This window comes from Aurantiacibacter sp. MUD61, from assembly GCF_027912455.1.
GTDB lineage: Bacteria > Pseudomonadota > Alphaproteobacteria > Sphingomonadales > Sphingomonadaceae > Alteraurantiacibacter.
Window position 1 is genome coordinate 341,111 of record NZ_CP115446.1, and the last position, 53,135, is coordinate 394,245.

Below are 53,135 nucleotides of genomic sequence, written 5' to 3' on the forward strand. Positions count from 1 at the left end.
GGCTTCGGGTTCCAGTTGCTCAAAGGCAAGCAACTGCATCTCGCGCATATATTCATACATGCCCACGCGCTCTGCCAGCGGGGCGTAGATATCCATCGTTTCGCGGGCGATGCGCTGGCGCTTTTCCGGCTTCTTGATGTGATGCAGCGTGCGCATATTGTGCAGACGGTCCGCCAGCTTCACGAGCAGCACACGCAGGTCTTCGGACATGGCGAGCAGGAATTTGCGCAGGTTTTCCGCCGCGCGCTCGTTCTCCGGCATCTGCTCGATCTTGGACAGCTTGGTGACGCCATCGACAAGCCGCGCGACTTCAGGGCCGAACTTTTCCTCGACGTCCTCGATCGTGGCGAGCGTGTCCTCCACCGTATCGTGGAGCAGCGCGGTGATGATGGTTTCCTGATCCAGTTTCAGGTCCGTCATCAAGCCTGCAACTTCGACCGGATGGCTGAAATAGGGATCGCCAGATGCGCGCATCTGGCTGCCGTGCTTCTGCACCGTATAAACATAGGCGCGGTTGAGCAGCGCCTCATCGGCGTCAGGGTCATATTCCTTGACCCGCTCAACAAGTTCATATTGGCGCAGCATCGTTTCACAAATGTGCGGTTTCCCGCGCTTTTCGGCAAGTGCTAAGATTCAGGAAAGAAACTCTGCGGCCGCTTCAGGCAACAAGTGTGTCCCAACGGGCTCGCTTATCGCGTCTGATCCCGCTGCCGCCTGCCGAAGATAAGCCAGCCCAACGACGCAATTGCTGCCAGAAAGAGGCTGGAATTCGCAAGCCCCATAGTGCGGGCCCACGAAAGGTCACCCTCCACCAGAGCCAGCCGGGTTTGCATGAATAGCCAGATGTAGATCGCTACAAGCGCAGCGAAGGCCAGATAAAGGGCGAGAGCCAGCACGGCTCGGCCCTGTTTGGACAGGAACCGTCCGAAGCTAACCACTCCAACAATCACAAGCACCCACATGCCGATGTAAGCCCAGGTCTCAGGATATCCGAGCAGCCACATGATATGCTGACCCCATAGTGGATCACCACCGCCGCCTGTCTCGAAGAAATTCTCTTGCATGCAAAAGGCATATCGAAGCGAGTACCTGACGTAAACGCGCGCTCAGATTGCTGCGAAAGCCTCAATATATTCGGTGCGGCCGGAGACGACCAGAAGGTCCCCCGGCAGGATCAGCGTGTCGGGATCGGCATGGATGAAATCCTCGCCTTCACGCTTGACGCCGATTACCGTTACGCCGTGCTTTTTCCGGCAGTCGCTGGTCACGAGGGGCACGCCGACAATCGGCTCGGGCGCGGCGAGCTTGGCAATGGCGAACTGGTCATCGAAGCTGATGAAATCGAGCAGGTTTTCGTTGAGTAGCCATGCGACGCGTTCACCCATACGCTGTTCGGGAAAGATCACATGGTGTGCGCCGGTCTTTTCGAGAATGCGGCCATGGCGTTCATTGTTGGCCTTCGCCCAGATCGACGGCACGCCCAGATCGGCGAGCGCCAGAACACTCAGCACGCTCGCTTCAATATCATCGCCAATCGCGACGACGGCCGATGTAAACTCACCCCCGCCGAGCCGCTCCAGACATTCCAGCGAGGTGCAATCAGCCTCGACGACCTGCGTTAGCCTGCCAGTGAAAGCCTGCACGAGAGCCGCATCGGTATCGGCACCAAGCACTTCGTGCCCCATGCGCTCCAGGGTCTCTGCAACAGCGCCGCCAAAACGGCCGAGACCGACAACGAGAACGGGATGACGTTTAGCCGACAATGGGGGCCTCCTCTGGATAGCGGTAAGGTCGCGCCTTGGCAGCGCCAAGCGCAAGTGCAGTAGCAACGGTGATGGTGCCCACCCGGCCCACAAACATCAGCAGGCATAGAGCGATATGTCCGGCTGGCGGCAGGTCCGCAGTAATGCCGGTGGAAAGGCCGACGGTAGAAAATGCGGAAATGGCTTCGAACAGGACATCGCGCAGTGGGAGACCGGTGAGGGAGAGCAGATACATGGCGACGATCACGATCATGCCTGCGCCAAGCACCGTTATGCTGAGCGCCTGCCGCTCCACCCCGCGATCGATACGCCGCCCGAAAACCACCGCATCGCGCTGACGGCGGATTTCCGACGCGACGATGATCAGCAGCACCACAAAGGTCGTGATCTTGATCCCGCCTGCCGTGCCAGCACTGCCGCCACCGATAAACATCAGCATGTAGTTCAGAATGATGGTCTCATCGCGCATTGCGCCCATGTCGAGCGTGTTGAAACCGGCAGTGCGGGGGGTGACCGAATGGAACCATGAATTGAGGACTTTCGCGCCTGTGCCCATTGGCCGCAGCGTATCGGGATTGTCCCATTCCATGCCTAGCGTCGCGAAAAAGCCGATCAGCAGCAGCGCGATGGTCGCGGTGACGGTGATCTTGGTATGCAGCGTCCACTTGCGCCATTGTCGCGGGCGGGCGCGCAATTCCTGCATCACTGGAAATCCGAGTGCAGTGAGGATAACCGCCAGCATGATCGGGATCTGGATGACCGGGTCGGTCTGAAACCCCATCAGACTGTCAGAGAAGGTTGAAAAACCGGCATTGTTGAAAGCGCTGATCGCGTGGAAAATCCCATGCCAAATCGCCTCGTCCCACGAATAATCGTAAAGCGTGGCGAAGCGGATAGAGAGGATCGTGGCGAGCAGCACCTCAACCACAATCGTGATCTTGAGCACCAGCTTCAGTACTGACCCCGCATCGCCAATATCAAGTCGACTGCGCTCGACCTGCGTCGCCATGCGGTCTCGGAGGCCGAAACGCCGTCCTGCCACAAGGCCAAGCAGCGTGGCCGCCGTCATAATGCCGAAGCCACCGATCTGGAACAGCACCATGATGGTGATCTGACCGAAGGTGGACCAATAGACGGGCGTATCTTCGATAATGAGCCCGGTAACCGCGACAGCCGACGTTGAGGTAAAGAATGCGGTGACGAGTGGTGTCGTCTCACCCGACGCGCTCGCAAGCGGGGACCAGAGCAGCAGCGTTCCAATAAGGATTGTCGCCGCGAACAGCACAGGGATCAGCCGGACCGGATCGCGAAATGCGCGCATGAAAAGCCGCTTAAGCGCAGATTTCCCACGATGCCAGCATTACTCTATCTCCGGGCAATCACCCTCGCCCATGGCCCAGCTGATGCCGCCTGCGATCAGGTTGCGCATTCCCTCTTCGGAATAGCTTTCCGCAGTGTGCCCCATCGCGCTGTAGAAGCTGCGGCCTTCACCGACACAGCGGTTCCACACGATCGGGTGATCATCTGCGGCGGGGATGGGATTGCCATCGACCCATGCGCCGCGAACGTAACTTCTCTCGTCCAGCGTGGCCAGGACATGGAACCTGCCGCGCACGCTGGTGTCGAAAGAATACCATTCGTCCAAGCGATACCAGCGCTCCGGCAAATCTCGTGTGGCGAGATGGCTGCCATCTTCGATCAGCACCGTGCCTGAGCGCACACCGGGATTGAGCGGGTGGCCGATAAAGCGCGCGCCGATAAGCTCCTGTGCGTACCAGTCCCACGTATGGCTGGCATCGCCCGCCGAATGCAGGCCCACGAAACCGCCACCATTCTCGACAAAGCTGCGGAAGGAGGCCTTCTGCGGATCGGAAAGCGTGTCGCCGCTGGCGGAGGCCCATACGACCGCATCGAATTGCGCGAGACGTTCCGCATCGAACCAGGATGAGTCTTCGGTAAAGGTCACCGACCACCCGCGCCCATGCGCGATTGCCGCGATGGCGGACCAGGCCTCATCAATAGAATCGTGCCGCCAGCCCTCGGTGCGGCTGTAGACGAGCACTGCGCCCGTTTCTCCATCGGCTGCAGGGCTGGTGGCGTTGACCTGCGCTGCAGCGGGGCTGGCAAGTGCAGCGAGGCAAAACGCCGCAGCAAGAGCCAGCCCTTGCCGCACAGAATCAGCCCTCGCCTGCTTCGTAGCCGACGATCTCGTCAACATTGCCGCGCGTATAGCTGTGATAGCCACCCCGCGTCCTCGCGTAGAGATCGGTGGCGATGGGCTGTCCCCAATCGCCCGTCTCCCACATTGCGCGGAATAGCGGAGCAACGAATTTGTTGCGGCCCACTGTGGCAAGGAAGCTGCGCGCCTGATCCACGGCAGGATCATATTCGTTGCGAAGGGCTGCTTCGAGCCAGAGGAACAGCACTTCGTTATTGCCGCTTTCGGACAAGCCCAAGGTTTCGTTGAGCGTGGCGAGTTGCTCATCGCTCATCGTCTCGGGCAGGGTTTCGAGGAAGCGACGCTGCGATGCGGCGGTCCAACCTTCCCATGCCGAGGCTTCGGGCAGCGTGCCATCGGCTGCATAGGCCTCAGCCGCAGCATCGGCATCCGCAAAGGCTGCTGCATCGGGCGCGAGAGCGTTTTCGGGAATACCCGTGCCATAGACCCACTCGTCGAGCATGAGTTGCTCTTCCAGCTCGGCATTATCTCCGATCAGGTTTTCGCGCATGTCGGCCAGGAACATTTCTGATGTCACCGGCTGGAAAGCGTGATTGTCGAACCAGGCGGTCAGCCAGGCATCGAACTCATCGCGACCGACGATGTTTTCAACCGTGCGAAGGAAAACCGTTCCCTTGTCGTAGATCGCCGGGCCAACCGTGTCGAAGGGGCTGGTGCCATCGGGCGTGCGCATCGCGGTGGTCGGCGCATCGGCCCCTGCACCCTCAACGGCTTCCTCAAGCGAGGCGTAGCTCAGCGCGTATTCCTGTTCGGCACGCTGCTCGCCATAAACTTCCTCGCTGATGCGGTTCTCGATGTAGCTGGTGACGCCTTCGTTCAGCCAGCCATCGCGCCAGCTCGCGTAGGTGGTTAGGTTGCCTGACCAGCTATGCGCCAGTTCGTGCGCAATGAGGCCGTTGTTGGACCGGTCGCCCGCGATGAAAGTGGGGGTGAGAAATGTCATCACCGGGTTTTCCATGCCGCCATAAGGGAAAGCCGGCGGAAGGATGATCATGTCATAGCGGCCCCAGCGATACTCGCCGAACAGCTCGATCCCTGCGTCGATCAGTTCTTCCGTATCGCCCAGTTCCTCTGCCGCGGCTTCGATCATTTCCGGTTCTGCATAGACGCCGGAACGTGGGCCAAGCTCGGCGAATTCCAGATTACCTGCAGCAATCGCGATGAGATATGGCGGCACCGAATTGTCCATGACGAATTCGAACGCGCGGCGATCGCTGTCGGCGTCTTCCACCGGCTCCGGATCGCCACGGCTGATGCCGGACATGACAACCGTGAGCGGTTCGGGAGCGGTGATGCGCGCTTCCCATGTCTGGCGGATGCCGGGGCTGTCCTGCGTCGGGATCCATGTGCGATTGAGGATCGCCTGACCCTGGCTGAAAACGAAGGGATGCTCGCCGCCGGCGGTCTGTTCAGGGCTGAGCCATTGCAGCGCCTCTGCCTCGGGCCCGCTGGCGTAGGAAATCACGATCTGTTGCAATTCCGGCCCGGTCATTTGGCCCAGTTGCACGGTGATCGGCTCACCCTTTTCGGCATTGTCCGGATCGGCTTCACCCACGGTGAATTCCAGCTCATTGCCAAGCCCGTCGGTCACACCGCCGATCATCAGACCATTGCTGTCGAGCACGATCTCGGTCGCGTCCTCCGCCGCCTGCACATCGAGCGTAGCGGTGCCCTCGACACGCTGGCCTTCGAAATCGAGATCGAGATCGAGCGCCACATGCGTTACCCGCGCTTCGAGCGGACGGGCGTAGGTGAATTCGTCGAAAGCCTGCTCACTTGTCAGGATCGGCGCGACAACGCGCTCCTGATCCGGCAGCTCATCAGCAGTACATGCCGCCAGCAGCGCGGCGGTCGAAGCAAGGGCGATGGTGGTAAAACGCATGGTCTCTCCAGAGGAATCGTCAGGGGCTTTGCCCCTTTCTTATGCGCGGTGACATAGGCCGGGGATGAACGAATGTCATCCGTCCATCGCGGACAGTCCTTCGTCGATATGGCAAAGACTGGCGTTCAGCCTCATGTCATCACACGGCTGAAACAATTGTGATGTCAACGCGTTGGGATGAAAGCCCAACCAACTGATCATTCTTAACTCGAAGATAGGCCCATGACCTGGTGCATGAGGTCTCGCTTGCAGGAACCAGAAACATGACGATACGCCGTACTCTCCGCCGCGCTGCCGCCACTGCCTGTGCGGCGTCCCTGTTCACCGCCACCGTGGCTTATGCGCAGGATACGATCGTCGTGGAGGGCGCGCGTATTGAAACGGCCGATATCCGCAGCACGGCGCGTGATATTACGTCCGGCGCAAACGCCATGTTCCAGCCCCTCGCCCGGTTTCAGCGTCCGGTCTGCCCGGGCGTCTATGGCCTGAGCGAAGTAAATGCGCAGGCGGTGGTTGACCGGATTGCTGCCAATGCCATCGCTGCCGGGATCGATGTGAATGAAGAGCCGGGCTGCGGCGCAAACGTCTGGGTTGTGGTCGTCGATGATGTCGCCGCCACATTCGACAATCTGGTGGAGGAGGATTCCTTCATGACCCGCCACCTGACGCCATTCCAGCTACGGTCAGTTCGCTCGCAAGAGGGAGATGCGCGGGGATGGAACCTCATTACGAGCCGCAATCCGGAAACCGGTCTTGCGCTGCCAGACGGGTTCGAAAGGGCCCAGGCCGCTTATGAAGCGCAGCAGACCGGCAACCCGCCGCCCGTCAATCAGATCAACAACATGTCACGTCTCGAGCTGGCAGTAAGGTCGGACATAGAGCTTTCGGTGCTGCTCGTGGAGCGCTCCGCCATGGCCGATCTGGATGTGGGCGCGCTGGCTGACTATGCGACCATGCGACTGTTCGCCTCAACCGAGACTCCCTCGGGGGACAGCCCCGTTTCGACCGTGCTGACGCTCTTCGATCCCGAAGAGGGCGACTATGCGCCGCGCCAGATGACCGCATTCGACAAGGCCTATCTCGCCGCGCTCTATCGCTCCAGCCCTACCCGCCCGGCTCGCCTCGCCATGGGCGGCATCGAAGACCTGATGGAACAGATCGGCGATGCTGAGGACTAGGAAAATCGTCTAAAATCAGGTATTCTCCTTACCGCGCGCCTTGTTTTGCGCGTAAAATCGGGGAGATTGCCTGATGTCGCCTTTCCAGAATGTGTTTCGCCGCGGAGCGATTCTCGCTTGCACTGCCTCGCTTTTTGCCGCCAGCCCCGGCTTGGCGCAGGACACCCTTATAGTGGAAGGCCAGCGGATCGAGACCGCTGACATCCGCAGCATGGCGCGTGACATCACCGCCGGATCGCACGCGATGTTCCAACCACTGGCCCGTTTTCGGCGCCCCGTCTGCCCCGGCGTTTGGGGAATGTCCGAAGCCAATGCACAGGCCGTGCTCGATCGCATAACTTTTAATGCGCTTCAGGCTGGCGTCGAGGTCGCGCAAGAGCAGGATTGCGGTGCGAATGTCTGGGTGATCGTGGTCGACGATGCAGACGCGACTTTCGAAGCGCTGGATGACGAGGGCTCCTTCCTCACGCGGCACCTTTTGCCATATCAGACCCGCATGGTGCGAGCGCAGCAGGGTTCATTGCGTGCATGGAACCAGATCACGACCCGCAATCCGGACGATGGCCGGGTGCAACCGGACGGATTTGAGTTGGCAAGTTATTGGCAGGAAGCCCGGATCAACCCTCGCCCCGGCGCCTCGGGACGCTTGGAGTATGATTTCCCTGCAAACGAGGTCAGCACGATGTCGCGGCTTGATTTAGGCATCAGGACCGACATCGAGCTGTCCGTAATTCTGGTAGAGCGTTCCGCCATGGCCGATCTGGATGTGGTCGCCCTCGCCGATTACGCGACAATGCGCCTGCTGCTGGCCACCGATGCCCCTTCGCGGGAAAGCCCGGTCCCAACCATCCTCACCCTATTCGATCCGGAACAGCGCGATGCGGCGCCGCGCCAGCTGACTGCGTTCGACAGGGCCTATCTCGCTGCGATGTATCGCTCCAGCCCCACGAGGCCAGCACGCCTTGCGATCGGCGGGATTCAAGTGCTGATGCAAGAAAGTAGCGACCTGTAAATTCAAGCGATCGCCTTAGACAAGCATGGGAGTGTCCTGAATGACTCATTTGAAATCCCTGCTGCGCCATAGCGCGGCTTTGGCCTGCGTGGCCTCGCTGGTCATGACTGGCACCGCGTCGGCGCAAGACACCATCGTGGTAGAAGGCGAGCGGATCGAAACTGCCGATATCCGCAGCACTGCCCGTGACATCACCTTTGGCGCTCGCTCCATGTTCCAGCCGCTCGCGCGCTATCACCGCCCGGTCTGCCCTGGCGTTTACGGGATGAGCGAGCTCAATGCGCAGGCGATTGTCGACCGTATCATGACCAATGCAACCCTTGCCGGTGTTGAAGTGAGTGAGGAACCGGGATGCGGCGCGAATGCGTGGGTCATCGTCGTGGACGATGCCGACGCGACGCTGGCGAGCCTGCTGGAAGACGATTCCTTCCTGACCCGTCACCTCAGTCGCTATCAGGAACGCATGCTCCGCGAGCAGGCGGGCGATGTGCGCGCATGGAACATGATCACCGAACGCAATCCGGACACCGGCAACGTCTTGCCCAGCGGCTTTGAAGCCACCTCGGCCTACATCACCGGCGGCGGTTCCCCGCCCGTCAACGAGGTCTTCGGCATGTCCCGGCTGGACCTTGCGATCCGCACCGATATCGAATTGTCCGTCGTGCTGGTAGAGCGTTCTGCGCTGGAAGAGCTCGATGTCGGAGCACTGGCGGATTACGCGACCATGCGCCTTCTCGCGCGCACCGAAACGCCCCGCCGCGACAGTGGGATTTCCACCGTACTGACCATGTTCGATCCAGAACGCGCAGCGGACGCACCGCGGCGCATGACGCCTTTCGACATGGCCTACCTTACCGCGCTCTATCGCTCCAGCCCGACACGCCCGGCGCGAATGGCGATGGGCGGTATCCAGCACTTTATGGAGCGCGTTTCACTCCCGCAGGATGAATAGAGCCGCCGCAAGTGGGGGCGTGACAAGCGCGTTTCGTCGCGTTACACCGATGGAATGAGAACGTTCACATTCCCGCTCGCCGCGCTTACTGCGCCTCTCGCAGCTCTCGCCCTCACCGCTTGTGCGGCCGATGCCCCGGCGCAGGATGTCGCTTCATCATCCGATGGCCCTCGCGCGGATCGTGAGCTAATCTTCGCGGACGAGTTCAATTCCGGCGCGCTCGACCGGACCAAGTGGACGCCCATCGGCATGGACTTCTGGGTCAATGATGAAGAGCAGGCCTATGTGGACTCGCCAGAGACGATCCAGTTCGCTGACGGTGTAGATGGCGCCGATGGCGGCGTCCTGGTGCTCCGCCCGGTGTACCAGCCGGGTCAGGACACCAATGCAGAGCGCAATGCCGATTTCCTTTCGGGCCGGATCGAAAGCCTGGAGCACTTCACTTTCACCTATGGCCGCGCCGAAGCGCGCATCCGCATGCCCGATGCGCGCGGTGTATGGCCCGCCTTCTGGCTGCTCGCCGATGCGCCGTGGCCCTCCGAAGGCGAAATCGACATCATGGAATATGTGGGCGAAGCCGACTGGACCGGTGTCGCCGTGCATGGCCCCGGCTATTCCGGCGATATGGGAATTGCCGACCGGCAATATTTCACCGACGGATCGGACGTAACCGACTGGCACGTCTACGCCGTCGAGTGGAAGGAAGATGTGATCGAATTCTATGTCGACGACGTGCTCACCTTCCGCATCCCCAAGACCAACACCGAATTCTTCGGCGAATGGGTGTTCGACAACCCGCAAGGCGTGATTTTGAACTTCGCGGCAGGCGGCATCTACCCGCGCAAGATCAACGGTATCGAAGAGCCATACGTCGGCATGCCGCAAGAAACCGCAGACCGCATCGCAGCAGGCGAAATCGCGATGGAAGTGGATTGGGTGCGGGTTTACGGGGCTGAGTGAGAACGACTGATCAGTTTTGCCTATTCAAAATTTGCTCGCCAAAAGGCGGACGCAATTGTCTCCCAAATCTGTTTGAGATGAACCGTGTATGTCGTTCGGTGTCGGCGACAACAAAATGTCTAGCAGCGCCGACGGTTTGACGATTTATCGCTTCAAATAGAGGCTCTGGACCAATGGAGACCGCCTGATCTGCGAATCCCTTTTCAAAGAAACCTACAATGAGCGTATTGGGAGATAGAGGGAAGGCGAGATGCCCGTCCTTTTTCTTGAAGCCATTTGTCCTCGCAATCGGATCATCCGACAACAGCAAGGGATGCATGCCGTCTACTCGTCGAAAAAGTCTCCAATGCATGTTGGCGAGAAAATCGATTAGATTGTCGTTGACCATGTAATTTGCAAAGCTTCGATAAAAAGCGCGTTCGGGTGCGTTAGCTGGCTCTAAGCTTTCATATTCTTCGAAGGTCGGCGGATCGGCAGCGGTTCGAAGTTCACCATACTTTTCGCGAACTTCATCGCGGAGCCCAATATACTGCTTTACAGCTGCCTCGCGAGACGCAGCCAAGCTGTCTGGCGATCGATGCAATAGAGACAATATGAAGATCGCAAGCGTCGCTGTCTCTTCTCCATCTAGGGTTGGATTTGTCTCTTCATTCAACCGCGCAAACACTTTTGACGCTTTATCATCAAGTGGTTTGAAGAAAAGCTCTTCCAAACTCACATCCTGCCGGAGTCCTTCAGGTAGGTCATAGAGATTATAAAAGTAGCCAACGGACTTTGGTGGCTCACTGCGAATATCCAATTTGAGTCCGAATTTGCGATACCTTTTTACGAAACCATTTTCATCAGCCCATCTTTTGATCCAGAATTGAGGAATGTAATGATGACGTCGCGACTTCTGCATCGGTCTAGCGAGGTTCGGGTATCAACTCCAAACCGCCTCGGGCGGCAGGCTCATCAGGATCGCGTCGATATTGCCGCCGGTTTTCAGGCCGAACAGCGTGCCCCGGTCGTAGACGAGATTAAACTCGGCGTAGCGGCCGCGCCATTCGAGTTGTTGCAGCTTCTCTGCATCGGTCCATTCCTGCTCCATCCGTCCGCGCACCAGCTTTGGATAGATGTCGAGGAAAGCTTCGCCGACATCCTTGGTGAAGGCGAAGTTGCGGTCGAAGCTTGGGTCATCATCGCACTCGAGGTGGTCGTAGAATATGCCGCCAACGCCGCGGTGCACGCCGCGGTGGGGGATGTAGAAATAGTCGTCCGCCCATTTCCTGAAGCGATCGTAATAGGTCGGATTATGCGCTGAACACGCTGCCCGCAGGCGGGCGTGGAAGCGTTCGGTATCCTCTTCGTAAGGCAGCGCCGGATTGAGATCCGCGCCTCCGCCGAACCATGCAGCCTGTGTTGTCAGGAAGCGCGTATTCATATGCACATTGGGCACATGCGGATTGCGCATGTGCGCGACGAGTGAAATGCCGGTAGCGGTAAATTCGGGATGCTCCGCACTCGCGCCATTTACCTGATCGGCGAATTTTTCGGAGAAAGCGCCTGACACGGTCGAGACATTGACCCCGACTTTCTCGAACACCTTGCCCTTCATCAGACCCTGCGTTCCGCCGCCGCCATCGGTGCCATCCTCGGTCTCGCGGTCCCACTGCTTGTATTCGAAGCTCGCGTCCGAGCCCGCCTCGCGCTCGATCGCCTCGAATTCGGCGCAGATCCGGTCACGCAGGGATTCGAACCATTCGCGGGCCTCGGCAGTGTGTTTATTCCACTCGGTCATCATATCTCCGTTCGTGCTGAGCCTGTCGAAGCATGAATTCGCGGCGGTTGCAATTTCGCCCTTCGACAAGCTCAGGACGAACGGTGGAAAGGGGCTTGCGGATTTTCGTTGCGCGCGCCAATAGCCTCTCATGGTTCCCGTTTCGTTCGCCTTCCCCTTTTGCGGAGATGAATTCGTGCTCGTGCCGCAGGATGGCGGAGCGCGCGCGTTGTTCTGGCCGCGCGAGAATGCGCTGCTGGTGGCGGATCTGCACCTCGAAAAGGCGAGCTTTTACGCACGGCACGGGCAGATGCTGCCGCCTTATGACAGCCGCGAAACGCTGGAGCGGGTGGCCGATGCGATCCGCATTACCGGCGCACGGCGGCTTTATACGCTGGGCGACAATTTCCACGATTCGGACGGCTCGCAGAGGCTGGAGGAGCACGCCGCAGGAATGCTGAGCGCCCTCACCCGCGCGGTCGACTGGGTGTGGATCACCGGCAACCACGATCCGGCGATGGAGGCAAAATCGGGCGGCACCGTGGTCGAGGAGCTGGTGGTGGGCGGCACGGTCCTGCGCCACATCGCCAAGCGCGGGGAAACGCGGCCAGAGCTTTCCGGCCATTTCCATCCGCGCGTACAGGTAAAAATCCGCCAACGCCACATTCGGCGCCCCTGCGCGGTGGTGGGTCATAATGAGGACGCGACCTGCGGAAGGATGATACTACCGGCATTCGGCGCGCTCACTGGCGGCATGAACGCCGGCGATCCGGCAATCCTGAAAGCGCTGCAACCGGCGAGTGCCGTGGATGCGATTGTTCCGGCGGGCGAGAGACTGGCGCGCTTCCCGCTTTGGAGAGAGGCGGCTTGATATCTTTTGTTTAGCGAAGCCGCATCCGCGGCTTCGTCCTCGCTAGACGCGCTCCGCTACGCTACGCGCCCGCTGCGGGCGGCCGTTCGGCCTTGCGGGCTGGTCGCCCGTGCTCCGCGACGCCGATCGAATGGAGCGCTAGTTTCGCTGGCCATAGGTCAGCGACAGCGAGCGAACGCGAAGCCCGCAGGTTCCGCGCAGGCGGAACGCAGTCCCGCCGGAGCGAATAGCACCGAGGACGCGCCGACGGATGTCGGTGCGCAAAGACAATATCCTGAAATGGTTTTTTCGCTTGAACCGACACCCTCTAGCGTTCGCTCGCGTTCCTCACTACATAGACCTTGCAAACAACAACCATTTCAGGAGCAGCAACATACCACGTCCACCCCGCCGCAATATGGCACCGCCGGTCAAATCCGGCCCGAAATACGACAATTTCATTCAGTCCGAGAAGGTCCGCGTCATCGATGACGAGGGCGAGAATCTCGGCGTGATGTACACCAATGAGGCGATCGAGCAGGCTGCGGACAAGGGCCTGAATCTCGTCGAGGTTTCGCCCAATGCGAACCCGCCGGTGTGCAAATTCCTCGATGTCGGCAAGTATCGCTACGAAGCGCAGAAGAAGGCGAACGCCGCGCGCAAGACGCAGAAAACGCAGGACATCAAGGAAGTGAAGATGCGCCCGAACATCGACACGCACGATTACGATGTGAAGATGCGCAATGTGAACAAGTTCATCGACAATGGCGACAAGGTGAAAGTCACCCTGCGCTTTCGCGGACGTGAAATGGCGCACCAGCATCTGGGCATGGACCTGCTGAAGCGCGTCCAGGACGATGTGGCGGAAATTGCGAAGGTCGAAGCTTTCCCGCGCCTTGAAGGCCGCCAGATGCTCATGGTGCTGGCTCCGAAGTAAGCACTATCCGGCAACCGGATATGAAAAGGGCGGCCCCAGCGGGACCGCCCTTTTTCTTTGTCGCCCGATCACTCGGTGCCGACGTGCTCGTTGAGGAAAGTCAGATAGGCCTCTGACGCGGTGACACGGTTCTCGCGGCGGGCAAAACCGTGGCCTTCATCGGGGAAGAGGACATATTCCACCGGCACGCCATTGGCGCGGATCGCCTCGACCAGCTCGTCACTCTCAACCTGCAATACGCGCGGATCGTTGGCGCCCTGCACTACCAGCATGGGGCTGGTGATGTTATCCGCGTGGAATAGCGGAGAAATGGCGCGTAGCCGCTCGCCATCGGTCGCCGGATCGCCCAGCTCGTCATAGAGCGCATCGCGCTGCGGGCCCCACCAGGCGGGGATCGATTCGAGCGTGCGCACCCAGTTCGTCACGCCGAAGATGTTGATGCCCGCATCGAACACCTCCGGATGGAAAGCGAGCGCGGCGGCGGTCATATATCCGCCGTAGGAACCGCCTGCGATGGCGATGCGATCATCGGCAATCCAGTCGAGGCCCTGCAGGTAATCGGCAGAGGCGGTGACATCGCGCAAATCGGCATCGCCGTGGCGCTGGTCATCCATATGGAAGAAAGTCTTGCCATAGCCCGAGGAGCCGCGATTGTTGATCGCGTAAACAGCATAGCCATGGTTCACTAAGTGCTGGATCGCCGGATTGTAGCCACGACGGCTCTGCCCGCCCGGTCCGCCATGGACCCAGACCACGGCAGGTGCCGGATTGTCTGCACTCGCGCCTTGCGGGCGATAGAGAATCCCTGGGATCTCAATCCCGTCATAGCTGGCAAAGCGAAGCACACTGCTGTTCACCAGATCGCTCTCGTCAATTGCCGGATTGAGCGCGCTCGTCAGACGGCGGGTCTCTCCGGTTTCGAGGTTCGAGATGTAGAGATCGGTGGGCGACGTGTCGGTATTGGCCGAGAACAGCGCCATGCCTTCGTCCGGTGAGAAGCGGAAACCGCCCATATTGCCCTCGGGCACTCCATCGAGCGAAACCTCGCGGCCTTCCACCGTGTCGTAAAGCACCGCGTCGCTGGTGCCATCGCGATTGAAAGAGGTGATGCGATAGCGCCCGCTGTCCGAATAGCCGACATAGGATACGTCCCAATCGTCCTCGGCAAGCAAGGCACGCTCGCCAGTGCCGATGTCGTACGTCCAGCTTTGCGCGAATTCCCCGAATTCATTGGTGGAATAAATCACCTTGCTGCCATCGGCGCTGAAGCCCTGATCGCCATGCGATACATCGCCTTCATGCGGCGTGATGTGGACCGGTGACCGGTCGCCCTCCAGATCGACGAGATAGATATCGCTGTCCGAATTGGTGCGCACACTGGTGAGCAATTGATAGCGGCCGTCGGGTGATCGCGAGCCAAGGAAATAGCCGCCCGGATTCTCGAAAACGAGCTCGCGAGAATAATCGCTGGCCGAATAGCGGTAGACATCCGAGACCGACGCGTCGCGCTCATTGGTCTCAATGTAGAAATGGGTGCCTTCCTCGTTCCATCCGGCAAAGGTGGCGCGGGTTTCTTCACCCGGGGTCAAATCCTCGATCGAGCCATCCTCTTCGCGCACGAAGACATGGTTGCGCTCATTCCCTCCCGCATCGGCGGAAAAGAGTATCCGGCCATCGTTCGGGAAAGCGCTGGTGGCGCGGTAAGCATCGGTGGTCGAATTGGTCAGCTGCACCGGCTCACCGCCATCCACGGGCAGCCAATAGGCATTGAGCACGCCGCTCGCATCGCTGGTGATCAGCACGTGGTCGCCATCAGGCGAAAAGGCATGCGCGCTGCCACCGACGGAGCCGTAGCTGGTCGAGGTGTAGAATTCCTCCGCCGAATAGGTGCGCGCCGGTGCCTCTGCGGACATTTCCTGCGCTATGGCGGGCGTGGTGGCAATTGGCGCGGAAACGGCAAGTAAGCTGGCGGAAAGCAACAGCTTGAACGAATGCGGCATGATGAAATCTCTCCCGGTTCAGGTCCCGGAAGAAGGGTAAGCACTCATGCGCGAGGCGGCAATAGCCAGCCGCGCCACGCCGCCAGCATCAGATTATGTCGAAGTCGAGCAGCTCGAAACGCGCAGGGGCCGTCGCATAGACACCGTGACCACGTGCCCGAACCGACCCGAAAGTCATGCCCACCGTGCCGACACGCGCCAACATGTCGGAGAATTCGCGCGGATTGCGATTGCGGTTCGATCCCATCACCGAAATCCAGTTCTCGTCGAACATCACCGTCGCTTCGTGAACGCCTGGTGTCAGCTCGATCAGTGCATCGGTGGGCGAATACCAGCGTGAGAATTCCCCGCGACCCCGGCCACTCCAGTCATCTTCGTTTTCCTGCAGGTAGAGCGACAGCATTGCGGGCAGGTTCGGATGCTCCTGCGGCACGAAGCGTGCTCCGCCCCGCGCATCGATGCGAAAGCGGATGCGGATACCCCGCGCCCGGTCCAGCGGACCGCTTTGGCGGGTAATATAATGAACATGGCCATCGCGGCGGCGGGGGCCGGGAAAATCGAAATACCAGCCATCGCCCGTCACCGCGGGATGCGGCGGCATTCCAACCGAATAATTGCGTCCGCGAATGACCGGGCCGATTTCCCAATCATAGGCATAGCCGCGCCCGCCCTGTGCGAGGGCCAGCGAAGGGGCGACGCCAAGTGCGATGGCAGCGGAGCCGGTTGAGGCAAGAAAATGTCTGCGGTTCATGCCTTTGTTGTAGACGAAAGCGACTGATCGCAGACTGAACGATGCTGTTGTGAAACAGTCAGCTTCGCAGCGTCACCTCTGCCCCAGATCGCGCAGCAATTCGACAAACCACTCCTGCCCCGGATCGAAATGTTTGCCGCCCTTGATGCGTGAGAACTCTATTGAGCGAAGCTCATCGCCGCGCTCCTCATCCTGCCCGATTACGCCCGGCTCGCCGCTCAGCGCCGCATCGACCGCGCGATTGGTGCAGGCCTTGATCAGGGCGAGATCCGCTTCATTGGCAGGTGCCGAACGGGAGAAATAACCGCTCTTCTGGACCAGCACCTTTTCCGCGCCGACTGCCTCTGCCAGTTTCGTGGCGAACCACTGGCCTGGATTGACCTTGTCCAGCTTCACATGGCCGAATGCGTCGCGCGGCACCTCTTCTCCGGCGGCTTCCATCGCAGCGACGATTTCCTCGACGCCTGCGCCTTCGGAAATGAACAAATTCACCCCGTCCTGTGCATCCATCACGCGCTTGAGCCGCTCTGCCTCTGCCGCGATGTCGAATGCGCGCTCGGGAATGTAAACACCGTGCACATCCCAGCGGGCGGCCGCGTTCTCCGGCCATTCGGCAAAGGGCGCGCTTTTCACCCAGCTGTGGTGGGCAAAGGCTGTGGCAGCCGTCAGCCAGCCGCAATGCCGCCCCATGACTTCGTGCACGATGAGCATGCGCGGATTGGCCGAGTGTTCGGCGATGATATTGCGCGCATAGACCGCGCCCTGCTCCGCCGCCGTATAGGCGCCGGGCGACTGCTTGATGGGGATCACATCATTGTCGATGGTCTTGGGCAGTCCGACCACGGTGAGGTCGTAATCATTGGCTTTGAGATAGGCTGCAAGGTCTGCCGCAGCGGTATTGGTATCGTCGCCGCCGATAGTGTGGAGCACATCGACACCGTCCTTCGTCAGCTGGCGAGCGGCGACCGCGAGCGGATTCTCGCCTTCCTTCACCAGTCCGCGCTTTACGCAGTCTTCGACATTGGTGAGCTTCACGCGGCTGTTACCGATGGGGCTGCCGCCAAAGGCATGGAGCCGCCCGGCCGTCTTGCGCACCTTGTCCGGCACCTCGACATAATCGCCCGTCAGCAATCCGGCATAGCCATTGCGGTACGCGATCAGCCGGATGTTCGGTGCAACCTCGGTATAGCGTTCGATCAGCCCGCCAACGGCAGAGGAAAGACACGGCGCAAGGCCGCCTGCGGTAAGCATTGCAACGGTTTTGGTAGCCATGGAGTGCGTTGTGCCAAGCGAAGCGGCGCGACGCTAGGGGGAATAGCTATGCAGGCTCCCAGAGCTCGATCGGATTCCCGTCGCAATCCACGATCCGGGCGAAATCGCCGACGCCGTCCATGCTTTCGCGGTGGGAATGCTCGATGCCAGCGGCGGCGAGACTGGTGAGGATCGCTTCCAATCCCTCGACCCGAAGGTTGAGCATTACTTGCCGGTCGCCCTGCCAGTAATCGCTATCGGCCTTGAAGCCGGCAAATACAGTAGGCCCCGCGTCCTGCATCCACACCCACTCGCCTGAAGGCGTGGGCTGTCCGCTTTCGGTCGCGGTAATGCCGAGGTGATCGCGATACCAAGCCGCCAGTCTTGCGGGGTCTGCCGAGCGGATGAACAATCCGCCAATCCCCAGAACCTTTCCTTCCGCCATCGCATCCTCCTTGCCGCTGGTGCCCGATTGCCTAGAAGGTATCGCAGATTGCGCGGGAGGGACAGCATCGCATGACTGCAGAACGCATAGCCTTCTGGCTTGGCCCGGCGCTGTTCGCGCTCACCCTGCTGTTGCCTGCACCAGAGGGCATGGGCGATCCGGCCTGGAATGCCGCGGGTCTTGTCGCATGGATGGCGAGCTGGTGGATGACGCAGGCAGTGCCGCTTCCGGTAACAGGCCTGCTGCCCTTCATCATCGCGCCGTTCTTTGGCGGCGGGACTGCGCGCGAAGTTGCCTCCGACTATTACTCGCCCATCATCTTCCTGCTGCTGGGCGGTGCGTTTATCGCGCTCGCCATCGAGCGGACCGGTCTGCACAAGCGCCTCGCCGCTTGGATTCTCGACCGGATCGGCGGGCGCGGCGGCGAATTCGGGCTGCTGCTCGGCTTTATGATTGCGGCTGCGATCCTGTCGAACATCATCAGCAATACCTCCACCGCGCTGATCATGATGCCGATGGCCTTGGCCGTGCTGGCGGGAGGGATCGTGGATGATGAAGACACCCCGCATACCGAAGGCTTGTTCGGGGCTCTGCCGATGGGCCTGGCCTTTGCCGCGAGTATCGGTGGTCTAGGCACCATCATTGGCTCCCCCACCAATGCCATCGGCGCGGATTTGCTGCGCGAGATTTCGGGTGTCGAGATCACCTTTGCCCGGTGGGCTCTCTTAGGCGTGCCAATCGTGGTGATCGGCATTCCGATTGCTGCGGCAATCATCGCCAAGGTGCAGCGCATTTCCGCTCATCCCTTCGACATACCAGCGGCGCGCGCCGCAATCGATCCACCGGGGGATTGGAGCAGCGCTGAACGGAGGCTGGTGCCCGTGATCGCGATTGCCTTTCTCGCTTGGATGCTGCGTGGCTTTGCCGCACCTCACCTGCCCGAGGGCGCGATCACCGACGGAACAATTGCCATCGCTGCCAGTCTCGCCCTGTTCGTGCTGCCCGATGGATCCGGTCGCCGACTGCTCGAATGGAAAGAAGCGGATCGAGCACCGTGGGGCGTGCTGCTGATGTTCGGGGGCGGACTGGCGCTTGCTGGCACGATGATGCGCACCGGCCTTGCGGACTGGCTGGGCAATGCCCTTCTTCCGCTTGCAGGGGTCCCGCTTTTCCTGATCGCGCTGGCGCTGGTGGCGATGGTCGTGCTGATTACCGAATTTGCCAGCAATGTCGCGACAGCGAGCGGCATCATGCCCGTGGTCGCCGCGCTGGCCGTGGCGATTGGCGGCGATGCGGATACGGTGTTGCTGCTCGCCATGCCCGTCGCGCTGGCAGCAAGCTGGGGCTTCGTCCTCCCCGCCGGAACGGGGCCGAATGCCATCGCGTGGTCGACCGGTCGCATAGCCCTTCCACGCTTGATCAAGGCGGGCCTGACCCTCGATCTCATCGGCATTTTCGTGATCGTTGGCGTGGTTTTCGCAATCGCTCCAGTGCTCGGCTGACAAGGCGGGGAGCAAGACTTGCGCAGAATCGTTACCGCTTATAATTACGCCTGAAACTATCGCTACCCGGCGGAGAAGCGTTCCTGCGGAGGTTAGGAACGGGAGCCCCGGTGGCCGATCCAGCCCCTGCCTTCCTAGGGGTGAGACCAAGGAAGGAGCCAATCATGGCCGACAAGAAGGACGACCCGCTAGGCGCCGTCACCACCCCTACCCCGCGCCGCAAGCCAAAACCCGAAATCACCGAAATCGGCGGTCGCCCGATGAAGCCCAGCACGCTGATGATGGGCCACGGTTTCGACCCGGCCCTTTCCGAAGGTTCGCTAAAGGCGCCGATCTTCCTCACCAGCACCTTTGCATTCGAGAATGCTGCGGCGGGCAAACGCCATTTCGAAGGCATCACCGGCAAGCGCCCGGGCGGCGCGGAAGGCCTTGTCTATTCGCGCTTCAATGGGCCGAACCAGGAAATCCTCGAAGATCGCCTCGCCATCTGGGACGGTGCAGAGGATGCACTGTGCTTCTCCAGCGGCATGACGGCGATTGCCGTGCTGATGCTGGCCGCGTGTAACGCTGGCGATGTGATCGTGCACTCCGGGCCGCTTTATGCAGCATCCGAAGGTTTCGTCGCCAAGGTCATGGCGAAATATGGCGTGACCTATATCGCATTCCCGGCAGGCGCGACGCGTGAAGAGCTGGACGATGTGATGGCCCGCGCCAAGGCTCAGGCGGAAGAGCAAGGCGGCGAAGTGCCGCTCATCTATCTCGAAAGCCCCGGCAACCCGACCAACGCTCTGGTCGATATCGAAGCGGTGAAGGAAGCGCGCGATGCGCATTTCGACCCCGATCGCTGCCCGATCGCCATCGATAACACTTTCCTCGGCCCGATTTGGCAGCGCCCGCTCGATCATGGCGCAGACCTCGTCGTCTACTCGCTGACCAAATATGTCGGTGGTCATTCGGATCTTGTGGCCGGCTCCGTCTCGGGCGCGAAGAAGTGGGTCGATGCGATCCGCGCGCTGCGCAACACGATGGGCGGCATCGCCGATCCACACACCGCATGGATGCTGCTGCGTTCGCTGGAAACGGTCGAACTGCGCATGCAGCGCGCCGGAGAGAACGCGGCCAAGGTGTGCGAATTCCTGAAAAGCCACCCCAAGGTGGAAGGCCTCGGCTATCTCGGCATGATCGAGGATGAGCGCCAGAAGGACATCTACGATCGCCATTGCCTTGGCGCGGGTTCCACCTTCTCGGTCTTCATCAAGGGCGGTGAGGCGGAATGCTTCCGTTTCCTCGATGCGCTGAAAGTCGCGAAGCTCGCGGTCAGCCTCGGCGGCACCGAGACGCTCGCGAGCCACCCGGCCAGCATGACTCACCTCTCGGTTGCCGAAGGCCGCCGTGCGGAATTGCGCATCACCGATAATCTGGTGCGCATTTCCATCGGCATCGAAGATCCGGACGATCTGATCGCCGACTTCGAACAGGCGCTGGAAGCGGTATAATCGCTGCGGCACCTTTCTGAATGGGGCGGACGCCCGCGCGTCTGCCACGGCGCGCGGGATCGCCTCTTCGTCGGCCCAACTTGCCGAACATGGGAAAGAGCGGCAAACGCCGCTTGCCCCGCCGCTGTCCAGACAGCTAAGGGAAAGCTTCGATAGTGCATGGACACTCACAAACTTTCAGGAATCGGACGGGAAATAGCGTGATCCGGAAAATCGGTCTTCTCATCGGTGTTGCAGCTTGCGGCGCAATGGTCACTTCATGCGGCGGCGATGATACGCCCACCCCAACGCCGACGGACAGCGGAACGGCAACGCCGACACCGACTCCCAGTTCGGGCGTCATCAATTTTGATTTCGCCGCCGATTTCGTCGCGACTTCTGCCAACACCAGCGCAATTGTCGCGTATTTTACGCCCGATGGCGGCGTCGAATTCTTCAATGATGCGACGCGCATCAACGGCAACAGCGGCATCGACTATGACGCCGACCCCAACAGCGTGACCATCGGCTATCCGGAGCAATCGACGACCACCACTTTCGATGCCGCCGATCTGGTCAGCAGCTCTGCCACGCAGCGCGTCTATCAGGACGGCGATCTGGGCCTCACGCTTGATTTGCCCTTCACCCACATCCTTCGCGCAACGCTGGAAACCGACAACCAGGATTTCACCCGCGATACCGTTGATGGAACCCTGCGTAGCCAGCGCGTGACGGCATTCTTCCAGGTCTCTGCCGACGATACGGACATCACGTCGAACCTCACGTACACAGGCGATCCGCTGGTCGTTGGCGGCGAGGAAGGCGTGACTGCGCCTGATGTCCTTTCCGCTCCGCAAGTGACTTTCACCATCACGCCCGGAACCGATGACACCATCACCGGTACGATTACCATTTTTGAGACCGTGAACAATGTTCAGGTCCAGGTCGCCGAACTCGATTTCAGTGCGACTGTATTAGCTAGCAATACTTTCAGCGGCACGATTGAAGACACCAATTTTGACCTGACGGGTGAGTTTGCCGGTGCGCTTTCGGGTCCGAACCGGGATGAACTCTTCATCACCTTCGTCGCATTCAATGCGGATGATAATCGCACCTTCCTGGGCAATATCATCGCTGATTGATCACGTCTGCTAAGCGTCGGATCTCGCGAAGCGGGAAGAGGATCGGTCAGGCGTCAGCCTACCGCCCTCTCGCAGATTGCGGGTGCTGGCGGAAGGCCAGTGGTCAATCGAATTGATGTCTTCGGCGTAGTGCTCATCGGACTGGGGACTTTCATCCATAGTGCGATGTGGCGCAGTTTCTTCCGCTCCTTCAATAGCATTCTCGGCTTCGCGGCTAGGAATACTGACGGTAAAGGTTGAGCCTATCGTCTCCTTCGAGACGACCTGAATTGTGCCACCCATCAGGCGCACCAGATCGGCAGAAATCGCCAGCCCCAGCCCCGATCCGCCGTAGCGCCGTGCGGTGCCCTGATCGAGCTGCTCAAACAGCCCGAAGATGCGCCCGAGATGCTCCTCCGGCACACCGATGCCGGTATCTCGCACCGAAATCATCAGCCGATCATCGCGCGTGCGCGCGCGCAACTCGACTTCCCCGCGATCGGTGAATTTCACCGCATTCCCGATGAGGTTGAGCAGCACCTGCCGCAGCCTGAAGGGATCGCCACGGGCATACTGCCGGACCGAGGGATCAATATCGCAGTGAAGCGCGATCCCCTTTTTCTGCGCTGTGCCGCGAAACATCTCGGCACTTTCGCGCAGTACGCGGTGCAGATCGAAATCCTGCTCCTCCAGCACCATCTGCCCGCTTTCGATCTTCGCAAAATCCAGGATGTCGTTGAGCAGCCGCGTCATGCTGCCGCCCGAATTGGCGATATGCTCGACATATTCGCGCTGTTGCGGGTCAAGCCGTGTCTGCAACAGGAGGTCGGTAAACCCGATGACGCCGTTCATCGGTGTGCGAATTTCGTGGCTCATGCTGGCGAGGAAGCGCGACTTGGCCTCTGCCGCTTCCACCTTGTGCCGCAGCAATGATGCAATGGGCAGACCCACAGCAAAACTGCTGGCGAGGAAGAGCTGCAACACCATCGCCTTTTCACTGACCGACCCGTCGACGAGATTGATCGGCCCCCTGCCAAGGCTGGTGGCAATCACCGCGACGAGGGCGAGATTGATGATGGCGATGGCGTTGCCAACAGGCCCCAGCCGCACCGCATAGAGGATCACCAAGGGCGCATCGAGGAACAGGAAGGGATAGTCCGTCTGCCAGAAGGTGTAGAAGCTGACCGCGGTTCCGAAAGCGATGATCAGCATGGCCTCGCCCAGCTTGGCACGTGTCAATTGATCGCGGCGCTTCCATGCCTTGATCAGGATCGAACTGGCAGGGACAATCAGCAGTAGCCCCAAAGCGTCCGCGCGTGTCCAGACGAGCCACATCGACCATAGGCCCGCCAGGCCATCGGGCGCGATAAACAGGCTCGCCACAAGGCCAGAGCACGATGCTGCGACAATCGCGGTTCCTGTGTAGATCAGGATCTCCCGCGTTCCGGTGAAGTCGGGATTGACCACCGCAAAGCGCTGCATCCCGTAAAGGACGATCAGCACTTCGATCTGATTGGCTACGCCTAGACCGGTCGCGAAGAACAGCGAATCTCCCACGTGAAGGTTGGCCGCAATATTGCCCGCCAAAGCCGACAGCATGAACACAGGGATATGCCGTTCGCGGCTATGCAGTAGCAGGACGAGCAAGGCGGCATTGGGCATCCAGACTGCCGCAATCCGCCCGCTTTCCCGGGTCAGCGAAATACCGAAGGATGCTAGGAGGCCAAATCCGGCGAAGACCAGCGATGCGATCAGTGCCAGTCGAAGAATGCGCTGCGATGCTTCCACCGGCGACAAACCGACGGGCACGGCTGACACCATGCCATGCGTTGCGCGGTTGATCGGACTATGCACACCCATCGTGCTGATGCTCCTTGGTAAGGGCATCGCCTAGGGTAGTGGCGGAAAATTTGGGCTGAGCGCGGGCCCTGGTAAAACTGCGTAGGGCCGAGCCTGGTCAGCCCTTCCACTCGCGCCGTTCTTCGGCCGCTTTGAGGACTTCATAGGCAAGCTGCAGCTTCTGGAATTCCTCCGCCGCAGCTTCATCGCCGGGCTTCACGTCGGGGTGGACTTTCTTTGCGCGCGCACGCCATTCGCGCTTGATCGCATCGAAATCGGCGTCCGCTTCCAGTTCGAGCACTTCGAGTGCGCGCATCTCATCGGCGCTGCGCGATCCATCGCCGCTCCCGCCCCAGCCGTAATGCTGTGCTTCGGCATAGCCGGCGTTCTCGGTCTGCTCGGATTTGGCGCGCTTGGCGGCCTCTTCCTTGTCGAGCCCTTCGAAATAGTCCCAGCCCTTATTGTATTCCGCTGCGTGACGCTGGCAGAAATACCAGCGATCCTTGCTGTTGGGGCTCTTGGGCGCGGGGCAATCGCCCTTTTCCTCGCACCCGTGCCGGTCGCACAGGCGCACGGTTGCCGCCTCGCGGCTATCTTCATAGCCACGCCAGCGCGGGAAGCCCCAGTCGTTCGACCGACGCGATCCGACCATTATCGAATAATCCAAGTCATGGGCATCCAACGCCTATAGGCCAGCAAAGTGCCCTATGTAACCCGGTCTGTTTGGCCGGGTGGACGGGTTGAGGGAACGATTTGGCAAGCAATATGTTGCATTGCAGCAAACCGAGACGACGAAGGACAAGGTACACCGTGAGCAAACAGCTGGCCATTTCTGCAACGGCATCGCTTTTCGCGATGATGGCGTTCGTGCTGATTGCCACCCCTTCCCACTCGGATCGTGCGAGCATTGCCAAGAACGAAACAGGCGCGACAATCGAAATTGCCGCGCCCGCTTTCGACCGGGCTCTCCCGATCAGTCATTAATTTCGCCGGTCAGCGCGTGATCATCACCGTGACTGCACGGCGGTTGCGCGCCCAGGCGGTTTCGTTGGACCCCGTGGCCACCGGGCGTTCCTCGCCATAGCTAACCGTGTTGAGGCGCGATTCCGGCACGCCGAGGCTCACTAGATAGTTCTTTGCGGCATTGGCGCGGCGCTCACCCAGGGCGAGGTTATAATCGCGCGTGCCACGCTCGTCCGCATGGCCTTCCACGGTCGCGCGGGCATTGGTGTATTGCAGCAGGTATTCGGCCTGACGGCGCAGCGCCGTCGCATCCTCTGAATCGATATTATAGCGATCGGTGTCGAAATAGATCGTGTCCGCGCCCATCATCGCATCGGCGAAATGCATTTGCGAGCCGGGTTGCGGGCCGGCAGGCGTGGTAGCCGTCGGCGTCGGCGTGGGGTTGGTCACAACATCCTGCGGAGGATCGGGAGTGACTTCCGGCGGCTGCCGGTTACAGGCGGCGAGCGCCAGAGCGCTGGAAACAGTAAGGGCGATAGCAATGCGATTCATGTTTTGGCTCTCCTTGAACCTATGAAATGGACTCTTTTCGCGGCCCAATGGGGATATAACGCATTTACGGCAAAACCGGTCCCCAGGCCGGATCTGACGCGCCAACCGGCGTGCGCAAGCGGCGTTCGTTGTCACCGGTCAGGTCCACCTGCCAGATGCTCGTATCGCCGGAATTGCGCTCCGTCCGGAAGAACTGGATGATGCGGCCGTTGGGCGCCCAGGTGGGCCCTTCATCGTGCCATGCATTGGTGAGCTGGCGCATATTGCGCCCGTTCGGGTTCATTACCGCGATGCGAAAATCGCCTGCGATATGCGTGAAGGCGATCTGGTCTCCGCGCGGGCTCCATTCGGGCGTGGCGCAGCGCCCGCCGAAGAAGCTGATGCGGCGCTGGTTGGAGCCATCCGCATCCATGACATAGCATTGCTGCGCGCCGGACTGGTCGCTTTCAAACACGATCTGGCGGCCATCAGGCGAATAAGAGCCACCCACTTCAATCGCCGGACCGGAGGTTAGACGCTCCGGTCGACCTGAACCATCCGAGCGCACGCGGTAAATGTCGGTATTGCCGGAAACAGCCATCGAATAGAGGATATAGCGGCCATCCGGGCTCCAGCGCGGGGCGAAGGTTGCATTGGGGCTTTCGGTAACCAGCTGCTGGCGACCGCTATCGATGTCATAGACATAAATGCGCGGGTTGCCGTCCACATAGGACAGATAGGCAATACGCGAATAATCGGGCGAGTAGCGCGGGCTGAGCGCGGTCGACTGGCCATTGGTGATGAAGCGGTGGTTGGCGCCGTCGCTATCCATGATGGCGAGCCGCTTGACGCGGTTATCCTTGGGCCCGGTCTCCGCAATGTAGGCGATACGGCTATCGAAGAACGGGTCTTCGCCCGACAGGCGGGAATAGACGAGATCGGCACAGCGGTGTGCCGCACGGCGCCACTCGGCAGGAGCTACAACCCAGCCCTCGCGCACAAGCTCGGTCTGCAAGGCCACGTCGTAAAGGTAGCAGCCGACCGTCAACCGGCCATCGTCATTCGCGCGGACAAATCCGTGCACCAGCATTTCAGCCGACCGGCCCTGCCACGTGCCGAACGCGGGCGCGGTAATCTGGTCATAGCTGGGGCGCGGCAAAGCGTCTGGGCCGACCGGGCGGAACAGGCCATTGAAGCGCAGATCGTTGTAAACAACGCGTGCTAGCTCAAGGCCAAGAGCCTCGGTACCGGAAGAATTGGCGGGCGTTGCCACATCGCGATTGGTGGCGAACGCAGCAATAGCGATGCCAAGATCCTGCCAAGCAGAGTCGTCGGTCACCGTGCCACGCAGCGGGCCATCATCCTGATCGGCCACCGCTTCAGGCTCGCCATCCTGCGAGGCCATCGTCGCCGGATCGAGATCGTCCTGCGCCATGGCCGGTGTGCCGAAAAGCAATGCGGCGACGGCAAGTGAACTCAAGATACGCATTACAATCTCCGGTCGAAATCCCATTCCAGATCGTCCCACCGACTATAGAACTGGTCTGGCAAGTTGAAAGGTGCAGCAAGCTGGACCGCGCGAATGGCGCGCTCGCAATGCAACGACGCCTGCGGACGGTTGCTGTCATTTATTCCACGCTGCGTCACACACCTCGGGCGGCCAGAAAGCGAACCATCTCGGTTGAGACGCCAAGAGACGACTGTAACCAGCTGATCCACATCCACTCCCGACGGCGCGCTCCAATGCGGACGCAATTGCCGCGTGATGGCAGAAGCCAGGGCAGCGCGCTCCTGCGGGCCAAAGTTGGCAGCAGGTGCTCCGCGGCTCCCCTCACCTGCGCCGGTATTCGGCAGGAAATTGTCGTCAAGCCGGCTGCCACGCGGTCGCTGCGATGCTGTCGCGCTGGGCGTTGGTGCGGGTGTCGGGCGCGTCGTCGGACGGGTTGTCGGGGCAACGCGGGGCGTCGTCGTCGGGGCAACTCTTGGCTCGGGCGGCGGCACGGTGACCGCTTCCGCCGGTTCAGGAAGATCGGCGATTTCCGGCGCGAGGCTCGCCGCCGATTCAACCGCTGGATCGGGTGCAGTGGATTCCAGGCTGACTTCTGTCGCAAGCCTCACTTCCACCCGGTCTGCCGGTGGGGGAATATCAAGGTCACGCTGCTGCGCCATCCACATCAGCCCGCCCGCCAGCGCGATATGCGCCACCACGGCTACACCGATGCCGATGCGTTCTTCCGTGGACTGGTGGGCGAGTGCGGCCATAATCTCTCGGGCTATTCGGCTGCGCCTGAACCGGGCGTTACCGCCACGGCTTCAAGTTCGCCGCCAGCGTCAGCGGGCGCCGTATCCTCAGCCGGAGCCGCGCCGCTGGTGGTGATCAGCGAGATCGAGTTGAAGCCTGCGCGATTGAGCTCACCCATCACCGCCATTGCCCGGCCCCAGTCGATCGCGCGATCGGCGCGCAGATTAACGAGCGGACGCTCGGCTCCCTCTGGCCCCGCAATGCTGTCGAGGGCTTGCGGCAATGCTCCGGGTTCGATCTGCACATCGTCGATATAGACAAACCCTGCGCTATCGATTGCGACGGTCACCTGGTCAGGCTCCTGATCCACCGGATTGGCGCGGCTTTCCGGCAAGTCCACAGGAACGCCGCTGGCGAGCAATGGCGCGGTGACCATAAAGATAATCAGCAGCACCAGCATCACGTCCACAAACGGCGTGACGTTGATTTCGGCCATGGGCGCGCGGCGCGAACCGCGCCCTCGTCCTTTCCTGCCGCCGGTCATTCCCATCGCCATTTAGACGGTTTCCATTTCGCGGCTCACCTGCGCATGCACACGGTCGGCAAAGCGGGTGAGACGGGCTTCGAAGCCATTCACGGTGTTCGACAGGCGGTTGTAAGCGATCACCGCAGGGATAGCGGCGAACAGGCCGATCGCAGTCGCAAACAGTGCCTCGGCAATACCCGGAGCGACCACGGCGAGCGAAGAGTTCTGCTGCAAGCCGATCTGGAAGAAGCTGTTCATGATGCCCCAGACGGTGCCGAACAGGCCCACGAACGGCGCGACCGAACCGACGGTGGCGAGAAAGTTGAGGCGATTGGCAAGCTTGTCCGATTCCAGCGCGACCTGCCCTTCCATCGCCTGCGCCACGCGGTTGCGCGCCGCTTCCTTGTCACGCAGGCCAGCCTTGTGGCTGCGGCGGAATTCGCTGATCCCGGCGGCGGCCACGCGGGCAGACGCATTGTCATTCTGGCGGCGCGTATCGAGCAGGCCATCGACATCATCGTCGGACCAGAAGCCCTTTTCGAACGCATCGCATTTGCGCTTCGTATTGCCCATTTTCAGCGTGAAACCGACAATGATCGCCCAGACCCAGATGGAGGCCAGCACCAGCCCGACGATCACCATCTGGACGACAATATCCGCCTGCATGAAGAGTTCGATCGGATCGAGCCGTGTGGGGGCGCTGGCGGCTCCGGCGGAGAGAGTATCAAGCAGGCTCATTCAGTGTCTTTCTGGACAAATGTTTCAAAAGCTTCGCGCCACTGCGCTGGCTGGCGCTTGGGCCGGCCATCGCTGGACAGGAAAGCGGCGACGATATCGACTTCAGCCAGAAGCTCATCATCGCGGTAGATTTTCTGCACCATATTGCAGCTTGCCGCACGCACGGCATCGCAGGTGGTGACGACAGTCAGCACATCGTCCAGCATGGCCGGGCGGCGCCATTTGATATTCGCTTCGGAGACGGCATAGAAACCCTCACCCGCGCCATGCGCTTTACGCTGATCGATACCGAGAAGGCGCAGGATGTCGCTACGCGCACGCTCGCACCATTTCAGATAATTGGCGTGATAGGCGATGCCGGACAGGTCGGTATCCTCAAAGAAAACACGCACCGGATAAAGGTGTCGTGACCCATCGATAACCCCCGAGGGTGGCTGTATTTGCTCATCCATATCTGAACGGCTGCTTACAAGTGCGAGCGGCGAAGCAAAAGAGGGTTAATCGCCGAGCCGAGTCATTCCGGCGACAGTCCGACACGATCTACCGCGCCAGCATCGGCCCCAGCGGTCCGCCGCCAAACAGATGGACGTGCAGATGCGGCACTTCCTGGCCGCCATTGCGCCCAATATTGGCGAGCAGGCGATAGCCGCGCACCACCAGTCCGCGATCGCGCGCGACATGGCCCACCGCCCTGACGAAGCCCGCGATTTCCTCTGCCGATGCCTTGGCCGAGAAATCATCCCAGCTGACATATTCGCCCTTCGGGATCACCAGGATGTGCACATCCGCCTGCGGATTGATGTCATGAAAGGCGAGCGCATGCTCATCTTCATAGACTTTGTTGCAGGGAATTTCCTCGCGCAGGATTTTCGCGAAGATGTTGTCGGGATCGTAATCCGCAGTCGGATCGATTGCCATCAGTCAGAGGTCCTCGCAGCTTTTTCTTCGATGCCGGAAACGCCTTCGCGGCGATCCAGTTCGGCCATTACATCGGATAGGGACACGCCCTTCGCGCCGAGCAGCACGAGCAGGTGGAACAGCAAATCCGCCGCCTCGCCGGTCAGCTCCGCATCGCTGCCGGTCAGCGCGGCAATTATCGTCTCGGTCGCCTCTTCGCCCACTTTCTCGGCGATTTTGGGCAAGCCCTTGGCGTTCAGTTTCGCGACGTAACTCGCATCGGGCGACGCGCTGCGCCGCTCGGCAATCGTGGTTTCAAGTCGGGATAGGGTGTCCATTGACCGAGCAATGGGGAGACGGCGTGCCTGCGTCAAGCAGGTATCGGATCAGTCCTCTTCGCCATCCGATTTGCGCATCGACAAACGACGTCCGATGATGACGCCGAGCACACCGAGCGCAAACAGCGTGGCGCTCGATCCTTCGGGGATTTGCGCGGGCGTCGCAGCATAGGCCGGAGCACTTGCAGTGAGCGCGAAAATTGCGAGGAAAAGCCGGGTGAGCATGGCGCGCAAAGTCTGCGCTTTTCGCTTTGCGCACAATGGCCGCGCGGGCCCTGTCCCGTTGCGGGACCGCGCCGCTGCAAAGCGTAAAAACATGTATCGGATAGAGGCTCAAACGCGCCTCGGAACAAGCGCCAGTGGCCGGTGATTCAGCGCGCCTTATCAGCTGCTTCGTGCGGGCAAGCCTGCAGCGCGCAGGGCCGCATGCGCCTCCGCAATTGTGTGCGTACCGAAGTGAAAAATACTCGCTGCGAGCACCGCGCTCGCACCGCCCTCGGTCACGCCTTCAACCAGATGCTGCAAATTGCCGACTCCGCCGCTCGCGACGACCGGCACACTCACGGCATCGGCGATGGTGCGAGTGAGCTCCAGATCGTAGCCCGCCTGCGTCCCATCGCCATCCATGCTGGTGACGAGCAATTCGCCCGCGCCAAGCTCTGCCAGCTTCACCGCGTGCTCCAAAGCATCGATGCCCGTTTCGCGCCTGCCGCCATGGGTAAAGATTTCCCATCGACCGTCAGCGACCTTGCGCGCATCGACCGAGGCTACCGCGCACTGGCTGCCCATCCTGTCCGCGATATCGGCCATTATCTCGGGTCGCTTCACCGCGGCAGAGTTCACCGCAACCTTGTCTGCGCCAGCGAGGAGCAGCTTGCGCGCATCCTCAACGCTACAAACGCCGCCGCCCACGGTTAGCGGCATAAAGCACACCTCCGCCGTGCGCCGCACGATATCGAGCAGTGTTCCGCGCCCTTCATGGCTCGCCGAAATATCGAGAAAGCAAAGCTCGTCCGCTCCTGCAGCGTCATAGGCCTGCGCCTGCTCCACCGGATCGCCCGCATCCTTGAGATCGACGAAATTGACACCCTTCACAACGCGCCCATCGGCGACGTCGAGACAAGGGATGACACGGATGCGGACGGTCATTGCCGGTTCGCCATCGCAATGGCCGTCGCCAGATCCAGGCGGCCTTCATACAGTGCCCGCCCCGTAATCACGCCCTCGATGCCCTGGTCCGCCTGCAGCGCGAGCATGTGGATATCGTCCAGCCCCTTCACGCCGCCGCTGGCAATCACCGGGATGTCCACGCTGCGCGCCAGTTCGACCGTTGCCTGCACGTTGCAGCCCTTCAGCAGGCCGTCGCGCCCGATATCGGTGAACAGAAGGCTGGCAACGCCTGCATCCTCGAACCGGCGGGCCATGTCCTCGACCGGGACGTCGGAGACTTCGGCCCAGCCCTCGGTTGCAACCATGCCATCGCGCGCGTCCACAGCGACAACGATGCCACCTTCCCACTCGCGCGCCATTTCCTTCACGAATTCAGGGTTTTTGAGCGCGGCGGAGCCCATCACGATGCGCGCCACGCCAAGGTTGAACCAGCCTTCCACGCCCGCCGCATCGCGAATGCCGCCGCCCAGCTGCACATAGCCGGGAAAGGCCTCGACAATCGCTTCCACCGCCTCGCGGTTCTTGGTTTCACCGGCAAAGCTGCCATCCAGATCGACGACATGGACATGCTCGGCTCCGGCTTCTGCGAACAGCATCGCCTGGGCCGCGGGATTGTCTCCATAGACGGTGGCGCGGTCCATATCGCCTTCGGCCAGCCGCACGACTTCGCCGCCTTTCAGGTCGATTGCCGGAAAAATGATCATGGTTTCCACTCCAGGAAGCGGCCGAGCAGGTCCAGCCCATAGCGCTGGCTTTTTTCAGGGTGAAATTGCACGCCGAGGATATTGTCCCGCGCCACCGCCGCGACAAGGCCGCCGCCATGATCTGTCATCGCTGCGATGTCTCGGCCATTATCAGGCTGGAAATGGTAGGAATGGAGGAAATAGGCCTCGCCTTCGTCCACCAGCTCGCTGCCATCGCCGTGATGAGCATGGACCACATCGTTCCACCCCATGTGCGGCACCTTGATGTTCGGATCGGTGCGTTCGATGAGTCTGACCTCACCCGGTATCCAGTCGAGCCCCTCATGCACGCCGTGTTCCAGTCCGCGGCTCGCAAGCAATTGCATGCCGACACAAATGCCGAGGAAAGGCACGCCGTCTTCGATCACACGTGCATTGAGCGCCTCGACCATGCCAGGGATCGCCCAGAGGCCGTTCCTGCAAGCGCCGAAAGCACCGACGCCCGGCAGCACGATACGCTTCGCGCCGCGCACGAGATTGGGATCATCGGTAACGGCAATATGCTCGGCCCCCGCCGCTTTCAGCGCGTTGTGGACCGAATGAAGATTGCCTGCACCGTAATCGATCAAGGCGATGGCTTCAGCCATTGCTATGATCCTTCGCGTACGCATCAGCCAAGGGCTCAATCACAGCCGCGTCGCCGCTGAGGCTAGTGCCGAGGAAGCCATCAAAGCAAACCTCTACCCGCTCTCCATTATGCATGGTGAACGTCATCCAAAACTGGTCGGTGATAGCACCAGCTAAAGTCATGCCTTCCTGCTCGTGATCGCGGCGCGCGCCTTGCCGTCGGAGGAAATCACATACACGATTGAAGCTATATCCATCGCCTTGGGCTGCGACGATGACTTCAGCCACCGAGCTGCCCCTTGGTAGACGGCACGGCGCCGCCTTTGCGCGCATCGAGCTCTACCGCCTGCCGCATGGCGCGGGCAAAGCCCTTGTAGATACTTTCGCAGATGTGGTGATTGTTTGAACCGTACAGCTGCTGGATATGCAGCGTCAGCCCGGCGGTCTGCGCCACCGATTGGAACCAGTGCTCGATGAGCTCTGTATCCCATTCGCCAAGCTTTTCCTGCGTGAAGCGCGCCTTGAACACGCACCACGGGCGGCCAGAAATGTCGACAACGACGCGGCTCAGCGTTTCATCCATCGGCGAATGCGCTTCCCCGTAGCGACCGATGCCGCCCTTATCGCCCAGCGCTTCTGCCAGCGCCTGACCCAGTGCGAGCGCGCTGTCTTCTGTCGTGTGGTGCTGGTCGATATGCAGGTCACCATCGACGGTCATCGTAACGTCGATCAGCGAATGGCGGCTGAATTGCTCGACCATGTGATCGAGAAAGCCGATCCCTGTGGAAATGTCATAGGTCCCCGTCCCGTCGAGATTTACCTCGACCAGGATTTTGGTTTCCTTCGTATTCCGCTCTATTTTGCCTGTGCGCATAAGGTTGAGCCTATAGGCGGATCAGTGCTCGGCGCAAGCCGACAAAAGACCGTGCGGACGGGGATTGCCGATGATTTGCGGCTTGACCTGCACCCTCGCCGCCGCCACCTATCTGCCTATGAGCGACGATACGCCCGATAGCATGATCCCCTACGATGAAATCGTGCAGGAAGCCCTGCGCGCCGTGGTTGGCCGGGTGCTTGGTTCGATAGAGGAAACGGGCGGCACGCTTCCCGGTAGCCATCATTTCTACATTACGTTCAAGACTGCGGCTCCCGGTGTAGACATCCCCGCCAGCCTGCATGAGCGTTTCCCCGATGAAATGACCATCGTGCTGCAGAACAAGTTCTGGGATTTGAACGTGACGGACACGGGCTTTTCGGTCGGGCTCAGCTTCAACCAGATCCCGTCCAAGCTTTCGATCCCCTTCTCTGCCATCACCGCCTTCGTTGATCCGGCTGTCGATTTTGGCCTGCAATTTCAGGCCTCTGTCGAGGACGTCGAACCAACCGAGCACGAAGATGCGGAGAACGATGGCAGCGGCGATGCGGAACAAGGCGACGCATCAGACATTGCTCATAGTGAAGACGGTTCAAACGTCGTGACGGTCGATTTCGGCCGGAAGAAATAGGCACGGGGCCACGTATGCCCCGCAAGCGGGAGCATCAGCCAGTGTCAGGACTTCCTGAAGAGCACATCACCGATACAGCGCTCGACAATACGTCACGCGCGCCGGAGGCTGTGGATCCAACGCAGACCGCCGTCCCCGGTCCCAGCCCCAATCCAGCGACCAATATCCTGATCAACGATATCATCCTGCGCAGCGTCGGGCGGATTTCGCGCATGACGGTGGAAAAGGCGATCCTCGGCAAGCAATACGGGCGCGAGCTCGCAAAGGATGCGGTGGAGAACCGTTCCACTATCAATACGCTGGCAGCTTATGCGATCACCAAGGTCGCGACCCGTTCCATTCCCGGTGCAGCGCTAGTGGCCAGTGGGCTTGTGGTCAAAACGCTTTTCGACCGTAGCCAGCGCCGCCGTCAGGCTGTGCGCGAAGGCAATCAAACGATTCGAGACATGGCCGCCGAAGATGAACGCGCCTGAGGGGATTAATCCCTAAGGCTTGATCGACTGCTAGCCTTCGGCCAATTGCTGGGCATGGAAGAATCGCAAAATCTTCACCGCCGCGGTGTGATGTTCATCCTTTCCTCGCCTTCAGGCACGGGGAAAACCACTATCGCGCGCCGATTGCTGGCCGAAGATGGCGAGATTGCCATGTCGGTCTCCGTCACCACGCGCCCTCCGCGGCCGGGCGAGGTCAACGGCGTTGACTACTATTTCGTCGACCAGCCCGAGTTTGCTCGCATGGTGGAAGCCGGAGAGCTGGTCGAATGGGCCAAGGTCTTCGGCAACAATTACGGCACTCCCAAAGCGCAGATCAAAGCGGGCCTGAAAGAAGGACGCGATTTCCTGTTCGATATCGACTGGCAAGGCACCCAGCAGCTCTACCAGCGCATGGAGACCGACGTGGTGCGCGTTTTCCTCCTCCCGCCGAGCATTGAAGAGCTGGAAGGCCGCCTGCGCGGTCGCGGCACCGATAGCGATGATGTGATCGCTGGACGCATGGCGCGGGCGCGCAATGAGATCAGCCACTGGGACGGCTACGACTACGTCGTCGTGAATGACGATATCGACGCGTGTTTCACGAAGGTGAAGACCATCCTCGATGCAGAGCGCATGCGCCGCGCGCGCCAGACGGGACTGGTCGATTTCACCCGCAATCTCATGGTAGGCGGCGCCTAGAAACCGCGGCTCCAGCGAATGGCCACGCCGATATCGGCAGGCGCGTTTTCGAAATGGCCGGGCTCGTGCCGGTAAAACAGGCTGCCAGCGGCAGAGCCACCCCACAATCGCCCGCGCCACGCCACTTCGCCAACAAGTTCGCGGCCTTCTGGCGAGAGCAGAAGCGTGCGCACAGTGTAATCGGGCGTGAGCGTTTCGTAGCTGAAGCTTGATGGCAGGCGGAGGTTCAGCCCGCCGTCCGCCACGCGAAGCGGTTGCGAAAAGCGCAGAGCGATCCGATCATCGTCACTGAAAAGCTGCGTTCTTTCGAGATCGATCGACCATGCATTGCTTAGCAGGCGGGAGTCATCGGCCACCAGAGGTGCATCGCGAACATCCGTCATACCCTGCCGGAATGCTGCGCCCAGCCGCCAGCGATCTGCGAGCCGCCAGCCAACATCGACATCGCCAAAGACGGTATTTGCGCCCTGCAACCCGAACCCTTCGTGCATGCGTCCGCCAAGGATTGTGCGATCCTCCGCCGTCATCGTCAGCCCTAGCGCGGTATCGAAAGAGCCGAAGCGGCGATCGAGCGCGATGGCGAAACTCGTCACATCTTCAGAAGCCCGCCGCCCGCGCAGTTCCGCTGCACGCCGTACGGATGCGGCAGTAAAGGTCGATCCGGTTTGCGCGCTGACGGTCAGGCCCCACTGGCCCATCTGTTGGCGTAGCGCGAAGGCGGCATCGTTGCGCGTCAGCATGCCATCATCCCCGCGCGAATTGCCTGCAATCATGAAGGCGGGGCGATCCTGCCCCTGCAAGCCAGCGACCAGCCCGCCTGCATCCTGCCTGTAAGCGACACCGATCTGCGTCTGCGGCGCGATCTGCATGGCGACGCGCGCGGCGAGCACTTCAGCCTGCGCCGCTTGCTCATCGGTCAGTTGCAGAGCTTCTGCACGCGGCGGTGCCTGGCGGGTCGCATCGATGGTGAATGCCACGCTTGCTGTCCCTGCGCTGCCGCCAAGCACCCGCTGCTGTGAAGCGAGCGCGCCGCGCAAGCGCTGCGGCTGCTCTGCTGCGCGTAGCGTGCTGGCCAGATCAGTCGAGAAAGCACGCTGGTATCGGTCAGTGATCAGCGTCGGCAAAGTGGCCCTGGCAAAAGCATCGCCCATAGCGGGAGAAGAGACGCCCGTGCCATCGCCAAGGGAAAGCGCGATGCGTTCACCAGCGATGCTGGTCGTGCCGCTTGGCTGGAAGGCGGCCGCAATATCCAGAATACCGCGCCCGTAGATCGCATCGGGACCGGAGGCTCCAGCGTCGAACGCGCTTTCGAGCAGGATTTCTGCAATCTCTCGCCCGGTCAGATGCGGAAAAGCCTGCGCCAGCAGGGCAGCAGCCCCTGCCACTTGCGGTGCGGCAAAACTGGTCCCGGAAAAGAGAAAGACGAAGCCTTCTTCATCCACGAAGATTTCACCATCGCGATAGACGCAGCAAATGCGCTCCCCGCGCGCCGAAAGGTAGAATTGCGGGTTGTCGCCTGCCCGGTTGCTGAAATCGGAAGCCTGATAATCCGCATCGACCGATCCGACGATCAGCACGCCGCCATTCCCGGCATTGGCGAATTGTTCGCCAAATCCGTCGAGCTGCGCCGCACCGTCATTGCCTGCAGCAACCACGATCAGCACGCCTGCATCGACCGCCGCAGTGATGGAATTGCGCAGATTGTTCGAAATGCCGCCCGCACCGCCCAGCGAGATATTGATCACCTTGGCATCGTTGGCGACTGCATAATCAATCGAGGAGGCGATATCGCTGTCAAAGAATTCGCAGGTCAGCTCTGCATCCAGGCCATTGGCGGTGCATGACCCCTCCGCATCCGCTCGAATGGCAAGGATCGTGGAATCAAAGGCTATGCCGAGAATGCCTGAATTGTCACGCGCAGCGGCAGCGACAAGAGACACAAGTGTGCCGTGATCGTCCGGCCCTTCGATGCTGCGACTGCCGACAATATCGGTCGATGCGGGTGATAGCCGTCCGGCAAACTCAGGACTGTCGGGGTCGATACCGGTATCGACCACGGCGATTGTCACGCCGTCTCCTGTCGCCCCGCGCGTCCAGGCGCTGGCGGCATTGTGCTGACCCGGCCCGTCCGAATTGCGGAATTCCTGCGTGTTGAATGCGAACGGGACTGCCGCGACAGGGAAGCCCGATGTAGGCGGCGTAGGAGTGGGGGTCGGAGTAGGCGTCGGCGTGGGGGTAGGCGTCGATGTCGGCGTCGGCGTCGGTCCGGGTGCTCGCACGATTGGTCCGCCGCCACCTCCACCACAGGCTGAAAGGAGCGCAAAAGCGACGAGGATGGCTGCTCTATCTAGCTTGCCGGCAACCGCCTTGCTCCCAGACTTTCCCAACCCGCACCTTCCTTTCTGGCAATCTCGCTATCAAGCGGATGCCTAATCCCGTCTTAACAGCCATTTGCCGGAAAACTACTGCGGGCACGCCGGTCACACGCAACTGCTCTGCAAACTGCCGCTCTCCAAAGCCTTGTGCATGGATCACAGAGCAGCTAGCCGCAGCGTAAAGCGAAGGAGACATGTGATGAGCGCCGAATTGGTATCTGCTATTGAAGAAGCCTGGGAACGGCGCAGCGAAATCACGCCAGCAGATGCGGATGTTCGCCGCACAGTCGATAGCGCCATCGAGATGCTCGACAGCGGTGAGGCGCGCGTCGCAGAGCCGGGCGCAGATGGCGCATGGCAAGTCAACCAATGGCTGAAGAAAGCTGTGCTGCTGTCTTTCCGCCTGCATGATAACCGGGTGATGGAAGGCGGCTCCGCAGGCACAGCAGCCTTTGACAAAGTCGCATCCAAATTCGCCGGATGGGGCAAAGATCGTTTCAGCGAAGCAGGCTTTCGCGTCGTGCCCGGAGCCGTCGCGCGGCGCGGCTCCTATATTGCGCCCGGCGTGGTGCTGATGCCGAGTTTCGTGAACATCGGCGCGTACGTCGATGAAGGCACGATGGTCGATACCTGGGCCACTGTCGGCTCCTGTGCGCAGATCGGCAAGAATGTGCACATTTCCGGCGGCGCGGGGATCGGCGGCGTGCTCGAACCTTTGCAGGCCGAGCCAGTCATCATCGGAGATGGTGCCTTCATCGGTGCCCGCGCCGAAGTTGCCGAGGGCGTTCGCGTTGGCGAAGGCGCCGTGCTTTCCATGGGCGTATACCTCGGGGCATCGACCAAGATCGTCGACCGGGCGACAGGCGAAATTCACCGCGGTGAAGTGCCGCCCTATGCGGTGGTGGTGCCCGGCTCGCTTCCCGGCAAGCCGCTGCCCGACGGGACACTTGGCCCCAGCCTCTATTGCGCCGTCATCGTGAAGACCGTCGATGCGCAAACACGCGCAAAGACCGGCATTAACGAATTGCTGCGCGAATAAAGGTGCGCCACGGGCTTTGGTCCCGTATAGGAACTTTTGACATTGCGACCCGTATCGAAACCGGGTCTGTATTTGAGACGGAAGGCAAGACAATGAGTTATAAAAAAGGCGAAGAAATCCACATTGAGGATGATGACGCCATGGCCGCACAGTCGACCGGGCATCTCCGCTGGATCCTCGCCGTTAGCCTGCTGGCAGCGCTCGCGCTTATGTCGGCCATCTGGATTTTCGGTGCATTTTCGCAGGGCGATGCCGAAGAAGAAATCACCATGTCCGGCACGCAGGAATTCGAGAACGATCCTGAAGGTGAGCCGGTGGTCAGCGAAGACGACACGCTGGCAGACGATGCCGTGGTAACGCCCGATGACGAAGAAGTGCTGGGAACAGATACAACCGAATAATTGCTTTCAGGGATCGGGGACGGGACGCACAAGGAACCTCGAACGATGAGCAATTCAAACAGCTACCAGACCGATCAATATGTGAAATGGAACTGGGGCGACGGCGAAGGCCACGGCCAGGTGAAAGAGCGCTTCGAGCGTGAAGTCACCCGTACCCTGCAAGGCTCCGAAGTCACCAAGGACGGTGATGAGGACAACCCCGCTTACCTGATCAAGCAGGAAGATGGCGATGAAGTGCTGAAGCGCGGCAGCGAACTGTCCGATTGGGACAAGGACTGATGCCGAAAGCTTACAGCGAAGCGCAGCAGAAAGCGGCGGGCGCCGCCCTTTCTGCCAAGCGCGGCGACACCAAGGTGTCCGATCTCCAAGGTGCTTCGAAGGATATGTATGACAGCATGTCCGAAGAGGAGCTCGAGAAAATGGCATCGACCGATCATGACGATCTGCCGGAAAAGGCAGACGACTGATGGACGATGACAAAAAGGACGAGGTCTATTCCGACTTTTATGATGCTGTGAACATGCAGCCCAAAGAGCTGGAAGAATGGCTGGACACTGAGGAATCGAAATCGGTCGGGGACAATGATGATGGCGAGAGCACCGGGCACCGCTCGGGCCGCCGCATTGTCGAGATCAAGCGCACCGACAAGGATGATCTGACCGATAGTCAGTATGAGCACATGCAAAAGGTCGTCGGCTATGTGAACCGGCACACGGCGCAGCGGCCGGATGGCGACATCGAGAATTCGGACTGGCGCTATTCACTGATGAACTGGGGTCATGACCCCATGAAAGACGACTAAGCGGTTTTATCGTCCGGCGGCATAAGGTCGCGGCCGCGCCAGAGCATGAGCAGCATGCAAAGGACGCCGAAAGCTGCGATCATAACTCCGGTAATGACCCAAAAAAGACTTTCAGCCAGCGGACCGAGTGCTGCGTCCATTCCTCTACCCGCGACCGCGGCGTTGATCAGGGCGCGATAGACCAGCAATCCGGTCATGCTCGCGCCAATAAGTACTGCCAGCGCGGCAAGGTATTTCAGCTGCAGGAGCCGCAGCCGCAGCAAAGCTGCCCGCGCCTCTGCCGCTAGTCGCCGCCGCCGCATAAAAAAGGCAAATGTTAGCGCAAGGATCACGCAAACGATCAGCATCTGGGAGATCAAAGCGAACCACGCTTCTGCGGGAGGCCCCATCGGCTCGTGAATAAATCCGAATTCGGTTTCCGGTATCTCAGTCGCTGCCACGCGCCCCTCCAGTCCGCATTTAATGTTCTAGCTTGCTTCCGCTCGAACATCGCTCTCATACGGCGGCACTTCTGCCTGTGAAGCGGCATAAGCCTCCGCCTCCCGCATCACGCGCATCATGTTGCCGAACGCGATCATTTCCAGATCAGCCTGCGAGTATCCGCGCCGCGCCAGCTCGGTGAACAAGGGCGGGTAACCGGTCACATCCTCCGCACCCACGGGGCCACTGCGCATCCCGTCGTAATCGCCGCCGATACCGATATGATCGATGCCCGCAACATCGCGCACGTGATCGATGTGGTCGGCCCAGTCGGAAATCGTCGCCTCCGGCATGGCGTTTGCTTGGTCCCATTCTTCCATTCCGGATTCGACGAGATCGGGGCGGCCTTGCCACCACGCCTCGAGGCGCGCCTGCTCCGCCTGCCTCGCGGCATACCAGATGCGCTGCTCCTCGCTCAGATAGCCCGGAAGGCCGACGACCATCACGATACCGCCATTCTCTGGCAAACGCTGAAGCACGCCGTCCGGCACATTGCGGGCATGGCCGTTGACGGCGCGCACGCCCGAATGACTGAAGATCACCGGCGCGCCAGTCGCATCGAGCGTATCGTGCATCGTATCCTCGGACACATGGCTGAGATCGATCAGCATGCCGAGCCTTGCCATTTCCTGCACAACCGTGATGCCGAATTCGGTGAGGCCGCCGTGTTCGGGCGCGTCCGTCGCGCTGTCGGCCCACGGAGTGTTGAGATTGTGCGTAATGGTCATATAGCGCGCGCCCAGATCGTACATCTGCCGCAGCACGGACAGGCTCGACCCGATCGAATGCCCGCCTTCCATGCCGATCAGGGAGGCGATACGCCCCTCGGCCATGGCGGCTTCGACATCATCCGCAGTCAGCGCAAGCGCCAGATCGTCCGGGAATGCCGCGATCAGGCGGTGGGTGACATCGATTTGCTCGAGTGTGACCTGCACCGCCTCCGGCTCTTCCAGCGAGGTCGAAATCCACACAGACCACCATTGCGCGCCAACGCGGCCCTCTCGCAGGCGCTGCAGATCGGTGTGCATTTGACCCGGCGTCCATTCGTCGCCTTCCAGCGTATCGTGGAAATCGAAATCGCCGATCACATTGCCGAACTGCCCGCGCAGCCGTCCCGGAACATCGTTGTGGCCATCCCACACCGGCGAGGCTTCCAGAGCTGCGGCGGCGACCTCCTCCGGCGTATCCTGGGCAAATGCAGGCGTTCCGACGAGCATTGCGGAGAGCGCGGTAGTGATGGCGAGCATGGACAAGTGGCGCATTCGGGAAACTCCTGTAGGGATAGCGCGCAACTATGCCGTTCTGGCAAATGCGCGCTAGGGACAAGCCGATGACCAAGGCCAGCGAACTGATCGCAAAGCTCGATCTCCAACCGCACCCGGAAGGAGGATGGTACAAGGAGACGTGGCGTGCGCCAGCCGACGAAGGCGAACGCGCGAGCGGTACGCTCATCCATTTCCTGCTCGAAAGCCACCAGTCATCCCATTGGCACCGGGTGGATGCTGCTGAGATCTGGCTCTGGCATGCGGGGAACCCGCTGGAACTGTCGCTGAACACGCCGAGCACCAGCGAAGTGAGTTCAGTGGTGCTGGGTCCCGACTTGACCGGAGATCATGTGGCGCAACACGTCATCGCGCCACACGAATGGCAGGCCGCTCGGCCCGTGCCGGGTCCATTCGATTTCACGCTTGTGTCCTGCGTCGTATCGCCCGGTTTCGAATTCTCCGGCTTTACGCTCGCACCGGAGGGTTGGAGCCCGCAAGGTGGCGGTAGCGCGGCTTGACCGAGCTCCGCTTGCAGCGCAGGCTTTACCGATGAAAACCTTGTCCCGAATTGGCGTCATGCTGGCCGCAACGCTCGGCACTTTTGCCGCGCTGCCCGCGAACGCGCAGGACGCGGCCGATCCGTGCGCAGAGGCGAATGCATGCCGAGAGATCAGTGAATTCCTGATCGAAGGGCCCGATGGCCAGACGCACCGCATCCCAGCCGACATGACGCTGCCATGGGTCGTGGATGGGAATATATTGATCACTCCGGGTGAAGCACTGGTTGTTGAATTGGTCTCGATGGACGGCGCGCTGGTCCCAGAATTGCGCCGGACGGGAGATGAGGCCCGGCTTGAGGAACTGGGGCCAGGAGAAGTGCTGTTCGAATTCGGAGCGTTCGATCGCGGCGCAATCTCGCTGACGGTGCGCAGCGCATATCCCGAAACGCTTGAGTACGCGGCGCTGATTGTCGATTTCGGCCAGGGGCCGAGCCGCACCAGTGTCTGCCGTTTGATGCCCGGCGTGACCGTAAGGGAAATCTGGCAGCAGCCGGTAGTGCAACTAGCCTTGTGGAGCTTCCGTCCGGCAGACGATTATGCGTGCGACATTATCGACCCCGACGCCGATTTCTCCGAGCGCGAGGCGCAATAACACATGATCCGCGCCACGCTGCGTATCCTGCTGGCGGTGTTCTACGCCTATGCGGGCTATCGCCATATCGTCAATCCGGAGCCTTTCCTGCTCATCACGCCGGACTGGGTGCCCCGCCCTGAGGCGGTCGTGCTTGGGACCGGTATTGCCGAAATAGCCGGTGCGCTGGCTTTGCTGCAGCCGTGGTCGCAACCATTGCGAATTACCGGCGGTATCGGCCTTGCGCTTTATGCGCTGTGCGTCTGGCCCGCCAATCTCAATCACATGATGATGGATTTGGCCCGCCCCGATGGCGGCTGGGGCCTTGCCTATCACATACCGCGCATGATGGCGCAGCCGCTGATCATCTGGCTCGCCCTGTGGGTGAGCGAGGCTGTCGACTGGCCTTTCCGAGGCCGCGCCAGCGCTCTAAACGACAAGAGATAGCAAAACGGGCGAGCAGCGCTCGCCGCCCGCCCGCTTGCGTTTCAAATTGACGTTCGAGCCTTAGCTCATGTGCTTGGAAACAGCACCCGTCATCTTGAACATGCTGATCTGGTCGTTGCCGATCACCTTGCCGAGCTTGGCATCGGGATTGATCATACGACGATCCTTGGAATCCTGCAGGTCGTTAGCCTTGATGTGATCCCATACCTTGCTGGTGACCTGTGCGCGGGTCATCGGACCCTTGCCGACCACTTCTTCAAGCTCTGGCGTCAGGTTGACCGGCTTGTTCAGTGCGTTGTTTTTGGCAGCCATTTCAAAATTTCCTTTCAAGCAAAATAGCTGGCGAGCAGCCTACATCGTTCAAATTTCTTCGTCTTCACTGTCAAAGTCGTAATCCCCACCTTCTTCGCGGGTATAAGTGCCTGTAAGTATTGCCAAACCCATCACATGGCCTTCCATGGCAGCGATAAGCTCCTCGCGACTCGCCCCCGGCATCAGTGTCAGGGGCAAGTCCAGGGCGAAAAGCTGGAACACGTAATCGTGCGGTTTATCGCCCGTGGGAGGGTCCGGCAGCAGCCATTCCGAATTGCCGAAAGCGTTCTTGCCAACGCGCGGCGGAGCTTCGCCTTCAAGGATCTGGCCCTTCTGTCCGGGGAGGCCCCAGACCAGCCAATGGCAAAAGGGTTCGCCCGTCTGGAAATCGGCATCCTCAACGATCAGGACCAACTCCTGTGTGCCGGGAGGCGGCGCGGTCCATTCCACAGGCGGGGCAACAGCATCTTCCTCATCCGCGGTGAAACACGGATCGAGTTCTCCATTGTTGCGGAAAGCGGCAGAGGACATTGTAAAGCCGCCCTTGCCCAGCAATGCCGCACTGCCAAGCTTAGCCGCCACGATCTTGCCGTGGCCGGGCCGCAGGGTGTCGATCGACTGGGCGAGCCATTCTGGGGGAGTGTCGGACATACGTCTTCCTTCGCCTTCGCGTAATTTACGGATGAATCAGCGGACTGATTGCTTTGGGGCGATGTGCCGACTGGCAGCATCCATTGCAAGGGGCAGCCTTGTTCAGCTTGTCGAAGGATTGCGAATGGCAGTACGCGACCGGATGGCTTGACCCTGCCCTTTCGATCTATCTTGTCAGTTTCACGGTAGCGGGATAGGTCAGTCATACGCTTTGGGTCTGTCCAACTAATTGGGAAGCGAACAAAATATGCGCACGTCGAAGATCGCCCTGTCACTCGCTTGCATAGGTATGCTGGTATCTTGCGGAGGCGGTTCCGACAGCCCGCCGCCGCTTGCTGGCGGCGGTGGTGGTGGTGCCGGAGGCGGTGGCGGTGGCGGCACTGCTGGTTGCAGCATTACCGAGCGGCTCGACTTCATCGATCAAGTCTTCAGCCAGTGGTATTTGTTTCCCAGCCTGCTCGACAACTCGGTAAACCGCGCCGGTGTGACAAACACGCAAAGCTACATCAACGACCGCGTGGCTCCGGCTCGCGCGCAGAATATCGACCGGTTTTTCAGCTACATCACGTCGATCGAGGAAGAGGAAGCCTTCGCAAATAGCGGGGCGACTGCCGGATTCGGCTTCCGGATCGGTTATGATGATGACAATCGGCGCGTGTTTGTCGTTGAGACATTCGAAGGCACTGCGGCACTCGGCGCAAACATCGACCGTGGATCGGAGATCTTGGCAATCGGGACACCCGCAGCCAATCTCGTAACGGTCAATTCCCTGCTCGCAACTGGCGGGCGTGCGGCTGTCTCTGACGCACTTGGCCCAGGGGATCCGGGGACGACGCGCGTCCTTCGTGTGATCGACCAAGCTGGCGTCCAGCGCGACGTTTCGCTGACCAAGACAAACTTCACGTTCGATCCGATTTCGGACCGATACGGCTCGCTTATTCTGAACGATGGCGGAAAACAGGTCGGTTACTTCAATCTCAGGACCTTTTCCGTCGATAATGACGAGGCCATTGCCGATTTGCGTTCGGTCTACAGCGGTTTCCGCGCACAAGGCGTAAGAGAACTGATTATCGATCTGCGCTATAATGGTGGTGGACGGATCAATTATGCTGCCATCATGGCTGATTTGATGGGTCGCAATCGAGGCGGTCAGGTCTTCAGCACGATCGAATTCAACGATGCGCGGGCCAGCGAGAATAATTCTACGCTGCGCTTCGATCCTGACGGAAACTCTATCGCACCCTTAAAGATCGCCTTCATCACTACGAGGGGAACGGCCTCCGCTAGCGAATTGATCATCAACGGCATGGATCCCTACGTAGAGGTTGCTCTTATCGGCAGCGACACATTCGGGAAACCGGTCGGTCAATCGGCATTTGATCTGTCAGAGTGCGATGCCCGGTTCCGCCCTGTCACTTTGCAGATCGCGAACAGCAACGGCCGGGGCGATTACTACAACGGTCTCGCCGACGTCATATCGGACACCTGCCGCGCAAATGACGACATTTCACGGCAATTTGGCGATCCAAACGAAGCGATGATTGCGACCGCGTTGGATTATCTCGCCGGCCGCAGCTGCACCGCGATTGCTGGAGGTGGTATCGGCATCCAGTCGGTGGGAGATAGCGGCTTGCTCGCGCCAGAGCCTCAGGAACGAAGCTACGCGCAGCACGAGGTGCCTGGACTTTACTAGCTTAGGCGAATTCTTCGGCGGTATCGGCTTCCGGGCCGATATCGTCCACGCCTTCACGCCAAGCGCAGCCCTGTAGCTGTTCTCCATCGATCTCCACCGTTGCGGTGAAGGGATAGGTGTGGTCGCTCATACCGTCGCTGCATTCGCCCGGGGTCACCGCGACATCCACGCTCCCGCCATCACGCTCTCCGCTGAACGACAGCCCGCCCCGCCCGGCGAAGCGCGTGACCGCGATCATCTCGCCTTCCGGGTTTTCCAGCGTGCTGAAGTTCATCTGGTCGCCGTCGATGATCGCCCCCCAGAAGGGTTCGGTCCCGATTAGGTTGAGAACCTCGTCCTCGGCAATTTCGCTATAGGGCTCAGTATCTTCGGCATCGCCGGGCACATTGCTCTCCTCGCCGCTTGCGCAGGCGGCAAGCAAAAGAACGAGCGGCGAAAAGATGAGCACGGATTTCATGATGGTTCTCCAGTGGGAACCAAACCTATGCTTCGCTGTTGAGTTCCCAATATATCGAGCGTGAAACTTGGCCAAAGGGGAGTGTGCCTATGCTTTCGCTGATCTATGTAAGCACCGCTACGTCGCGCCTGCCACTGGCCGCCGTTGAAGCTATGGCTGATCGAGCCGCCGCGCGGAATGCGCAGGTCGGCATAACCGGTATGTTGGCCTACAACGGCGAGAGCTTCATGCAATTGCTGGAAGGCGATGGTGACGCTGTCCTCGCGACAATGCGCCGTATCGAACGCGATACACGCCATGGCGACATCAACTACGTTCGGCAGGAAATCCGGTACCAGCGCGAATGCCCCGATTGGTCCATGAAAACGCTGCTGGCTCCGCTTTCGCGCATGGGCAGCGCGGCGCTCTTCACCAAATCGCTGCCTCGCTCGACAGACCTCGATACGCGGATCCTCTTCACCAGCTTCGCCTCCACTGTCCGCCCGGATATAGTCGCAAAGATCGAGGAGCGCCGTCAGCGCGTGGTTCTGGCAGATATGCCGGTTGCCGCGAACGTGTAACGCCCGATCTTCGCGCTAATCAGGAGGCCAGTGCCAAAGCGAAAGTGCTGGCGCCGAGGCCGAGCGAGAGCGGCAGCCGCAGCCCCATCCACCAACTAGGCCGCAGGGTCACCAGTCGCATATCGACCAGGGGGCTCAGCGTAATCCCGATCGCCAGGAAAGTGAGCGAAGGGCCGGGCCATGTCTCACCCACCACCCACGGAATATATGTCGCGAGCGCGATGAGGCTGGGCGCGACGGATGCCACCCATAGCCAAGCCGGGGCGCGGCGCGCTTCGTCTGGAGAGGCCGCGGCCATTCCCCACCACAAGCCGCCAAGAAAGCTGAAAATGAGCGCAGCATAGGCCCAGCCAATCGCCAGCGCTGTCCAGAGCCACTCATCAGGGCCGAACCATGCCGCCAGCGCGCAGGCGAGCTGCGGCAGAATTCCGGCGAAGCCGAGGGTTCGGGCGAGTGTCGGGGTGTGAGACATAAGGCAGAGCTAATCTTCTCGCGGCAAAGTGGCCATCCCACCCAAAGGCCATGGCCCCCAGAAAAACACAATCGAACGAAAAAGGGCGAGCCGCAATGGCTCGCCCTCTTTGTCAGTTGGATGCTTAATGCATTACTGGGGCATCAGGACAGTGTCGATCACGTGGATCACACCATTCGATGCTGCGATGTCGGTATCGGTCACCGTTGCGATGCCGCCCGTTGCATCGGTCAGTACGACATTGCCGTCCACGACAGTCGCGGTCAGCGTGCCGCCACCAACGGTCGTGACTTCATAGCCGCCTTCACCGGCGCTCTCGATTGCCGACATCACGTCTGCGGCCATCAGATTGCCTTCGACCACGTGGTACGTCAGGATCGAGCTCAGCGTCTCGGTGTCTTCGTTCACCAGCGTATCGACGGTGCCTTCCGGCAGGGCGTCAAATGCGGCGTTGGTCGGTGCAAATACAGTGAACGGACCTTCGCCCGAAAGCGTTTCGCCCAGCTCGGCTGCCGTCACGGCGGTCACGAGCGTCGAGAAATCGCCATTGCCCGATGCGACATCGACGATCGTGCCCGGGCCTTCATCGGCCATGGCGTCGTCCGTCATCGCCGTTTCGTCGGCCATTGTGGTATCTTCTTCTGCCGGTTCGGCGCAGGCGACGATCGCGAGCGATGCGGCAGAGGCGAGTGCAAGTGTAAGCTTCTTCATGTGTTCAATCCTTTCGGGATCAATGAAACGAAATGTATTCGTGGGGCTGGAATTGAAGGCGACCTCACGCCGCCGCGCCCTTCACTCACACCAACGGGACAGAGGCATGCTTGTTCCAATTGTGGCGGAATCATGGCCCAAAAGAGGTAGTTTAGGGCCGGATCCATGGCCATTCTGGCTGCTGAGGGGCCATTTTCCGCCTCTGCGAGCGGAACAAGCGCGCATGATGCCGCATTTTGACCTTCATGAATTTTCATCCCTCCCGCGCTGCTGGTCTCGATCGGCTCGAAGCCTTCCTGCCCCATACTGGCGCCGATTATGCCCGCACCCGCAATCACGATCACGGCACGGGCCGCTCCAACGTCTCACAGCTTTCACCGTGGCTCCACGCGGGCCTGCTTTCCGAACGCGAAGTTCTCGAGCGCACGCTCGATGCGCATTCACGCGCGGACGCGGACAAATTCGTGAGTGAGGTTTTCTGGCGGGTCTATTTCAAAGGCTATCTCGAACAGCGCCCGACCATCTGGCGTGTCTTTTGCGAAGCGCGCAGCGATGCTTTGGCCGCGCTGTCAGAGAATGCGGGCCGTGCCAAAGCCTATGCCGAGGCAACCGAAGGGCGCACAGGTATCCCTGCTTTCGACCATTGGGCGTGCGAACTCATCGAAACAGGATATCTGCACAACCACGCGCGCATGTGGTTCGCCAGCATCTGGATCTTCACGCTCAAGCTCGACTGGACGCTTGGTGCCGATTTCTTTCTGCGCCATTTGATGGATGGTGACGCTGCGTCCAATACGCTCAGCTGGCGCTGGGTTGCCGGCCTGCACACCAAGGGTAAGACCTATCAGGCGCGCGCAAGCAATATCGAACAATACACTGCCGAGCATCCCAAGGGCCCTCTTGCTGCGGACGGGCTCTCGGATGAAGCGGAAGCGCTGGAGGAAGAGCAGGAGCACCAGCGCCGCGATCTTGATCTGCCGGAAACAAAACCGGGCTCACCTCTCGATGATCGCTATGCCCTCTTGCTACATGACGAGGCTGCCCATCACGCTCCGCTCTGCCTGCCGCATGCCCCCGCTTTGGTGATCGGCGCTGCGCGGCCTGATGCGCGCTCGCCAGAGCCGGTTGGTGATCGCGCTCGCGCCTTTGCTCACGGCGCGGTCGAGAGCGGCGTGGCAGATGCCCGTCAGGCTTTCGATTGCGCTGGCACGGTGTGGACCGATGAAGGCGAACTCGTCCAGCTTCTCGAAAGCCGTGACGTTACGCAGATAGTAACGGGCCACATACCGACCGGTTGGACCAGAGATGTCCTTCAACCAAAACTCACCTCACTGCCAGACGACATTGCGGTGACCCAGCTGCTTCCCGATTTGCATCGCCTTACTTGGCCGCATGCGCGCGCAGGCTTCTTCCGCGTGAAGAAGGAAATTGACTGTGTTTTGGGCGGGATCGGTGTGGCCGAAGGATAAGGAAAGAAACATTCCGATTTTCGGAAGCTGTGCGCGGCTTGCCTCATCCGGCCAATTGGCGCAGCATATGTGCATGACGACCAATCGCTTCACCAGCTTTGACGAATTCTGGCCTTACTACTTGCAGGAACACGCCAAGCCGCGCACCCGTGCCTTGCATTATGTCGGTACGACGCTGGTCTTCGTCGTCGCCGCTTTTGCTATCGTGAGCGGACAATTCTGGTGGCTATTGGCGATGCCGGTCGCCGGTTATTTTTTCGCATGGCTAGCGCATTTCACTGTCGAAAAGAACCGTCCGGCGACATTCACGTATCCGGGCTGGAGTCTCGCCGCCGATTTCAAAATGTATTTCCTGTGGCTGACCGGCAAGCTCGGACCTGAGCTCGAACGCGCAAGCGTGCGGCCTCCGTCAAGGTAGCCTACACACAAACTCCCCCGTTCCGCGCCGGTTCAGAATTTACATGACAATCTGCTTCCTGCATTTGTCATTCTGACCAACAGGAGGGGTATCGGTCATGAAACGCGCTTTTCGCAGCAATCGTCGTTCATTCATCGCGCGCATCGCAGGGGCAGCGGCGGCGAGCACGGGCCTTGGGGCCTGCACGACTTTCGGAAACACAGATAGCGACTCCGGAGCCTACGCCGACCCTGTCGGCGGAGGGCGCGGTGGCTATCGCTCTGGCCTGACCGATTCCGATTCCGGCTCCTATGCCGATCCCGCGGGGAACGGCCGGGGCGGCTATAGCGGCGGCGTGACCGACCGTGACAGTGGCTCATACGCAGATCCTGCCGGACAGGGTTGCGGCAGCCGCAGCGGTGTGACCGACAGTGATAGCGGCTCATACGCCGATCCTGTCGGCCAGGGGCGCGGGCAGCGAAGCGGCATCACAGACAGTGACAGTGGCACTTATGCCGACCCGGCTGGCGAAGGGCGCGGGCGCCATCGCGAGGTGACCGATCGTGACAGCGGCCGAAACGCCGATCCCATTGGTCGTGGCCGGGGCCCCGGACGTTAAATCGCTCTCGCCCCCATCGGAGCGAGATTACATTTCTTTATCGGGTCGCGGATCGTGCTTGTGGCGGCCTTCCTTGCCGAGGATGCGCTCCAGACGCTGCGCCATGGTATTGGCCGCTTTGCGCGCCGCATCGTCGACCTTGGCTGCGTGCTCCGTCACGCCGATCGGCTTGCCACCGCGCGGGCGAGCCTCGATCATGCAGGCCTTGTCATCACCGCCGCCCTTGCGCGCGTTCTCGTCCGAAACATGCACTTCCAGCCGCGTCAGCCGGCTTTCAAACCGCGCCAGCTTCTTGCGCACGGCGGCTTCGATCCGTTCGGCCACATTTGCGGTGCCCATCACAGAGCTGTCGGAATTGAATTGAAACTGCATGTCAGACATCGCGCGGATGCTCCTCTCGGTGTGATTATGTCACCTTTTTAAATGGGGCGGATTGCGGAGAGTTCCAGCCAAATCGACCGAATGGGCCAGCCCATCTCAGTGTCTTCTGCAGCTTAACCACTTGTTGATCAGCGCCTTGTAAAATTTTCGGGTTCAACGGGCTGTGAGGACCGAAATCTCATGTCGAAGTCACCATTATCTGTCGGACGTACCGGCTTTCTTGCGTGCCTTGGCATCCTTGGATGTCTGGCCTTGGCAGATATTGCAGATCAGACATCGGGTGAGATCGCGTCACAGCAGCAATCGGCAGAGACCGGTGCAGAAGCACCTGCTGGGCCAGAGCCACAAATGGCACTGGGCCATGTCGATCCATCGAGCGCTGAGAGCAGCGGCACTTCGCAGCGCGCTAGAACTACCAGCAATATCGAAATCGGCGATTACGAACCTGAAACATCACCGGTGAGCCCAGTCGATGAAACGCGAATACCGCTGCCTGTGAGCGATGTGGAAATCGTTCAGTAATCAAGCATTCCGCCAAACTGAGTTTACGCGCGTTAATCACAACCGCTGTAAATTAACGCTTTTTTCAAATGTAACATCGTATTTTTCCGAAGCTGACGAGGATTGTTCCTGTCATTTGGGGGTGAACGATGGATAGCGTTTTGTTGAGACGATTGGCGAATGATGAAGCGGGCAACGTGCTTGCCATCGCCGCTGCAGCAATTCTCATCCTGACCGCGCTCGTCGGATCGGCGATGGACTTGAGCGTTGCCTATATGGCGCGAGGGAAGCTCCAGAACGCCTGCGACTCTGCTGTCCTGGCAGGCCGGCAGCACATGACCGGCACAGAATTCAACCAGGACGTGCAGGACCACGCGGATCGATTCTTCGAATTCAATTTCCCCGCCGGCACTGCTGGCGCGACCAATGTGAATTTTGAAGTCGAGCAATCGACTACTGATCAGGGTGAGTTGCTGGGATCGGCAACCGCCACCGTGCCCACATCACTCGTGCGGGTCATTGGCATCGACGACGTCGATCTCTCCGTCACCTGCGATGCTACACAGGACATGGGGCACAATGATATTGTGCTGGTTCTCGACGTGACCGGCTCGATGAACCAGGCACCCAGCGGCGATTCCGGCACGAAGATCGCGCGGCTGCGTACAGGCGCCATGGGCCTTTACCGGGCAATGGAAAGCGATGATGGCTCAATAACGCGCTTCGGCATTGTGCCCTATTCGCACACGGTCAATGTCGCGCGCAGCCTGCGCAACCGCGACATACTTGTGACGCAAGACCACCTGAGTGGCGATTGGACCTATCGCTATTGCGATACGGACGGACAGTACATCTGGAATTGCCAGAACCTGACAACCAGCACCCAGCCACGCGCCGGTTTCCACGAGAACGGCACCAAGTACCTCTACAACATTGGCTATGATGGCAGCGGTGAGGCTGGCGTCCACATTTCCAATTCCACCTGGAACAATGCCAATGGTCTTTACCCCGGCAACCGGCAGGGCTTCCGCACCAGCGGCGATGGCTGCATCGAGGAGCGCGGGACAATCGATCCGGCCAATCCGGCGCCGACCGGCAGCCTTATCATCCGCGATTACGTAACCCGTGCCGATATCGACAATATGGCGGCCAACGGCAACGATGCACCGCTGCAATTCGGTCGGTACGATCCGGGCGTGCAGCGCGGTTATAGCCAGGTCGGCTGCCCTTCGGAAGCGAGCCGCCTGCAAACCTATGCTGACGAAGCGGACTTCCAGACCGCGATCAATTCCGCGACGGCCAACGTCACCGGCGGCACCTATCACGACGTCGGCATGCTGTGGGGCACCCGCTTCGCATCGCGCACCGGCTTCTTTGCCGGCAGCAATTTCAACCAGGGCGACAATGTCACCGATATCGATGGTGTCCCGGTCAACACGCACATCGTGTTCATGACCGACGGCATCCTCGACACCGGCGACACCCTGTATTCCGCCCATGGCGTTGAAGCCCATCAGGATCGCACCCGCGGTACCGGCACGCTTGACGAACAGCACCAGCGCCGATTCGAGGCGACGTGCCGTCTGGCGGGCGAAATGGGCATAACCGTGTGGGTCATCGCACTCGACGTCACCGACACGGACGGTGTGCGCGGCTGCGCCACG

Annotated in this window: 65 protein-coding genes (2 of these 65 running past the window's edge); 28 read left to right on the forward strand and 37 right to left on the reverse strand. The window is 60.5% G+C overall.

Going from position 1 to position 53,135, the window contains the following annotated elements:
- From O2N64_RS01540 to O2N64_RS01565, 6 genes are all read right to left on the reverse strand, one after another.
- Positions 1-585: the start of a RelA/SpoT family protein gene (locus O2N64_RS01540; protein ID WP_271078539.1), read on the reverse strand. 1,497 nt of this gene lie to the left of the window's left edge; only the first 585 of its 2,082 coding nucleotides appear in the window; its start codon is at positions 583-585; its stop codon lies beyond the left edge, outside the window.
- Between the two features lie 104 nt (positions 586-689).
- The gene (locus O2N64_RS01545) at positions 690-1,064 is read right to left on the reverse strand and encodes a hypothetical protein (protein WP_271078540.1); all 375 of its coding nucleotides are present in this window, start codon (positions 1,062-1,064) and stop codon (positions 690-692) included.
- 42 nt (positions 1,065-1,106) lie between these two features.
- Positions 1,107-1,763 (reverse strand): potassium channel family protein, encoded by a 657-nt coding sequence (locus O2N64_RS01550; protein ID WP_271078541.1) that lies wholly within the window; start codon positions 1,761-1,763, stop codon positions 1,107-1,109.
- On the reverse strand, positions 1,753-3,084 hold the full coding sequence (locus O2N64_RS01555; protein ID WP_271078542.1) for a TrkH family potassium uptake protein: 1,332 nt from the start codon (positions 3,082-3,084) through the stop codon (positions 1,753-1,755). The genes O2N64_RS01550 and O2N64_RS01555 overlap by 11 nt, the downstream gene beginning before the upstream one ends.
- Positions 3,085-3,123: 39 nt before the next feature.
- The gene (locus tag O2N64_RS01560) at positions 3,124-3,936 is read right to left on the reverse strand and encodes a ThuA domain-containing protein (protein ID WP_271078543.1); all 813 of its coding nucleotides are present in this window, start codon (positions 3,934-3,936) and stop codon (positions 3,124-3,126) included.
- A gap of 4 nt (positions 3,937-3,940) precedes the next feature.
- The gene (locus O2N64_RS01565) at positions 3,941-5,884 is read right to left on the reverse strand and encodes a M1 family metallopeptidase (protein WP_271078544.1); all 1,944 of its coding nucleotides are present in this window, start codon (positions 5,882-5,884) and stop codon (positions 3,941-3,943) included.
- A gap of 263 nt (positions 5,885-6,147) precedes the next feature.
- On the opposite strand from O2N64_RS01565, the gene O2N64_RS01570 reads away from it, so the two are divergent.
- The 4 genes from O2N64_RS01570 to O2N64_RS01585 all read left to right on the forward strand — a co-directional run bounded on the left by O2N64_RS01570 (position 6,148) and on the right by O2N64_RS01585 (position 9,986).
- The gene (locus O2N64_RS01570) at positions 6,148-7,062 is read left to right on the forward strand and encodes a hypothetical protein (protein ID WP_271078545.1); all 915 of its coding nucleotides are present in this window, start codon (positions 6,148-6,150) and stop codon (positions 7,060-7,062) included.
- Positions 7,063-7,135: 73 nt separating this feature from the next.
- Complete coding sequence (locus tag O2N64_RS01575) at positions 7,136-8,074, forward strand: hypothetical protein (protein WP_271078546.1); 939 nt, start codon at positions 7,136-7,138, stop codon at positions 8,072-8,074.
- Between the two features lie 40 nt (positions 8,075-8,114).
- Positions 8,115-9,026: a hypothetical protein gene (locus O2N64_RS01580; protein ID WP_271078547.1), complete on the forward strand. Its 912-nt coding sequence runs from the start codon at positions 8,115-8,117 to the stop codon at positions 9,024-9,026.
- A gap of 54 nt (positions 9,027-9,080) precedes the next feature.
- Positions 9,081-9,986 carry a glycoside hydrolase family 16 protein gene (locus O2N64_RS01585; RefSeq protein ID WP_271078548.1) on the forward strand — a complete coding sequence of 302 codons (906 nt, stop codon included), beginning with the start codon at positions 9,081-9,083 and terminating at the stop codon, positions 9,984-9,986.
- A 10-nt stretch (positions 9,987-9,996) separates the two neighbouring features.
- Here the strand turns inward: O2N64_RS01585 and O2N64_RS01590 are convergent, their stop codons facing one another.
- Both O2N64_RS01590 and hemF read right to left on the reverse strand, forming a co-directional pair.
- Positions 9,997-10,887, reverse strand: coding sequence for a DUF4238 domain-containing protein (locus tag O2N64_RS01590; protein WP_271078549.1), 891 nt, complete (start codon positions 10,885-10,887; stop codon positions 9,997-9,999).
- A 21-nt stretch (positions 10,888-10,908) separates the two neighbouring features.
- Positions 10,909-11,766 carry an oxygen-dependent coproporphyrinogen oxidase gene (gene hemF / locus O2N64_RS01595; RefSeq protein WP_271078550.1) on the reverse strand — a complete coding sequence of 286 codons (858 nt, stop codon included), beginning with the start codon at positions 11,764-11,766 and terminating at the stop codon, positions 10,909-10,911.
- A 130-nt stretch (positions 11,767-11,896) separates the two neighbouring features.
- Here hemF and pdeM point away from each other — a divergent pair, with 130 nt between their 5' ends.
- Together pdeM and infC are read left to right on the forward strand one after the other, a co-directional pair.
- Positions 11,897-12,616 (forward strand): ligase-associated DNA damage response endonuclease PdeM, encoded by a 720-nt coding sequence (gene pdeM, locus O2N64_RS01600; RefSeq protein ID WP_271078551.1) that lies wholly within the window; start codon positions 11,897-11,899, stop codon positions 12,614-12,616.
- Between the two features lie 397 nt (positions 12,617-13,013).
- Positions 13,014-13,532, forward strand: a complete 519-nt coding sequence (gene infC / locus O2N64_RS01605; protein ID WP_197920562.1) for a translation initiation factor IF-3 — start codon at positions 13,014-13,016, stop codon at positions 13,530-13,532.
- Positions 13,533-13,600: 68 nt separating this feature from the next.
- Here the strand turns inward: infC and O2N64_RS01610 are convergent, their stop codons facing one another.
- The 4 genes from O2N64_RS01610 to O2N64_RS01625 form a co-directional block, all read right to left on the reverse strand.
- The gene (locus O2N64_RS01610) at positions 13,601-15,532 is read right to left on the reverse strand and encodes a S9 family peptidase (protein WP_271078552.1); all 1,932 of its coding nucleotides are present in this window, start codon (positions 15,530-15,532) and stop codon (positions 13,601-13,603) included.
- Between the two features lie 88 nt (positions 15,533-15,620).
- Positions 15,621-16,283 carry a hypothetical protein gene (locus tag O2N64_RS01615; RefSeq protein ID WP_271078553.1) on the reverse strand — a complete coding sequence of 221 codons (663 nt, stop codon included), beginning with the start codon at positions 16,281-16,283 and terminating at the stop codon, positions 15,621-15,623.
- A gap of 72 nt (positions 16,284-16,355) precedes the next feature.
- Positions 16,356-17,555 (reverse strand): pyrophosphate--fructose-6-phosphate 1-phosphotransferase, encoded by a 1,200-nt coding sequence (locus O2N64_RS01620; RefSeq protein WP_271078554.1) that lies wholly within the window; start codon positions 17,553-17,555, stop codon positions 16,356-16,358.
- A gap of 46 nt (positions 17,556-17,601) precedes the next feature.
- A complete protein-coding gene (locus O2N64_RS01625; protein WP_271078555.1) occupies positions 17,602-17,979 on the reverse strand; it encodes a VOC family protein in 378 nt (125 codons plus the stop codon).
- A gap of 71 nt (positions 17,980-18,050) precedes the next feature.
- Here O2N64_RS01625 and O2N64_RS01630 point away from each other — a divergent pair, with 71 nt between their 5' ends.
- From O2N64_RS01630 to O2N64_RS01640, 3 genes are all read left to right on the forward strand, one after another.
- Positions 18,051-19,481, forward strand: a complete 1,431-nt coding sequence (locus O2N64_RS01630; RefSeq protein WP_271078556.1) for an SLC13 family permease — start codon at positions 18,051-18,053, stop codon at positions 19,479-19,481.
- 164 nt (positions 19,482-19,645) lie between these two features.
- Positions 19,646-20,977, forward strand: a complete 1,332-nt coding sequence (locus tag O2N64_RS01635; RefSeq protein WP_271078557.1) for a cystathionine gamma-synthase family protein — start codon at positions 19,646-19,648, stop codon at positions 20,975-20,977.
- Positions 20,978-21,177: 200 nt separating this feature from the next.
- Complete coding sequence (locus tag O2N64_RS01640) at positions 21,178-22,098, forward strand: hypothetical protein (RefSeq protein ID WP_271078558.1); 921 nt, start codon at positions 21,178-21,180, stop codon at positions 22,096-22,098.
- A 9-nt stretch (positions 22,099-22,107) separates the two neighbouring features.
- On the opposite strand, the gene O2N64_RS01645 is transcribed toward O2N64_RS01640, so the two are convergent.
- Together O2N64_RS01645 and O2N64_RS01650 are read right to left on the reverse strand one after the other, a co-directional pair.
- Entirely contained in the window at positions 22,108-23,937 is a 1,830-nt protein-coding gene (locus O2N64_RS01645) for a sensor histidine kinase (protein WP_271078559.1), read from the reverse strand.
- Between the two features lie 97 nt (positions 23,938-24,034).
- Positions 24,035-24,568, reverse strand: a complete 534-nt coding sequence (locus O2N64_RS01650) for a J domain-containing protein (protein WP_271079694.1) — start codon at positions 24,566-24,568, stop codon at positions 24,035-24,037.
- Between the two features lie 158 nt (positions 24,569-24,726).
- Here O2N64_RS01650 and O2N64_RS01655 point away from each other — a divergent pair, with 158 nt between their 5' ends.
- Positions 24,727-24,900: a hypothetical protein gene (locus tag O2N64_RS01655; protein ID WP_271078560.1), complete on the forward strand. Its 174-nt coding sequence runs from the start codon at positions 24,727-24,729 to the stop codon at positions 24,898-24,900.
- Positions 24,901-24,909: 9 nt separating this feature from the next.
- Here the strand turns inward: O2N64_RS01655 and pal are convergent, their stop codons facing one another.
- The 14 genes from pal to hisB form a co-directional block, all read right to left on the reverse strand.
- Complete coding sequence (pal, locus tag O2N64_RS01660) at positions 24,910-25,431, reverse strand: peptidoglycan-associated lipoprotein Pal (protein ID WP_271078561.1); 522 nt, start codon at positions 25,429-25,431, stop codon at positions 24,910-24,912.
- Between the two features lie 64 nt (positions 25,432-25,495).
- Positions 25,496-26,899 carry a Tol-Pal system beta propeller repeat protein TolB gene (gene tolB, locus O2N64_RS01665; protein ID WP_271078562.1) on the reverse strand — a complete coding sequence of 468 codons (1,404 nt, stop codon included), beginning with the start codon at positions 26,897-26,899 and terminating at the stop codon, positions 25,496-25,498.
- Positions 26,899-27,672, reverse strand: coding sequence for an energy transducer TonB (locus O2N64_RS01670; protein WP_271078563.1), 774 nt, complete (start codon positions 27,670-27,672; stop codon positions 26,899-26,901). The genes tolB and O2N64_RS01670 overlap by 1 nt, the downstream gene beginning before the upstream one ends.
- Before the next feature lie 11 nt (positions 27,673-27,683).
- Positions 27,684-28,208, reverse strand: a complete 525-nt coding sequence (locus O2N64_RS01675; RefSeq protein ID WP_271078564.1) for an ExbD/TolR family protein — start codon at positions 28,206-28,208, stop codon at positions 27,684-27,686.
- A complete protein-coding gene (tolQ, locus tag O2N64_RS01680; protein WP_271078565.1) occupies positions 28,209-28,916 on the reverse strand; it encodes a protein TolQ in 708 nt (235 codons plus the stop codon). It abuts the gene before it with no gap.
- Entirely contained in the window at positions 28,913-29,308 is a 396-nt protein-coding gene (locus O2N64_RS01685) for a YbgC/FadM family acyl-CoA thioesterase (RefSeq protein WP_333781570.1), read from the reverse strand. Before O2N64_RS01685 ends, tolQ begins: the two co-directional genes overlap by 4 nt.
- Positions 29,309-29,456: 148 nt before the next feature.
- Positions 29,457-29,834 carry a histidine triad nucleotide-binding protein gene (locus O2N64_RS01690; RefSeq protein ID WP_271078567.1) on the reverse strand — a complete coding sequence of 126 codons (378 nt, stop codon included), beginning with the start codon at positions 29,832-29,834 and terminating at the stop codon, positions 29,457-29,459.
- On the reverse strand, positions 29,834-30,151 hold the full coding sequence (locus tag O2N64_RS01695; protein ID WP_271078568.1) for a phosphoribosyl-ATP diphosphatase: 318 nt from the start codon (positions 30,149-30,151) through the stop codon (positions 29,834-29,836). Before O2N64_RS01695 ends, O2N64_RS01690 begins: the two co-directional genes overlap by 1 nt.
- Before the next feature lie 48 nt (positions 30,152-30,199).
- Positions 30,200-30,376, reverse strand: a complete 177-nt coding sequence (locus O2N64_RS01700; protein ID WP_271078569.1) for a PEP-CTERM sorting domain-containing protein — start codon at positions 30,374-30,376, stop codon at positions 30,200-30,202.
- Positions 30,377-30,535: 159 nt separating this feature from the next.
- Positions 30,536-31,300 (reverse strand): imidazole glycerol phosphate synthase subunit HisF, encoded by a 765-nt coding sequence (gene hisF, locus O2N64_RS01705; protein WP_271078570.1) that lies wholly within the window; start codon positions 31,298-31,300, stop codon positions 30,536-30,538.
- Complete coding sequence (hisA, locus tag O2N64_RS01710; protein WP_271078571.1) at positions 31,297-32,025, reverse strand: 1-(5-phosphoribosyl)-5-[(5-phosphoribosylamino)methylideneamino]imidazole-4-carboxamide isomerase; 729 nt, start codon at positions 32,023-32,025, stop codon at positions 31,297-31,299. Before hisA ends, hisF begins: the two co-directional genes overlap by 4 nt.
- Positions 32,022-32,651: an imidazole glycerol phosphate synthase subunit HisH gene (hisH, locus tag O2N64_RS01715; protein WP_271078572.1), complete on the reverse strand. Its 630-nt coding sequence runs from the start codon at positions 32,649-32,651 to the stop codon at positions 32,022-32,024. The genes hisA and hisH overlap by 4 nt, the downstream gene beginning before the upstream one ends.
- On the reverse strand, positions 32,644-32,919 hold the full coding sequence (locus tag O2N64_RS01720) for a hypothetical protein (RefSeq protein WP_271078573.1): 276 nt from the start codon (positions 32,917-32,919) through the stop codon (positions 32,644-32,646). The genes hisH and O2N64_RS01720 overlap by 8 nt, the downstream gene beginning before the upstream one ends.
- On the reverse strand, positions 32,912-33,505 hold the full coding sequence (gene hisB, locus O2N64_RS01725; protein WP_271078574.1) for an imidazoleglycerol-phosphate dehydratase HisB: 594 nt from the start codon (positions 33,503-33,505) through the stop codon (positions 32,912-32,914). Before hisB ends, O2N64_RS01720 begins: the two co-directional genes overlap by 8 nt.
- Before the next feature lie 118 nt (positions 33,506-33,623).
- On the opposite strand from hisB, the gene O2N64_RS01730 reads away from it, so the two are divergent.
- The 3 genes from O2N64_RS01730 to gmk are packed head-to-tail and all read left to right on the forward strand — an operon-like array spanning position 33,624 to position 35,308.
- Positions 33,624-34,136, forward strand: a complete 513-nt coding sequence (locus O2N64_RS01730) for an SspB family protein (RefSeq protein WP_271078575.1) — start codon at positions 33,624-33,626, stop codon at positions 34,134-34,136.
- Between the two features lie 41 nt (positions 34,137-34,177).
- Positions 34,178-34,609, forward strand: a complete 432-nt coding sequence (locus O2N64_RS01735) for a hypothetical protein (RefSeq protein ID WP_271078576.1) — start codon at positions 34,178-34,180, stop codon at positions 34,607-34,609.
- A gap of 54 nt (positions 34,610-34,663) precedes the next feature.
- The gene (gmk, locus tag O2N64_RS01740; RefSeq protein ID WP_271078577.1) at positions 34,664-35,308 is read left to right on the forward strand and encodes a guanylate kinase; all 645 of its coding nucleotides are present in this window, start codon (positions 34,664-34,666) and stop codon (positions 35,306-35,308) included.
- On the opposite strand, the gene O2N64_RS01745 is transcribed toward gmk, so the two are convergent.
- Positions 35,305-37,587 (reverse strand): S8 family peptidase, encoded by a 2,283-nt coding sequence (locus O2N64_RS01745; RefSeq protein ID WP_271078578.1) that lies wholly within the window; start codon positions 37,585-37,587, stop codon positions 35,305-35,307. The two genes, gmk and O2N64_RS01745, sit on opposite strands and share 4 nt — an antisense overlap.
- Positions 37,588-37,882: 295 nt before the next feature.
- Here O2N64_RS01745 and dapD point away from each other — a divergent pair, with 295 nt between their 5' ends.
- From dapD to O2N64_RS01770, 5 genes are all read left to right on the forward strand, one after another.
- Positions 37,883-38,722: a 2,3,4,5-tetrahydropyridine-2,6-dicarboxylate N-succinyltransferase gene (dapD, locus tag O2N64_RS01750; RefSeq protein ID WP_271078579.1), complete on the forward strand. Its 840-nt coding sequence runs from the start codon at positions 37,883-37,885 to the stop codon at positions 38,720-38,722.
- Positions 38,723-38,814: 92 nt separating this feature from the next.
- On the forward strand, positions 38,815-39,123 hold the full coding sequence (locus O2N64_RS01755; protein ID WP_271078580.1) for a hypothetical protein: 309 nt from the start codon (positions 38,815-38,817) through the stop codon (positions 39,121-39,123).
- A 45-nt stretch (positions 39,124-39,168) separates the two neighbouring features.
- A complete protein-coding gene (locus O2N64_RS01760) occupies positions 39,169-39,402 on the forward strand; it encodes a DUF2945 domain-containing protein (protein WP_271078581.1) in 234 nt (77 codons plus the stop codon).
- Entirely contained in the window at positions 39,402-39,590 is a 189-nt protein-coding gene (locus O2N64_RS01765; protein ID WP_271078582.1) for a DUF3008 family protein, read from the forward strand. The genes O2N64_RS01760 and O2N64_RS01765 overlap by 1 nt, the downstream gene beginning before the upstream one ends.
- Complete coding sequence (locus O2N64_RS01770; protein ID WP_271078583.1) at positions 39,590-39,925, forward strand: DUF3140 domain-containing protein; 336 nt, start codon at positions 39,590-39,592, stop codon at positions 39,923-39,925. Before O2N64_RS01765 ends, O2N64_RS01770 begins: the two co-directional genes overlap by 1 nt.
- Here O2N64_RS01770 and O2N64_RS01775 read toward each other — a convergent pair.
- Together O2N64_RS01775 and O2N64_RS01780 are read right to left on the reverse strand one after the other, a co-directional pair.
- Positions 39,922-40,365, reverse strand: a complete 444-nt coding sequence (locus tag O2N64_RS01775; RefSeq protein ID WP_271078584.1) for a hypothetical protein — start codon at positions 40,363-40,365, stop codon at positions 39,922-39,924. The genes O2N64_RS01770 and O2N64_RS01775 overlap by 4 nt on opposite strands.
- 27 nt (positions 40,366-40,392) lie before the next feature.
- Positions 40,393-41,667 (reverse strand): dipeptidase, encoded by a 1,275-nt coding sequence (locus O2N64_RS01780; RefSeq protein WP_442866739.1) that lies wholly within the window; start codon positions 41,665-41,667, stop codon positions 40,393-40,395.
- A 68-nt stretch (positions 41,668-41,735) separates the two neighbouring features.
- On the opposite strand from O2N64_RS01780, the gene O2N64_RS01785 reads away from it, so the two are divergent.
- The 3 genes from O2N64_RS01785 to O2N64_RS01795 are packed head-to-tail and all read left to right on the forward strand — an operon-like array spanning position 41,736 to position 43,248.
- Positions 41,736-42,188 (forward strand): cupin domain-containing protein, encoded by a 453-nt coding sequence (locus O2N64_RS01785; RefSeq protein ID WP_271078585.1) that lies wholly within the window; start codon positions 41,736-41,738, stop codon positions 42,186-42,188.
- A 31-nt stretch (positions 42,189-42,219) separates the two neighbouring features.
- The gene (locus O2N64_RS01790) at positions 42,220-42,822 is read left to right on the forward strand and encodes a hypothetical protein (protein ID WP_271078586.1); all 603 of its coding nucleotides are present in this window, start codon (positions 42,220-42,222) and stop codon (positions 42,820-42,822) included.
- A 3-nt stretch (positions 42,823-42,825) separates the two neighbouring features.
- Entirely contained in the window at positions 42,826-43,248 is a 423-nt protein-coding gene (locus O2N64_RS01795) for a DoxX family protein (RefSeq protein WP_271078587.1), read from the forward strand.
- A gap of 60 nt (positions 43,249-43,308) precedes the next feature.
- Here the strand turns inward: O2N64_RS01795 and O2N64_RS01800 are convergent, their stop codons facing one another.
- On the reverse strand, positions 43,309-43,560 hold the full coding sequence (locus O2N64_RS01800) for an SWIB/MDM2 domain-containing protein (RefSeq protein ID WP_197920530.1): 252 nt from the start codon (positions 43,558-43,560) through the stop codon (positions 43,309-43,311).
- A gap of 48 nt (positions 43,561-43,608) precedes the next feature.
- Positions 43,609-44,211, reverse strand: coding sequence for a YbhB/YbcL family Raf kinase inhibitor-like protein (locus O2N64_RS01805; RefSeq protein WP_271078588.1), 603 nt, complete (start codon positions 44,209-44,211; stop codon positions 43,609-43,611).
- Between the two features lie 289 nt (positions 44,212-44,500).
- Here O2N64_RS01805 and O2N64_RS01810 point away from each other — a divergent pair, with 289 nt between their 5' ends.
- Entirely contained in the window at positions 44,501-45,904 is a 1,404-nt protein-coding gene (locus O2N64_RS01810) for a S41 family peptidase (protein ID WP_271078589.1), read from the forward strand.
- Between the two features lies 1 nt (position 45,905).
- Here the strand turns inward: O2N64_RS01810 and O2N64_RS01815 are convergent, their stop codons facing one another.
- Positions 45,906-46,361, reverse strand: coding sequence for a hypothetical protein (locus O2N64_RS01815; protein ID WP_271078590.1), 456 nt, complete (start codon positions 46,359-46,361; stop codon positions 45,906-45,908).
- Between the two features lie 89 nt (positions 46,362-46,450).
- Here O2N64_RS01815 and O2N64_RS01820 point away from each other — a divergent pair, with 89 nt between their 5' ends.
- A complete protein-coding gene (locus tag O2N64_RS01820; protein ID WP_271078591.1) occupies positions 46,451-46,921 on the forward strand; it encodes a BLUF domain-containing protein in 471 nt (156 codons plus the stop codon).
- Positions 46,922-46,940: 19 nt separating this feature from the next.
- On the opposite strand, the gene O2N64_RS01825 is transcribed toward O2N64_RS01820, so the two are convergent.
- Both O2N64_RS01825 and O2N64_RS01830 read right to left on the reverse strand, forming a co-directional pair.
- Entirely contained in the window at positions 46,941-47,393 is a 453-nt protein-coding gene (locus tag O2N64_RS01825; protein ID WP_271078592.1) for a DUF3429 domain-containing protein, read from the reverse strand.
- Between the two features lie 132 nt (positions 47,394-47,525).
- The gene (locus O2N64_RS01830) at positions 47,526-48,104 is read right to left on the reverse strand and encodes a fasciclin domain-containing protein (RefSeq protein WP_271078593.1); all 579 of its coding nucleotides are present in this window, start codon (positions 48,102-48,104) and stop codon (positions 47,526-47,528) included.
- Positions 48,105-48,349: 245 nt separating this feature from the next.
- On the opposite strand from O2N64_RS01830, the gene O2N64_RS01835 reads away from it, so the two are divergent.
- The 3 genes from O2N64_RS01835 (at position 48,350) to O2N64_RS01845 (ending at position 50,589) form a co-directional block, all read left to right on the forward strand.
- Entirely contained in the window at positions 48,350-49,573 is a 1,224-nt protein-coding gene (locus O2N64_RS01835) for an FAD-binding domain-containing protein (protein WP_271078594.1), read from the forward strand.
- A 73-nt stretch (positions 49,574-49,646) separates the two neighbouring features.
- The gene (locus tag O2N64_RS01840) at positions 49,647-49,991 is read left to right on the forward strand and encodes a DUF962 domain-containing protein (protein ID WP_271078595.1); all 345 of its coding nucleotides are present in this window, start codon (positions 49,647-49,649) and stop codon (positions 49,989-49,991) included.
- A gap of 97 nt (positions 49,992-50,088) precedes the next feature.
- Positions 50,089-50,589: a hypothetical protein gene (locus O2N64_RS01845; protein ID WP_271078596.1), complete on the forward strand. Its 501-nt coding sequence runs from the start codon at positions 50,089-50,091 to the stop codon at positions 50,587-50,589.
- 27 nt (positions 50,590-50,616) lie between these two features.
- Here the strand turns inward: O2N64_RS01845 and O2N64_RS01850 are convergent, their stop codons facing one another.
- On the reverse strand, positions 50,617-50,970 hold the full coding sequence (locus tag O2N64_RS01850; RefSeq protein ID WP_271078597.1) for an HPF/RaiA family ribosome-associated protein: 354 nt from the start codon (positions 50,968-50,970) through the stop codon (positions 50,617-50,619).
- 252 nt (positions 50,971-51,222) lie between these two features.
- Between O2N64_RS01850 and O2N64_RS01855 the strand changes: the two genes are divergently transcribed.
- Together O2N64_RS01855 and O2N64_RS01860 are read left to right on the forward strand one after the other, a co-directional pair.
- A complete protein-coding gene (locus O2N64_RS01855; protein ID WP_271078598.1) occupies positions 51,223-51,492 on the forward strand; it encodes a hypothetical protein in 270 nt (89 codons plus the stop codon).
- A 128-nt stretch (positions 51,493-51,620) separates the two neighbouring features.
- Positions 51,621-53,135: the 5' portion of a Tad domain-containing protein gene (locus tag O2N64_RS01860; RefSeq protein ID WP_271078599.1), read on the forward strand. Its footprint extends 96 nt past the window's final position; 1,515 of the gene's 1,611 nt are visible here — the first part of the coding sequence; it begins with the start codon at positions 51,621-51,623; the stop codon falls past the right edge of the window.

Excerpts from the sequence above, each read along its gene's own strand:
- O2N64_RS01615 (WP_271078553.1), bottom strand. The coding sequence starts at position 16,283 with ATGAACCGCAGACATTTTCTTGCCTCAACCGGCTCCGCTGCCATCGCA.
- gmk (WP_271078577.1), top strand. The coding sequence starts at position 34,664 with ATGGAAGAATCGCAAAATCTTCACCGCCGCGGTGTGATGTTCATCCTT.
- infC (WP_197920562.1), top strand. The coding sequence starts at position 13,014 with ATGGCACCGCCGGTCAAATCCGGCCCGAAATACGACAATTTCATTCAG.
- O2N64_RS01575 (WP_271078546.1), top strand. The coding sequence starts at position 7,136 with ATGTCGCCTTTCCAGAATGTGTTTCGCCGCGGAGCGATTCTCGCTTGC.
- O2N64_RS01570 (WP_271078545.1), top strand. The coding sequence starts at position 6,148 with ATGACGATACGCCGTACTCTCCGCCGCGCTGCCGCCACTGCCTGTGCG.
- O2N64_RS01845 (WP_271078596.1), top strand. The coding sequence starts at position 50,089 with ATGAAACGCGCTTTTCGCAGCAATCGTCGTTCATTCATCGCGCGCATC.
- O2N64_RS01645 (WP_271078559.1), bottom strand. The coding sequence starts at position 23,937 with ATGGGTGTGCATAGTCCGATCAACCGCGCAACGCATGGCATGGTGTCA.
- O2N64_RS01810 (WP_271078589.1), top strand. The coding sequence starts at position 44,501 with ATGCTGGTATCTTGCGGAGGCGGTTCCGACAGCCCGCCGCCGCTTGCT.
- O2N64_RS01780 (WP_442866739.1), bottom strand. The coding sequence starts at position 41,667 with ATGCGCCACTTGTCCATGCTCGCCATCACTACCGCGCTCTCCGCAATG.
- O2N64_RS01555 (WP_271078542.1), bottom strand. The coding sequence starts at position 3,084 with ATGCGCGCATTTCGCGATCCGGTCCGGCTGATCCCTGTGCTGTTCGCG.
- O2N64_RS01790 (WP_271078586.1), top strand. The coding sequence starts at position 42,220 with ATGAAAACCTTGTCCCGAATTGGCGTCATGCTGGCCGCAACGCTCGGC.
- tolB (WP_271078562.1), bottom strand. The coding sequence starts at position 26,899 with ATGCGTATCTTGAGTTCACTTGCCGTCGCCGCATTGCTTTTCGGCACA.
- O2N64_RS01650 (WP_271079694.1), bottom strand. The coding sequence starts at position 24,568 with ATGGTCGGATCGCGTCGGTCGAACGACTGGGGCTTCCCGCGCTGGCGT.
- O2N64_RS01585 (WP_271078548.1), top strand. The coding sequence starts at position 9,081 with ATGAGAACGTTCACATTCCCGCTCGCCGCGCTTACTGCGCCTCTCGCA.
- hisA (WP_271078571.1), bottom strand. The coding sequence starts at position 32,025 with ATGATCATTTTTCCGGCAATCGACCTGAAAGGCGGCGAAGTCGTGCGG.
- O2N64_RS01695 (WP_271078568.1), bottom strand. The coding sequence starts at position 30,151 with ATGGACACCCTATCCCGACTTGAAACCACGATTGCCGAGCGGCGCAGC.
- pal (WP_271078561.1), bottom strand. The coding sequence starts at position 25,431 with ATGAATCGCATTGCTATCGCCCTTACTGTTTCCAGCGCTCTGGCGCTC.
- O2N64_RS01770 (WP_271078583.1), top strand. The coding sequence starts at position 39,590 with ATGGACGATGACAAAAAGGACGAGGTCTATTCCGACTTTTATGATGCT.
- O2N64_RS01820 (WP_271078591.1), top strand. The coding sequence starts at position 46,451 with ATGCTTTCGCTGATCTATGTAAGCACCGCTACGTCGCGCCTGCCACTG.
- O2N64_RS01805 (WP_271078588.1), bottom strand. The coding sequence starts at position 44,211 with ATGTCCGACACTCCCCCAGAATGGCTCGCCCAGTCGATCGACACCCTG.
- O2N64_RS01840 (WP_271078595.1), top strand. The coding sequence starts at position 49,647 with ATGACGACCAATCGCTTCACCAGCTTTGACGAATTCTGGCCTTACTAC.
- O2N64_RS01730 (WP_271078575.1), top strand. The coding sequence starts at position 33,624 with ATGAGCGACGATACGCCCGATAGCATGATCCCCTACGATGAAATCGTG.
- O2N64_RS01670 (WP_271078563.1), bottom strand. The coding sequence starts at position 27,672 with ATGGCCGCACTCGCCCACCAGTCCACGGAAGAACGCATCGGCATCGGT.
- O2N64_RS01620 (WP_271078554.1), bottom strand. The coding sequence starts at position 17,555 with ATGGCTACCAAAACCGTTGCAATGCTTACCGCAGGCGGCCTTGCGCCG.
- O2N64_RS01760 (WP_271078581.1), top strand. The coding sequence starts at position 39,169 with ATGAGCAATTCAAACAGCTACCAGACCGATCAATATGTGAAATGGAAC.
- O2N64_RS01590 (WP_271078549.1), bottom strand. The coding sequence starts at position 10,887 with ATGCAGAAGTCGCGACGTCATCATTACATTCCTCAATTCTGGATCAAA.
- O2N64_RS01565 (WP_271078544.1), bottom strand. The coding sequence starts at position 5,884 with ATGCGTTTTACCACCATCGCCCTTGCTTCGACCGCCGCGCTGCTGGCG.
- O2N64_RS01755 (WP_271078580.1), top strand. The coding sequence starts at position 38,815 with ATGAGTTATAAAAAAGGCGAAGAAATCCACATTGAGGATGATGACGCC.
- O2N64_RS01850 (WP_271078597.1), bottom strand. The coding sequence starts at position 50,970 with ATGTCTGACATGCAGTTTCAATTCAATTCCGACAGCTCTGTGATGGGC.
- O2N64_RS01830 (WP_271078593.1), bottom strand. The coding sequence starts at position 48,104 with ATGAAGAAGCTTACACTTGCACTCGCCTCTGCCGCATCGCTCGCGATC.
- O2N64_RS01635 (WP_271078557.1), top strand. The coding sequence starts at position 19,646 with ATGGCCGACAAGAAGGACGACCCGCTAGGCGCCGTCACCACCCCTACC.
- O2N64_RS01690 (WP_271078567.1), bottom strand. The coding sequence starts at position 29,834 with ATGGCAATCGATCCGACTGCGGATTACGATCCCGACAACATCTTCGCG.
- hemF (WP_271078550.1), bottom strand. The coding sequence starts at position 11,766 with ATGACCGAGTGGAATAAACACACTGCCGAGGCCCGCGAATGGTTCGAA.
- O2N64_RS01545 (WP_271078540.1), bottom strand. The coding sequence starts at position 1,064 with ATGCAAGAGAATTTCTTCGAGACAGGCGGCGGTGGTGATCCACTATGG.
- O2N64_RS01765 (WP_271078582.1), top strand. The coding sequence starts at position 39,402 with ATGCCGAAAGCTTACAGCGAAGCGCAGCAGAAAGCGGCGGGCGCCGCC.
- O2N64_RS01630 (WP_271078556.1), top strand. The coding sequence starts at position 18,051 with ATGACTGCAGAACGCATAGCCTTCTGGCTTGGCCCGGCGCTGTTCGCG.
- O2N64_RS01580 (WP_271078547.1), top strand. The coding sequence starts at position 8,115 with ATGACTCATTTGAAATCCCTGCTGCGCCATAGCGCGGCTTTGGCCTGC.
- O2N64_RS01785 (WP_271078585.1), top strand. The coding sequence starts at position 41,736 with ATGACCAAGGCCAGCGAACTGATCGCAAAGCTCGATCTCCAACCGCAC.
- O2N64_RS01835 (WP_271078594.1), top strand. The coding sequence starts at position 48,350 with ATGAATTTTCATCCCTCCCGCGCTGCTGGTCTCGATCGGCTCGAAGCC.
- O2N64_RS01700 (WP_271078569.1), bottom strand. The coding sequence starts at position 30,376 with ATGCTCACCCGGCTTTTCCTCGCAATTTTCGCGCTCACTGCAAGTGCT.
- O2N64_RS01675 (WP_271078564.1), bottom strand. The coding sequence starts at position 28,208 with ATGGCGATGGGAATGACCGGCGGCAGGAAAGGACGAGGGCGCGGTTCG.
- tolQ (WP_271078565.1), bottom strand. The coding sequence starts at position 28,916 with ATGAGCCTGCTTGATACTCTCTCCGCCGGAGCCGCCAGCGCCCCCACA.
- O2N64_RS01815 (WP_271078590.1), bottom strand. The coding sequence starts at position 46,361 with ATGAAATCCGTGCTCATCTTTTCGCCGCTCGTTCTTTTGCTTGCCGCC.
- hisF (WP_271078570.1), bottom strand. The coding sequence starts at position 31,300 with ATGACCGTCCGCATCCGTGTCATCCCTTGTCTCGACGTCGCCGATGGG.
- hisB (WP_271078574.1), bottom strand. The coding sequence starts at position 33,505 with ATGCGCACAGGCAAAATAGAGCGGAATACGAAGGAAACCAAAATCCTG.
- O2N64_RS01795 (WP_271078587.1), top strand. The coding sequence starts at position 42,826 with ATGATCCGCGCCACGCTGCGTATCCTGCTGGCGGTGTTCTACGCCTAT.
- O2N64_RS01610 (WP_271078552.1), bottom strand. The coding sequence starts at position 15,532 with ATGCCGCATTCGTTCAAGCTGTTGCTTTCCGCCAGCTTACTTGCCGTT.
- dapD (WP_271078579.1), top strand. The coding sequence starts at position 37,883 with ATGAGCGCCGAATTGGTATCTGCTATTGAAGAAGCCTGGGAACGGCGC.
- O2N64_RS01800 (WP_197920530.1), bottom strand. The coding sequence starts at position 43,560 with ATGGCTGCCAAAAACAACGCACTGAACAAGCCGGTCAACCTGACGCCA.
- hisH (WP_271078572.1), bottom strand. The coding sequence starts at position 32,651 with ATGGCTGAAGCCATCGCCTTGATCGATTACGGTGCAGGCAATCTTCAT.
- O2N64_RS01825 (WP_271078592.1), bottom strand. The coding sequence starts at position 47,393 with ATGTCTCACACCCCGACACTCGCCCGAACCCTCGGCTTCGCCGGAATT.
- pdeM (WP_271078551.1), top strand. The coding sequence starts at position 11,897 with ATGGTTCCCGTTTCGTTCGCCTTCCCCTTTTGCGGAGATGAATTCGTG.
- O2N64_RS01625 (WP_271078555.1), bottom strand. The coding sequence starts at position 17,979 with ATGGCGGAAGGAAAGGTTCTGGGGATTGGCGGATTGTTCATCCGCTCG.